General features: G+C 71.8%; 40 protein-coding genes and 3 pseudogenes (2 of these 43 cut by a window edge). 17 read left to right on the top strand and 26 right to left on the bottom strand.

Going from position 1 to position 57,671, the window contains the following annotated elements; genetic code table 11:
* The 4 genes from STRVI_RS23980 to STRVI_RS46515 all read right to left on the bottom strand — a co-directional run.
* On the bottom strand, positions 1-17,946 hold the 5' portion of the coding sequence (locus STRVI_RS23980; RefSeq protein ID WP_014058215.1) for a non-ribosomal peptide synthetase. Its footprint begins 708 nt before the window's first position; 17,946 of the gene's 18,654 nt are visible here — the first part of the coding sequence; the start codon lies at positions 17,944-17,946; its stop codon lies off the left edge, out of view.
* Positions 17,947-18,081: 135 nt separating this feature from the next.
* Positions 18,082-19,440, bottom strand: a complete 1,359-nt coding sequence (locus STRVI_RS23975; RefSeq protein WP_014058214.1) for a serine hydrolase domain-containing protein — start codon at positions 19,438-19,440, stop codon at positions 18,082-18,084.
* Between the two features lie 49 nt (positions 19,441-19,489).
* A complete protein-coding gene (locus tag STRVI_RS23970) occupies positions 19,490-20,689 on the bottom strand; it encodes a copper amine oxidase (protein ID WP_014058213.1) in 1,200 nt (399 codons plus the stop codon).
* Between the two features lie 14 nt (positions 20,690-20,703).
* Positions 20,704-21,456, bottom strand: a complete 753-nt coding sequence (locus STRVI_RS46515; RefSeq protein WP_050993738.1) for a hypothetical protein — start codon at positions 21,454-21,456, stop codon at positions 20,704-20,706.
* 380 nt (positions 21,457-21,836) lie between these two features.
* On the opposite strand from STRVI_RS46515, the gene STRVI_RS52145 reads away from it, so the two are divergent.
* Positions 21,837-22,250, top strand: a complete 414-nt coding sequence (locus tag STRVI_RS52145) for a helix-hairpin-helix domain-containing protein (RefSeq protein ID WP_150112913.1) — start codon at positions 21,837-21,839, stop codon at positions 22,248-22,250.
* A 327-nt stretch (positions 22,251-22,577) separates the two neighbouring features.
* On the opposite strand, the gene STRVI_RS23960 is transcribed toward STRVI_RS52145, so the two are convergent.
* Positions 22,578-23,315, bottom strand: a complete 738-nt coding sequence (locus STRVI_RS23960; protein ID WP_043239629.1) for an SDR family oxidoreductase — start codon at positions 23,313-23,315, stop codon at positions 22,578-22,580.
* Between the two features lie 149 nt (positions 23,316-23,464).
* On the opposite strand from STRVI_RS23960, the gene STRVI_RS23955 reads away from it, so the two are divergent.
* The 4 genes and pseudogenes from STRVI_RS23955 to STRVI_RS23940 all read left to right on the top strand — a co-directional run bounded on the left by STRVI_RS23955 (position 23,465) and on the right by STRVI_RS23940 (position 26,041).
* A complete protein-coding gene (locus tag STRVI_RS23955) occupies positions 23,465-24,043 on the top strand; it encodes a TetR/AcrR family transcriptional regulator (protein WP_014058210.1) in 579 nt (192 codons plus the stop codon).
* Between the two features lie 54 nt (positions 24,044-24,097).
* Positions 24,098-24,537: pseudogene (locus STRVI_RS51780) on the top strand (MFS transporter); the annotation flags it as partial.
* Positions 24,538-24,691: 154 nt separating this feature from the next.
* Positions 24,692-25,588 carry an RNA-guided endonuclease InsQ/TnpB family protein gene (locus STRVI_RS23945; protein ID WP_014058209.1) on the top strand — a complete coding sequence of 299 codons (897 nt, stop codon included), beginning with the start codon at positions 24,692-24,694 and terminating at the stop codon, positions 25,586-25,588.
* A gap of 54 nt (positions 25,589-25,642) precedes the next feature.
* Positions 25,643-26,041 (top strand): hypothetical protein, encoded by a 399-nt coding sequence (locus STRVI_RS23940; protein WP_043236448.1) that lies wholly within the window; start codon positions 25,643-25,645, stop codon positions 26,039-26,041.
* Between the two features lie 72 nt (positions 26,042-26,113).
* Here STRVI_RS23940 and STRVI_RS23935 read toward each other — a convergent pair whose 3' ends face one another.
* Positions 26,114-27,283, bottom strand: coding sequence for an EstA family serine hydrolase (locus STRVI_RS23935; protein WP_014058208.1), 1,170 nt, complete (start codon positions 27,281-27,283; stop codon positions 26,114-26,116).
* A 44-nt stretch (positions 27,284-27,327) separates the two neighbouring features.
* A complete protein-coding gene (locus tag STRVI_RS23930) occupies positions 27,328-28,476 on the bottom strand; it encodes a cytochrome P450 (RefSeq protein WP_014058207.1) in 1,149 nt (382 codons plus the stop codon).
* A gap of 230 nt (positions 28,477-28,706) precedes the next feature.
* Between STRVI_RS23930 and STRVI_RS23925 the strand changes: the two are divergent.
* Positions 28,707-28,964, top strand: a pseudogene (locus STRVI_RS23925) (helix-turn-helix domain-containing protein); the annotation flags it as partial.
* Between the two features lie 134 nt (positions 28,965-29,098).
* Here the strand turns inward: STRVI_RS23925 and STRVI_RS23920 are convergent.
* The 4 genes from STRVI_RS23920 to STRVI_RS23905 all read right to left on the bottom strand — a co-directional run bounded on the left by STRVI_RS23920 (position 29,099) and on the right by STRVI_RS23905 (position 33,019).
* On the bottom strand, positions 29,099-29,935 hold the full coding sequence (locus tag STRVI_RS23920) for an undecaprenyl-diphosphate phosphatase (protein ID WP_014058205.1): 837 nt from the start codon (positions 29,933-29,935) through the stop codon (positions 29,099-29,101).
* Between the two features lie 191 nt (positions 29,936-30,126).
* Positions 30,127-30,528, bottom strand: a complete 402-nt coding sequence (locus STRVI_RS23915) for an SseB family protein (RefSeq protein WP_014058204.1) — start codon at positions 30,526-30,528, stop codon at positions 30,127-30,129.
* A gap of 174 nt (positions 30,529-30,702) precedes the next feature.
* A complete protein-coding gene (gene glpK, locus STRVI_RS23910) occupies positions 30,703-32,208 on the bottom strand; it encodes a glycerol kinase GlpK (protein ID WP_014058203.1) in 1,506 nt (501 codons plus the stop codon).
* 43 nt (positions 32,209-32,251) lie between these two features.
* Positions 32,252-33,019, bottom strand: coding sequence for an IclR family transcriptional regulator (locus STRVI_RS23905; RefSeq protein ID WP_014058202.1), 768 nt, complete (start codon positions 33,017-33,019; stop codon positions 32,252-32,254).
* 198 nt (positions 33,020-33,217) lie between these two features.
* On the opposite strand from STRVI_RS23905, the gene STRVI_RS23900 reads away from it, so the two are divergent.
* Positions 33,218-33,778, top strand: a complete 561-nt coding sequence (locus STRVI_RS23900) for an ATP-binding protein (protein WP_014058201.1) — start codon at positions 33,218-33,220, stop codon at positions 33,776-33,778.
* Here STRVI_RS23900 and STRVI_RS23895 read toward each other — a convergent pair.
* The 4 genes and pseudogenes from STRVI_RS23895 to STRVI_RS23880 all read right to left on the bottom strand — a co-directional run bounded on the left by STRVI_RS23895 (position 33,775) and on the right by STRVI_RS23880 (position 37,876).
* Positions 33,775-35,031, bottom strand: coding sequence for a cytochrome P450 (locus tag STRVI_RS23895; RefSeq protein ID WP_014058200.1), 1,257 nt, complete (start codon positions 35,029-35,031; stop codon positions 33,775-33,777). The genes STRVI_RS23900 and STRVI_RS23895 overlap by 4 nt on opposite strands.
* Before the next feature lie 84 nt (positions 35,032-35,115).
* Positions 35,116-35,640 carry a DUF2867 domain-containing protein gene (locus STRVI_RS23890; RefSeq protein ID WP_014058199.1) on the bottom strand — a complete coding sequence of 175 codons (525 nt, stop codon included), beginning with the start codon at positions 35,638-35,640 and terminating at the stop codon, positions 35,116-35,118.
* A gap of 46 nt (positions 35,641-35,686) precedes the next feature.
* Positions 35,687-36,968 (bottom strand): annotated as a pseudogene (locus tag STRVI_RS23885) (MFS transporter).
* A gap of 5 nt (positions 36,969-36,973) precedes the next feature.
* Complete coding sequence (locus STRVI_RS23880; protein ID WP_014058198.1) at positions 36,974-37,876, bottom strand: LysR substrate-binding domain-containing protein; 903 nt, start codon at positions 37,874-37,876, stop codon at positions 36,974-36,976.
* A gap of 151 nt (positions 37,877-38,027) precedes the next feature.
* On the opposite strand from STRVI_RS23880, the gene STRVI_RS23875 reads away from it, so the two are divergent.
* The 3 genes from STRVI_RS23875 to STRVI_RS23865 all read left to right on the top strand — a co-directional run bounded on the left by STRVI_RS23875 (position 38,028) and on the right by STRVI_RS23865 (position 42,084).
* On the top strand, positions 38,028-39,206 hold the full coding sequence (locus STRVI_RS23875) for an L-talarate/galactarate dehydratase (RefSeq protein ID WP_014058197.1): 1,179 nt from the start codon (positions 38,028-38,030) through the stop codon (positions 39,204-39,206).
* A 181-nt stretch (positions 39,207-39,387) separates the two neighbouring features.
* Positions 39,388-40,710: a gluconate:H+ symporter gene (locus STRVI_RS23870; protein ID WP_014058196.1), complete on the top strand. Its 1,323-nt coding sequence runs from the start codon at positions 39,388-39,390 to the stop codon at positions 40,708-40,710.
* A gap of 45 nt (positions 40,711-40,755) precedes the next feature.
* Entirely contained in the window at positions 40,756-42,084 is a 1,329-nt protein-coding gene (locus STRVI_RS23865) for an enolase C-terminal domain-like protein (RefSeq protein ID WP_014058195.1), read from the top strand.
* 99 nt (positions 42,085-42,183) lie between these two features.
* Here the strand turns inward: STRVI_RS23865 and STRVI_RS23860 are convergent, their stop codons facing one another.
* The 6 genes from STRVI_RS23860 to STRVI_RS23835 form a co-directional block, all read right to left on the bottom strand.
* The gene (locus STRVI_RS23860) at positions 42,184-42,558 is read right to left on the bottom strand and encodes a hypothetical protein (RefSeq protein ID WP_014058194.1); all 375 of its coding nucleotides are present in this window, start codon (positions 42,556-42,558) and stop codon (positions 42,184-42,186) included.
* A gap of 86 nt (positions 42,559-42,644) precedes the next feature.
* Positions 42,645-43,082: a roadblock/LC7 domain-containing protein gene (locus STRVI_RS23855; RefSeq protein WP_014058193.1), complete on the bottom strand. Its 438-nt coding sequence runs from the start codon at positions 43,080-43,082 to the stop codon at positions 42,645-42,647.
* 37 nt (positions 43,083-43,119) lie between these two features.
* Positions 43,120-43,956 carry a hypothetical protein gene (locus tag STRVI_RS23850; RefSeq protein WP_014058192.1) on the bottom strand — a complete coding sequence of 279 codons (837 nt, stop codon included), beginning with the start codon at positions 43,954-43,956 and terminating at the stop codon, positions 43,120-43,122.
* A complete protein-coding gene (locus tag STRVI_RS23845; protein WP_014058191.1) occupies positions 43,953-44,387 on the bottom strand; it encodes a hypothetical protein in 435 nt (144 codons plus the stop codon). Before STRVI_RS23845 ends, STRVI_RS23850 begins: the two co-directional genes overlap by 4 nt.
* Positions 44,388-44,889: 502 nt before the next feature.
* Complete coding sequence (locus STRVI_RS46510; RefSeq protein ID WP_014058190.1) at positions 44,890-45,708, bottom strand: DUF4142 domain-containing protein; 819 nt, start codon at positions 45,706-45,708, stop codon at positions 44,890-44,892.
* A gap of 126 nt (positions 45,709-45,834) precedes the next feature.
* The gene (locus STRVI_RS23835) at positions 45,835-46,785 is read right to left on the bottom strand and encodes a LysR substrate-binding domain-containing protein (RefSeq protein WP_106685708.1); all 951 of its coding nucleotides are present in this window, start codon (positions 46,783-46,785) and stop codon (positions 45,835-45,837) included.
* A gap of 114 nt (positions 46,786-46,899) precedes the next feature.
* On the opposite strand from STRVI_RS23835, the gene STRVI_RS23830 reads away from it, so the two are divergent.
* The 6 genes from STRVI_RS23830 (at position 46,900) to STRVI_RS23805 (ending at position 53,096) form a co-directional block, all read left to right on the top strand.
* Positions 46,900-47,886, top strand: coding sequence for a hydroxyacid dehydrogenase (locus STRVI_RS23830; protein ID WP_014058188.1), 987 nt, complete (start codon positions 46,900-46,902; stop codon positions 47,884-47,886).
* Positions 47,887-47,998: 112 nt separating this feature from the next.
* Positions 47,999-49,129, top strand: coding sequence for a mandelate racemase/muconate lactonizing enzyme family protein (locus STRVI_RS23825; RefSeq protein ID WP_014058187.1), 1,131 nt, complete (start codon positions 47,999-48,001; stop codon positions 49,127-49,129).
* Positions 49,130-49,167: 38 nt separating this feature from the next.
* Positions 49,168-50,481, top strand: a complete 1,314-nt coding sequence (locus STRVI_RS23820) for an ABC transporter substrate-binding protein (RefSeq protein ID WP_014058186.1) — start codon at positions 49,168-49,170, stop codon at positions 50,479-50,481.
* Between the two features lie 12 nt (positions 50,482-50,493).
* The gene (locus tag STRVI_RS23815; protein WP_014058185.1) at positions 50,494-51,447 is read left to right on the top strand and encodes a carbohydrate ABC transporter permease; all 954 of its coding nucleotides are present in this window, start codon (positions 50,494-50,496) and stop codon (positions 51,445-51,447) included.
* Positions 51,437-52,297, top strand: a complete 861-nt coding sequence (locus tag STRVI_RS23810) for a carbohydrate ABC transporter permease (protein ID WP_014058184.1) — start codon at positions 51,437-51,439, stop codon at positions 52,295-52,297. The genes STRVI_RS23815 and STRVI_RS23810 overlap by 11 nt, the downstream gene beginning before the upstream one ends.
* A gap of 4 nt (positions 52,298-52,301) precedes the next feature.
* Positions 52,302-53,096 (top strand): sugar phosphate isomerase/epimerase family protein, encoded by a 795-nt coding sequence (locus tag STRVI_RS23805; RefSeq protein ID WP_014058183.1) that lies wholly within the window; start codon positions 52,302-52,304, stop codon positions 53,094-53,096.
* A 76-nt stretch (positions 53,097-53,172) separates the two neighbouring features.
* Here the strand turns inward: STRVI_RS23805 and STRVI_RS23800 are convergent, their stop codons facing one another.
* The 4 genes from STRVI_RS23800 to STRVI_RS23790 all read right to left on the bottom strand — a co-directional run bounded on the left by STRVI_RS23800 (position 53,173) and on the right by STRVI_RS23790 (position 56,578).
* A complete protein-coding gene (locus STRVI_RS23800) occupies positions 53,173-54,120 on the bottom strand; it encodes a right-handed parallel beta-helix repeat-containing protein (protein WP_014058182.1) in 948 nt (315 codons plus the stop codon).
* A gap of 79 nt (positions 54,121-54,199) precedes the next feature.
* Positions 54,200-54,289 (bottom strand): hypothetical protein, encoded by a 90-nt coding sequence (locus STRVI_RS54720; RefSeq protein WP_251982725.1) that lies wholly within the window; start codon positions 54,287-54,289, stop codon positions 54,200-54,202.
* Positions 54,290-54,526: 237 nt separating this feature from the next.
* A complete protein-coding gene (locus STRVI_RS23795; protein WP_014058181.1) occupies positions 54,527-54,931 on the bottom strand; it encodes a DUF3662 domain-containing protein in 405 nt (134 codons plus the stop codon).
* A gap of 24 nt (positions 54,932-54,955) precedes the next feature.
* A complete protein-coding gene (locus STRVI_RS23790) occupies positions 54,956-56,578 on the bottom strand; it encodes a purple acid phosphatase family protein (protein ID WP_014058180.1) in 1,623 nt (540 codons plus the stop codon).
* 169 nt (positions 56,579-56,747) lie between these two features.
* On the opposite strand from STRVI_RS23790, the gene STRVI_RS46505 reads away from it, so the two are divergent.
* The gene (locus STRVI_RS46505) at positions 56,748-57,287 is read left to right on the top strand and encodes a MarR family winged helix-turn-helix transcriptional regulator (protein ID WP_050993737.1); all 540 of its coding nucleotides are present in this window, start codon (positions 56,748-56,750) and stop codon (positions 57,285-57,287) included.
* A gap of 70 nt (positions 57,288-57,357) precedes the next feature.
* On the opposite strand, the gene STRVI_RS23780 is transcribed toward STRVI_RS46505, so the two are convergent.
* Positions 57,358-57,671, bottom strand: partial view of a hypothetical protein gene (locus STRVI_RS23780; protein ID WP_014058178.1) — the final stretch only. Its footprint extends 535 nt past the window's final position; 314 of the gene's 849 nt are visible here — the last part of the coding sequence; its start codon lies off the right edge, out of view; it ends in the stop codon at positions 57,358-57,360.

Here is a 57,671-nt window from a genome sequence, read left to right as displayed (position 1 = left end):
GAAGGGGTCGGCGAGGAAGCGGGAGGCGGTCAGCCCGGCGCGGCCCAGATAGCCGCGGGCGAGCGAGGGACCGCTGACCCACAGCTCGCCGGGCACGCCCACCGGCACCGGGCGCAGCCGCGCGTCGAGCAGATGGACGCGGGTGTTGGGGAGGGGCCGCCCGATCGGCGGCGGGGCCCCGTCGGCGTCGAGCGGCTCGGACCAGGTGGCCACCACGGTGGTCTCGGTCGGCCCGTACGCGTTGATCATGCGGTGGTACGGCGTCCATCGGGCGGCCAGTTCGGCGCCGCAGGCGTCCCCTCCCACGATCAGCGTCCGCAGGTCGGGCAGCTCCCGCTCGGTGCCGGCGGGCAGTGTCGCGAGCGCGGCGGGCGGGATGAGGGTGTGCGTGATCCGCTGCCGCCGCAGGATCTCCGCGAGATGGCCGCCCAGCAGCGGGCCGGGCTCGGGCACCACCAGGGCGGCCCCGGACGGCAGCGCCATGCACAGCTCCAGGACGGAGGCGTCGAAGCCGGGCGAGGAGAACTGCAGCACGCGGCCGTCCGGCCGCACCTGGAAGCGCTCGGCCTCGGCGGCGGCGAACCCGGCGATCCCGCGATGGGTGACGACCACTCCCTTGGGGGTTCCGGTGGACCCGGAGGTGTAGATCACATAGGCGGGGTCGTCCGGGTGGACGGCGCCGAGGCGGTCCTCGTCGGTGGGGCGGTGCGCCGGGCCGTCCGGGGCCCGGACCTCCAAGGCCCGCTCGATGACGAGATGCGGTGCGGAGTCCTTGAGCATCAACTCGATGCGCTCGGCCGGGTAGTCGGGATCGATGGGCAGATGGGCGCCCCCGGCCTTGGCCACCGCGAGCCGGGCGACGACGGACTCCACCGACCGGGGCAGCACCAGCGCGACGATCCGCCCGGGGCCCACGCCCTGCCCGATGAGGTGGTGGGCGAGGCGGTTGGCCCGGCCGTCCAGCTCCGCGTAGGTCAGCCGCAGGCGCAGGGAGTCCACCGCCACCGCGCCCGGGTCGCGGTCCGCCGCCGCCTCGAACAGGTCGGCCCAAGTCGCCTCGGGCACCTGCCGGGCGGTGTCGTTCCAGTCGACCAGGAGCCGTTGGCGCTCGGCGGCCGGAAGGACGTCGATGTGGTCCAGCGGAAGATCGTCGGGGGCCGCGGCCAGCGCGCCGAGGAGATGGGTGAGCCGGTCCGCGAGCGCCTCGGCGGTGGCCTCCTCGAACAGTCGCGGATCGTAGCCGAGTTCCACGGACAGTTCGGATCCGGGTGAGACCACCACGGTCAGCGCGTAGTTGGTGGACTCCAGGGCGTTCAGATCCCGCACCCGCAGCCCGTGCTCGGCGGCGGCGGAGCTGTTGATGGGGTAGTTCTCGAACACCACCAGGCTCTCGAAGAGGTCCACCCCGGCGGGGAGTTCGCTCCAGCCCCGCAGCTCGGACAGCGGCATATGGCCGAAGCCGCGCGCGTCCGCCTGCTCGGCCTGCAGCTCCCGCAGCCAGGCGGCGGTCCCGGCGGCGCCCGCCACCGCGCACCGCACCGGGAGGGTGTTGATGAAGATGCCGGTGATGTCGTCCGCGCCGGGCAGCTCCGCCGGCCGCCCGGAGACCGTCGTCCCGAAACAGACATCCGATTCGCCGCTCAAGCGGGATACGAGCAACGCCCAAGCGCCCTGGACGATCGTATTCATGGTGAGCCGGTGCCGCCGGGCGAAGTCCTGGAGGGCGGCGGTGTCCTGCTCACCGAGCCGGTGCGCCAGCCAGTGCGAGGACCGGGTCGCGATCTCCGGCGTCGGCCTGCGGTCATAGGGGAGGGGAGTGGGAGCGGTGAATCCCTGCAGGGCCTGCCGCCAGTGCGCCTCGGCGCGCGTGTGGTCCTGACGGCCGAGCCAGGCGACATAGTCCGCGAACGGCCTGCGGGCTTGCAGTCTCGGCTGCTCACCGGCGGCCAGGGCGGCATGCGCGGCGAAGACATCGCCGAGCACCTGGAAGACGCTCCATCCGTCCAGCAGCACATGGTGGAAGGTCCACAGCACCCGCACCTCACCGGGCGAGAGCCGGGACAGGGTGACGCGGAGCAGCGGGGCCGCGGCGAGTTCGATCCCGCGGGCGCGGTCCTGCTCCAGCAGCCGCTCCAGCGCGGCCGTGCGCTCGTCCTCCGTGAGGCCGGTCCAGTCCAGCTCCTCGACCGGTACGACCGCGGTGCGGCGCACGACCATCAGCGGCTCGGCCACATCGTGCACCACCACCTCGCCGCGCAGCACCGGGGTGCGATCCACGACATGCTGCCAGGCGGCCGCCAGCACTCCGGAGTCGGCGACCCCGTCGAGGACGAACGTCGCCTGCTCCACATAGAGCCCTTGGTCCCGCTGGGCCAGTGCGTGGAAGAGCAGCCCGGACTGGGCCGGGGTCAGCGGATGGATATCGGTCACGTCCCGGCCGTCGCCCGCCAGCCGGTCGACGGTCGCCTGATCCAGCGCGGCCAGCGGAAAGTCCGAGGGCGTCCGCCCGCCCGCGTCCGAGCGGGTGCACAGCCGCACGATCGCCCGGAGCTCCTCCGCCATCTCCTCGGCGAGCCGGCGCACCGTGGCGCGCCGGTGCAGCGACCGGGAGTAGGACCAGCTCAGTTCGAGCCGGCGGTCCGCCACCCGGCCGATCACATCGAGGAGATGCGGACGGTCCGCCTCGGGGCTCATATCGCCCTCCAGCCCACCGGTCAGGGCGTGCAGCAGACCATCCGCCGCGGGCGGCTCCCAGTCCTGCTGCCCGAGGTAGTTGAAGCTGATCTTCGGAGCGGCGGGGAGGCCGGAGGCGGACGTGCCGGACAGATGGCGCAGCGCGCCGTAGCCCAGGCCGTTCCCGGGGATCGCCCGCAGCCGCTCCTTGACAGCCTTCAGCGTCCGCTCCAGCCCCCAGTCGGCGGGTGTCTCCAGCGCGACGGGGTACATGCTGGTGAACCAGCCGACCGTACGGGACAGATCGACGCCTTCGAAGATCTCCTCCCGGCCGTGCCCCTCCAGGGCCACCGCCACCCGGTCCCGGCCGGTCCAGCGGGCCAGCACCCGGCCCAGGGCGCAGAGCAGGACGTCGTTGACCCGGGTCCGGTACGTGCCCGGCACCTCCTGCAGCAGCAGACGGGTCTCCTCGGCGCCGAGCCGGACGGTCACCTCCTCCTCGCAGGCCGCGGTGTTGGGGCCTTCGCCGTCCGTGGGCAGGTCGGTGCAGCCGTGGGTGGCCGCCCAGTGGTCGCGCTCCGCGTCGAAGCCCCCGGCGGCGGTGTGCTCGCTCAGGCGCCGCGCCCAGGTGCGGAACGACGTGGTCTTGGCGCCCGGTTCGGCCGTCCGGCCCGCGGCGATCTGCCGGTAGGCGGTGTCCAGGTCCTCCAGCACGATGCGCCAGGAGACGGCGTCGACCACCAGATGGTGGGCCGTCAGCAGCAGCATGGGCCGTTCCCCCTCGCCCCGGATGAAGAGCGCCGCGTGCAGCAGCGGTCCCCGGGCCAGGTCGAACCCGGCGCGTATCCGCCCGGCCGTCTCCCGCATCACCGCGTCCCGCCGCGCCGGCGCCACGGAGGACAGGTCGTGGAGGTCCAGCACCGGCCGGTCCTCCGGCGGGGCGTTGTGCTGGCGTACGGTGCCGTCGTCGGTGCGCTCGAAGCGCAGCCGAAGGGCGTCATGGTGGGTCACCACCGTGGACAGGGCGGCCCGCAGCGCGCTCTCGTCCACCGGCGCGGTCAGCTCGGCCGAGACCGACTGGGTGAAGTGTCCGGCGGTGGCGGGCAGTTGCTCGAAGAGCCAGCGCTGGATCGGGGCCAGCGGCACCTCCCCGACGACCGGCTCCTGCTCGGGAGCGGTCGCCGCGGCCGGGGCCTCCCGCGCGGCCGTGGCCAGGTCCGCCACGGTCTGGTGGACGAAGAGATGGCGCGGGGTCAGCTCGATACCGGCCCGCCGGGCGGCGGAGACGATCTGGATGCTGAGGATGGAATCGCCGCCGAGGGTGAAGTAGTTGTCCTCCACGCCGATCCGCTCCACCCCGAGGACCTCCGCCCAGATGGCGGCGAGGGCCTTCTCGGTCTCCGTGCGCGGCTCCACATGGCCGGTGGCGCGGGCCGCCCAGACGGGGGCGGGCAGCGCACGCCGGTCCAGCTTGCCGCTGGACCCCAGCGGCAGCCGGTCCAGGACGACCACGGCCGAGGGGATCATATGGTCCGGCAGGCTCGTGGTGAGGAAGGCGCGGATCGCGGCGGAGTCGAGCGGCGGGGCGCCGGGGACCTGGACCACATAGCCGGCCAGGCGCTTGTGACCGCCGGTGTCGACGACGGCCGCGGCCGCCTCGGCGACATCGGGGTGGCGCGCCAGCGCGGCCTCGACCTCGCCCAGTTCGATCCGGAAGCCGCGCACCTTGACCTGGTCATCGGTTCTGCCGAGGTACTCCAGTTGCCCCCGCTCGTCCCAGCGGACCAGGTCGCCGGTGCGGTACATCCGGCCGCCCGCGGGGCCGAACGGATCGGCCGTGAACCGCTGCGCGGTCAGTCCCGGCCGGCCGAAGTACCCCCGGGCCAGGCCCGGCCCCGCCAGATACAGCTCGCCCGGCACACCGACCGGCACCGGCCGCAGCCGCGCGTCCAGGGCATAGGCCCGGGTGGCGGCGACCGGGGCGCCGATGGGCGGCGTGCGGTCGGGATCGGCGGGGTCGCAGGTCCAGGCGGTGGCGTAGACGGTGGCCTCGGTGGGCCCGTAGATGTTCGCCACCCGGCAGCCGGGGATGGCCGCGCGGACCTCCTGGACGGTGCGGGCGGCGAGCCCCTCGCCAGCCAGCACCACGGTCCCGGCCGTCGCCGAGACCGACCCCTTGCCGAGCACCTGCCCGAGTGCCGAGGGCACGGCGCTGATCAGGCTCGCCGTCCAGGCTTCCGTCCGCTCGGCCAGGGCGAGCAGATCGCGCACGATCTCGACGGCGCCACCGGCCAGCAGCGGGCAGAGGATCTCGAAGACCGACACATCGAAGTTGAGCGAGGTCGAGGCCACCACATGGGAGAGCCCCTGGGCGCCGAACTCCTCCCGCGCCCACGCGGCCAGCGCGGCCACACTCCCATGGGCGACCACCACGCCCTTGGGCGTACCGGTCGACCCCGAGGTGTGGATGGCGTACGCCGGATGGCCGGGGTCCAGCGGGCAGCGCCGCTCGGCGTCGCGGATGTTCTGCGCGGGCAGCTCGGCCAACTGACGGTCGGACTCCGCGTCGTCCAGCAGGATCCGGCCGCCCGCCCCGGCGGGGATGCGGTCCGCCATGTCCCCGGTGGTCACCACCGTGTCCGGGGCGATGTCGCCGAGCATGAAGGCGATCCGCTCCGCCGGATACGCCGGATCGACCGGAAGATAGGCCGCCCCGCTCTTGAGCACCGCCAGCACGGCCACCACCAGCTCCGGGGTGCGCGGCAGCGCGAGGGCCACGAACCGTTCCGGTCCGGCGCCCGAGGCGATCAGCAGCCGGGCGAGCCGGTTGGCGCGCTCGTTCAGCTCCCGGTAGGTCAGCCGTCCGCCGTCGCCCATCACCGCCACCGCCACCGCGTCCGGGGTACGGGCCGCCTGCGCCTCGAAGAGCGCGGGCAGCACCGCGTGCGGCGCGGCGGCGATGGGGCCGCTGAAGCGGTCGAGGATCCCGCGCGTCTCGCCCTCGCCGATCAGCGGCAGGTCCTCCAGCCGGCGCTCCGGATCGGCCGCCATCTCCTCCAGCAGTGTGCGCAGACACGCACCCAGCCGCTCGATGGTCGGGGCGTCGAAGGCCGCGGGGTCGTAGTCCAGTGAGATCGACAGCCGCTCCTCGGGAGCCACCACGACGCTGAGCGCGAAGTTGGTGGGCTCCACATCCCGCTCCTGCCGGATGCCCAGGCCGTGAGCCGTGATGGCCTCGCTGTCGAACGGGTAGTTCTCGAAGACCACGATGGAGTCGAAGAGGCTCACCCCGCCGGGCACCTCGCTCCAGCTCCCCAACTGGGCCAGGGACACGGACTCGAAGAGCCGGGCCTCCGACTGCGCCGACTGCAGCTCCCGCAGCCAGTCCAGCAGCCTGCGTTGCCCCGCCACCCGGACCCGGGTGGGGATGGTGTTGATGAACACCCCGACCATGGACTCGACCCCCGGCAGCGCGGCCGGCCGGCCGGAGACGGTGGTGCCGAAGCACAGGTCCTCGGCCCCGCTGTACCGGGACAGCAGCAGCGCCCAGGCGCCCTGCACCACCGTGTTCATGGTCAGCCCGCCCCGCTGCGCCGTCGTACGGAGCAGGGCGGACTCCTCGGCGCCGAGGGTGACCCGGTGCGAGAGCGACGAGGCGGTGCGGTGCGCCTCCGAGGCGGGCCGGTCGCGCGGCAGTTCGGTGGGCGAGGCGAATCCCGCCAGCGCCGTACGCCAGTACCGCTCGGCCTCCGCCCGGTCCTGCTCGCCGAGCCAGCCCAGGTACTCGCGGAACGGCCGTCGCGCGGGCACCACGGGCGCCCGGCCCGAGGTGAGCGCCGCGTACCGCTCGCAGACCTCGTCGAAGACCTGTGCCGCGCTCCAGCCGTCGAGCAGCACATGGTGGAAGGTCCAGACGATCCGGACCTCGTCGGCGGACAGCCGGATCAGCGCCAGCCGCATCAGCGGCGCCGTGGCCAGGTCGATCCCCTCGGCCCGGTCCTCGGCGAGCATGCGGAGCAGCTCGGCCTCGCGCCACTCCTCGGGCCGCTCCGTCCAGTCGTGGTGGACGATCCGGAGCGTCGCCCCGCGCGTCACGACCTGCACCGGCTCCGGGGTTTCCGCCCACACCAGATGGGTGCGCAGGATCGGATTGGCGTCCACCGTGTGCCGCCATGCGGTGCCCAGCGCCTGCGGGTCGCGCGCCCCGGTCAGCGTGAGCTGGACCTGGTTGAGGTAAGTGTCCGACTCCGGATCCATCAGCCCGTGGAACAGCATCCCGGCCTGCGTCGGGGTCAGCGGATAGATGTCCTCGACCGCCCGGCCGTCGGCGGCAATCCGGTCCACCGCGGCCTGGTCCAGCCGCGCCAGCGGGAAGTCCGACGGGGTCCGGCCGCCCGCCGCGGGGTCGGCGCAGTGGCCGATGATCTCCTTCAGCGCGCCGAGCATCCCCCGCGCCAGCCCGGCCACGGTCTCCTCGGTGTGCGTCCCGGAGCCGTAGTACCAGGTGATCTCCAGACACCGGCGCTCCACCCGGCCCACGACGTCCAGCAGATGGGCCCGGACCGTGTCGGGCGCGGCGTCACCGCCCAGACCGTCCCGTACGGTGCGCACGAGACCGGTGTCCTCGGTGTCCTCACCCGTGGCCGACCAGTCGAACTGTCCGAGGTAGTTGAAGCTGATGCCGGGCTCGGCCGCGCCCCGCAGCCCCGAGGCGGGGTCGAGCCGGCGCAGCGCGCCGTAGCCGATGCCGTGCGAGGGAACGGCCCGCAACTGTTCCTTGACGGACTTGAGCGTCTCGCCCCAGCCGCCCTCGGCAAGCTCCAGGGCGACCGGATACAGGCTGGTGAACCAGCCGACGGTGCGGGACAGGTCCACCCCGTCCAGCAGATGCTCCTCCCGGCCGTGGCCCTCCAGGTCCACGGCGATCCGGCGCCGTCCGGTCCAGTCGCCGAGCACCCGGCCCAGCGCCGCGAGCAGCACATCGTCCACGCGGGTCCGGTAGATCTCGGGCACCTGCCGCAGCAGCGCGTCCGTGCGCTCCCGGTCCAGCCGGACGGTGACCTGGGCCATGGACGCCACCGTGTTGTCGCCCTCGCCGTCCACGGGCAGCCCGGCGGCGCACTCCGCGGACACCGCCCGCCAGTGGGGGAGTTCGGCGTCGAAACCGCCGGTGGCGGTGTGCTCGGTCAGCTTGTGGGACCAGTCCCGCACGGACGTGGTGCGCGGGCCGAGGCCGGCCCGCCCGCCCGTGTGCAGCCGCTGGTACGCGGTGTTCAGGTCCTCCAGCAGCACCCGCCAGGAGACGCCGTCGACCACCAGGTGGTGGGCGGTCAGGAAGAGCGTCGGCCGCTGCCCGTCTCCGTGGTGGAACAGCCGCGCGGCCAGCAGCGGACCCCGGGCCAGGTCGAACCCCGCCTGTGCCTCCGCCATCGCCGCGTCCTCGGCGGCCCGCCGCTCCGGCGTGCCGAGCCCCGACAGGTCGTCCTCCCGTAAGAGCGCGGGGCTCGTCGGCTCCGGCGGCGGGCAGTACTGCCGGAGGTGTCCATCGGCCCCGGGCTCGAACCGCATGCGCAGCGCGTCATGGTGGACCAGCAGCGCGTCGAGCGCCGCGCGGAGCGCGCGGAGGTCCGGATCCCGCTGGAGTTCGACGACCACGGACTGGTTGAAGTGGCCGGGCCGGGCGGTCCGCAGACGTAGGAACCAGTGCTGGATCGGGGTGAGCGGGACCTCGCCGGTCACCGGCCCGGTGTCGGCGGCGGGCTCCGTGGTCGGGGTGGTGACGGTGGCGAGCGAGGCGATCGTCGGGTGCCGGAACAGCTCCCGGGGGGTGAGGGCCAGCCCCGCCTGCCGGGCGCGGGAGGCCACCTGGATGCTGAGGATCGAATCCCCGCCCAGATGGAAGAAGTTGTCCTCGGCGCCGATCCGCTCCCGGCCCAGCAGCGTGCCCCAGATCTCGGCGAGGATGCGCTCGCTGTCGGTGCGGGGCGCCACATATCCCGCCGTTCCGGCCGCGTCCGGGTCGGGAGCGGGCAGCTTGCTGCGGTCCACCTTGCCGTTGCGGGTCAGCGGCAGCGCGTCAAGGGTGACGAAGGCCGACGGCACCATGTAGTCGGGCAGCAGGCCGCCCAGGAAGGACCGCAGTTCACCGGCGCCCGGCACCTCGGCCCCGTGGACCGGCACCGTATAGCCGGTCAGCAGCGTGCGGTCGCCCACGCGGGCGAGCGCGACGACCGCCTGCGCCACGGCCTCGTGGCGGGCGAGCGCGGCCTCGATCTCCCCCGGCTCGATGCGGAAGCCCCGGACCTTGAGCTGGTCGTCGGCGCGGCCCTGGAAGCGCAGTTCACCGTCGTCGGTCCAGGCCACGATGTCCCCGGTGCGGTACATCCGGGAGCCGGGCGGCCCGAACGGATCGGCGACATACCGCTCGGCGGTGGCGCCGGGACGGCCGTGGTAGCCGCGGGCCACCCCGGCGCCCGCGATGTACAACTCCCCGGGAATGCCGGGGGGTTGCGGCTGCAGGGCGCCATCGAGGACGTACGTCCGGGTGTTGTCCAGCGGCCGTCCGATGGGCAGCGAGCGCGGAAGCGCCTCCCCGGCGCGGAAGGGGCGCCGGGTGGCGAAGGTCGTGGTCTCGGTGGGCCCGTAGCCGTCCACCACGGTCAGCTCCGGGCAGGCCGCGAGCACCCGGCGCACCGCCCCGGGGGGCACCGCCTCACCGCCGGTCCACACCTCCCGGGCGCCGCGCAGCGCTTCCGGCCCTTCCTGTGCGAGCAGCCGGAACAGCCCGGCGGTCAGCCACAGGCAGCTCACCCCGTGCTCCGCGATGGCCCGGCGCACGGTGTCCGCGTCCACGTCCCCGGCGGGCGCCAGCACGGCCCGGCCGCCGCGCAGCAGCGGCACCCACAGCTCGTACGTCGAGGCGTCGAACGCCTGGGGCGAGTGCACCAGCACCCGGTCGTGGCCCGCGAAGGCGCGGTCCGCGACGAGGGCGGTCACATCGCGGTGGCGCACCGCGACCCCCTTGGGCCGCCCGGTGGAGCCCGAAGTGAACATCAGATACAGGGCGTTGTCGGGGGAGAGCGCCACGCCCGGCGGCTCGGACGGGCCGTCGCCGGCGTCGCCGGACTCCACCACCAGGGTCCGCCCGGCACCCGCGATGTCCGCCGCCGTGCGCTCCCAGGCGCGGTCGGTCAGCAGCACCTCCGCCCCCGCCTCCGCCAGCACGCTCCGCAGCCGGTCCTCGGGGGCCCGGGTGTCCAGCGGTACGTACACCCCGCCCGCCTTGACCACCGCCAGCAGCGCCACCACCAGCTCCACCGACCGGTCCATCAGGACGGCCACCGGACGCTCCGGGCCGACGCCGTGGCCGATGAGCCGGTGGGCCATCCGGTTGGCGCGGGCCTCCAGCTCCCGGTAGCTGACCGGGCCCGCCTCGCCGTCCAGGGCCGTCGCCTCCGGCGCACTCCGCACCCGGTCGGCGAAGAGCCCGGCCACCGTGGACTCGGGCAGCGGGACCGCGGTGTCGTTCCACTCCCGGAGCACCTGGTGGCGCCGCACGGAGCTGAGCATCGGAAGGCGTGCGGGCGCCCGGTCCGGGCTGTCGGCCATGGCCGTCAGCAGCACTGTCAGATACTCCGCCAGCCGCCGGGCGGTGGCCTTGTCGAACAGCGCCGGGTCGTAGCCGAGCCGCAGCGTCAGTTCCGCGCCGGGGTAGACCACCAGGGACAGCGGGTAGTTGGTGGTCTCGACGCCGTCCAGCTCGCGCAGGGCAAGGCCGTGTGCGGCGGCGAGGTCGTCGCCGAGCGGATAGTTCTCGAAGACCACGATGGAGTCGAAGAGGTTCACCCGCTCGGGCAGACCGGTCCAGGACCGCAGCCGGGTGAGCGGTACGAAGTCGAACCGCCGGTCCTCGGTCTGTCCGGCCTGCACCGCGCTCAGCCAGGACAGCAGGGTGGAGCCGGCCGGCACCGTGGGGCGGGTCGGCACGGTGGTGATGAACAGCCCGTTCATCGTCTCCACGCCGGGCAGCTCCGGCGGCCGTCCGGACACCGTGGTTCCGAAGACGACGTCCTCGCGCCCGGACTGCCGGGCCAGCAGCAGCGCCCAGGCGCCCTGCACCACGGTGTTCAGGGTGAGCCCCTCGCCCCGGGCCAGCTCCTGAAGCCGGCCGGTGGTGGCGGCGGGCAGGGTGAGCCGGATGTCCTCGGTGGACTCGGCGTGATGGCCCTCGGTGGGCTCCCGGTCGTACGGCAGCGGGGTGGACTCCGTGAGATCGCCGAGCCGGGCCCGCCAGTGCTCCTCGGCCGGCGCCCCGTCCCGCTCCCGCAGCCACGCCACATAGTCGCTGAACGGACGGCGGCCGGGCAGACCGGTGGCCGGCGCCGCGCCGGATGCCCCGTCACGCGCCCGCGCATGGCAGTGGAAGACATCCGAGAGCACCTGGAAGAGGCTCCAGCCGTCCAGGATCAGATGGTGGAACGTCCACACCACCTGGACCTCGGTGGCCGACAGCCGGGCCAGCGCCAGCCGCGTGAGCGGGGCGGCGGCCAGGTCGAGACCGCGCTCCCGGTCCTCGGCGAGGAACCTCCGCAGCTCCTCCCGGCGCTCGTCCGGCCCGGACAGCCGACGCCAGTCGAGCAGGGTGACCGGGACACGGACCCCGCGCGCGACCACCTGGACCGGTTCCGGCACCCCCTCCCACACCACGCGGGCGCGCAGCACCTGCGTACGGTCGGCGACCTGCTGCCAGGCCGCGGCCAGCGCCGCCGGATCGGGCACCCCGTCGAGGACGAAGCCCAACTGCTGGAAGTAGGCGCGCCGGTCGTCCTGCGCCAGGCTGTGGAACAGCATGCCCGCCTGGGTGGGGGTGAGCGGGTAGATGTCCTCCACCGTGCCGCCGTTCCCCGCCAGCCGGTCCACGGCCGCCTGGTCGAGGGTGGCGAGCGGGAAGTCGGACGGGGTGCGGCCGCCCGCGCCGGGCGCGCTGCCGTGCCGGGCGATCTCGCACAGCGCCTCGCGGAACTCCTCGGCGAGCCGGGCGACCGTCTCCTCCCGGTGCAGATTCCCCGAGTAGAACCAGGTGAACTCCAGGTCGTCGCCCTCGACCCGGCCCACCACCTCCAGCGGATGCGGGCGCGGCGAGGCCGGGTCGGCGTCCAGGGCCAGTTCCCGGTGGAGACCGCGGAAGAGCCCGTCGCCACCGCCCGGCGCCTCGAACCGCCCGAGGTAGTTGAAGCTGATCCCGGCCGTGGGGCCGTCGGGAAGGCCCTCGCCATCGAGCAGATGGCGCCGCACCCCGTAGCCCAGACCGCGCCGTGGCACGGCGCGCATCTGCTCCTTGACCGATTTGAGGACCTCGCCCCACCCGCCGTCCGGGAGGTCGAGCGCCACCGGGAAGCGGGTGGTGAACCAGCCGACCGTACGGGACAGATCCAGGTCGGCGAAGAGCTCCTCGCGGCCGTGGCCCTCCACGTCCACCGGTATCCGGGCGCGCCCGGTCCAGCGGTGCAGCACCCGGGCCAGCGCGCTCAGCAGCACATCGTTGACCTGCGTCCGGTAGACCTCGGGCAGCGTCTGGAGCAGTGCGGCGGTCTCCTCCGGGCCGAGCCGGACGGTGACCGACCGGGCCGAGGCGTAGGTGTTCGGCCCCTCCGCTCCATTCAGGTCCGTCGGCAGCGAGGCGTCACAGGCCCCAGCCGGCCCGGTCCAGTACGTCTCCTCGTCGGCGAACCCTCCCTCGGCCGCGTGGGCGCTCAGCCGCAGCGCCCAGCGGCGCAGCGGGGAGGACTTCGCGGGCGGCCCGGCCCCCTCGTCCCGGGCCGCCCGCCGGTAGGCGCTGTCGAGATCCTCCAGGAGGACCCGCCAGGACACCCCGTCCACGACCGCGTGGTGGACGGTGAGATGGAGGACCGGGTGCGGCCCGGCGTCCCGGTCGAGCACCGCGCGCAGCAGCGGTTCCGCGGCCAGGTCGAAGCGGCCCAGATGCGGGCCGCCGGTGGTCGTCAGCGGTACGCGGACCGCCGCCGCGTCCTCGATCCGCTGGTGCCAGCCGTCGTCCCGGCGGTGGAAGCGGGAGCGCAGCGCGTCATGGTGTGCCACCAGCGCGTCCACGGCGTGCCGCAGCGCGTCCTCGTCCACGTCCGCGGGCAGCACCAGGGAGATGGTCTGGTTGAAGTGGCCGGCCCGCTCGGGGTCGGTGGTGAACAGCCAGTGCTGAATGGGGGTCAGCGGCAGCTCGCCGGTGGCCGTCTCGTCCCCGTCGGAGCCGGGCGTCCCGGCCGGGGCCGTGGTGGTGTCCAGATGCAGGGCCAGCGCGGCGACCGTCTGGTGGCGGTAGACATCGCGCGAGGTGACGGCGAGCCCGGCCTGCCGTGCCTGGGAGACCAACTGGATGCTGAGGATCGAATCGCCGCCGAGGGAGAAGAAGTTGTCCTCCACGCCCACGCGCTCCACCCGCAGGACCCGGGCCCAGACCGCCGCCAGGGTCCGCTCGGTGGCGGTGCGGGGCGCCACATAGCCCGGTGCCGCGGCCTCGGCCCAGTCCGGTTCGGGGAGCCGGCCGCGGTCCAGCTTTCCGTTGGGGCTCAGGGGCATCCGCTCCAGGACGACGACGGAGGCGGGCACCATGTAGTCGGGCAGCGAACGCCGCAGGAACCGCCGCAGGGCCGCCGGGTCCGGTGCGGCGCCCGCGGCGGCCACCACGTAGGCGATCAGCCGCGTATGACCGTCCGCCTCCCGGGCGACGGCCGCCGCCTCGGCGATGTCGGGGTGGCGCAGCAGCGCCGTCTCCACCTCGCCCAGCTCGATGCGGAAGCCGCGGATCTTCACCTGGTCATCGGCCCGGCCCAGGTACTCCAGCCGGCCGTCGTCGTTCCAGCGGACCAGGTCACCGGTGCGGTACATCCGGCTGCCGGGCCGCCCGAAGGGGTCCGCGAGAAAGCGGTGGGCGGTCAGCCCGGGGCGCCTCAGATAGCCCCGGGCCAGGCCCTGCCCGCCCAGATACAGCTCACCGGTCACCCCGGGCGGCACCAGCCGGAGCGTCGGGTCCAGGACATACGCGCGGGTGCCCGCGACCGGGCGGCCGATCGGCGGGGCCTGTGACGGCGCCTGACCGTCGCAGAACCAGGCGGTGGCGTACACCGTGGCCTCGGTCGGCCCGTACAGATTGGCGATCCGGCAGGACGGCATGGCCTCCCGGATGTCCCGTACGGTCTGGGCGGGCAGCGCCTCGCCCGCCAGTACGACGGTCCGGGCCAGAGCCGCCGGGGGGTCCTCGCCCAGAAGCCGGGAGAACACCGAGGGCACCCCGCTGAGCAGCCCCCGCGCCCCCGGCCGCCCGTCCGGATCGGTGAGGGCGAGCAGATCCCGCACCACCTCCACGCTGCCGCCGGCCAGCAGCGGGCAGAGGAGTTCGAAGACCGACACATCGAAGTTGAGCGAGGTCGAGGCGACCACGTCGGTCAGCCGCTCACGGCCCAGCTCCGCCTCGGCCCAGGCCGCGAGCCCCGCCAGGCCGCGGTGGGTGGCCACCACGCCCTTGGGCCGGCCGGTCGATCCGGAGGTGTAGATGACATACGCGGGATGGGCCGGGTCCAGCGGACGGATCCGCTCACCTTGAATGATGTCGCCGTCCGCGAGCCCGTCCAACTCGGCGCGGACCGCCGGGTCGTCCAGCACCAGCGGTTCGGCGCCCGCGGGCAGGCAGTCGGCCGTCCCGGTGGTGGTGAGGACGGTCGAGGGCGCGGCGTCGTCCAGCATGAACGCGATGCGCTCGGCCGGATAGCCGGGGTCCACCGGCAGATATCCGGCGCCCGCCTTGAGCACCGCCAGCAGGACGACGACGAGCTCGGCCGAGCGGGGCAGGGCGAGGGCCACCAGCCGCTCGGGACCGGCGCCCCGGGCGATGAGCAGCCGCGCCAGCCGGTTGGCGCGCCGGTTCACCTCGTCATAGGAGAGACGGGTGTCCCGGCAGGTCACGGCAGTGGCGGCCGGTCGCCGCGCCACCTGGGCGGCGAACAGATCGGGCAGGGTGGCCTCGATCGCGGTCTGCTCCGGCCCGTTCCAGGCGTCGAGCATCGCATGCCACTCGGCGTCGGCCAGCATCCGCAAGCAGACCAGGGTGGCGCCAGGATCGGCCACCATGGCGGTCAGCAGCCGGTGCAGGTGACCGGCCATCCGCTCGATCGTGGCCGTGTCGAACAGATCGGAGTTGAACTCGACGGTCAGCCCCAGCGAGCCGTCGTCGCGGGGCAGGAACTCCAGGACCAGGTCGAACCGCGCTGCCGGGCGCGGCAGACAGTGCTCGGTGATCCGCACGCCCGCCGCCTCCTGGGCGGGCACCATGGCGCTCTGCTGTACAACGAGCGCCTGCACCAGCGGATTGCGGCTGGGGTCGCGGCGTGGGGCCAGTTCCTCGACGACCCGCTCGAACGGCAGCCGGTCATGGCCGAAGGCGTCCAGCACCGTCTCGCGCATCGCGTCCAGGAACCGCTCGACCGTGCTGTCCCCGTCGACATCGGCGCGCAGTACCAGGGTGTTGACGAAGAATCCGGCGACCGACTCCAGCTCCTCGCGGTGGCGTCCGGCGGTGACGGTGCCGAAGGCGATGTCCCGCTGGCCCGAGTAGCGGGAGAACAGCACCGCGACGGCGGACGCGAGCAGGGTGAACAGCGTGGTGTCCCGCTCTCTGCCGAGCCGGGTCAGCCCGGCCACCAGCTCGGCGGGCAGTTCACGGCGGTGCACCTCGCCCGCCGTGGTGCGCACCGGCGGGCGCGGGCGGTCGGTGGGCAGCTCCAGCGTCTGCATCCCGGCCAGCCGGTCCCGCCAGTACTCCAGGTCGGCGTCGTCCGGGGCGGTGGCGGGACGGCTGTGCTCCCAGACCGCGAAGTCCGGGTACTGCAGGGCGGGTTGGGGGAGCTCGGCAGCGGTTCCGGACACTTCGGCGGCGTAGAGCGCGGCCAGCTCGCGCACCAGCACCCCGACCGACCAGCCGTCGGTGACGATGTGATGCTGCGCCAGCAGCAGGATGTGCTCCTCGTCGGCGAACCGGATCAGCAGCGCCCTGGTCAGCGGCCCCTGTCGCAGGTCGTAGGGGCGGTTCAGCTCGCCGGTCAGGGTGCGGTCGAGCGCCTCGGCGCGCTCCCGCGCCGGATGCCCTCCGAGGTCGACCCGGTCCAGCGGTACGGTCCCGTGCGCGGCCACCTGCTGCACCCCGTGCCCGTCCACGGTGGCGAAGGTCGTACGCAGGGCGTCATGGCGGGCGGCGAGCCGGTCCAGCGCCCGGCGCAGCGCGGCCGCGTCCAGCGGGCCGTCGAGCCGCAGCCCGGCCCCGGTGTTGTACTCGGTGCCACCGGAGGTCAGATCGTCCAGGAACCACAGCCGCCGCTGGGCGGAGGACAGCGGCAGCGGACGGTCGCGCGGCGCGGGCGGGATCGGCTCCTCGGGCGCGCCGGGCGCGTCGGTGGCCCCGGCGGGCAGCCGGCCGGCCAGCCGCGCCACCGTCCTGGCGTCGAGCAGGTCGCGCAGCGAGAGCTCCACGCCCAGTTCGGCCCGGACGCGGGTGAGCAGCCGCACTCCGAGGATGGAGTCGCCGCCCAGGCCCAGGAAGTCGTCCTCCACGCCCACCGTGTCCACCGGCAGCACCTCGGACCAGATGCGGGCCAGGGCCTCCTCGCCGGGGGTGCGCGGGGCGATATGGCGGGAGTCGCCGTCCGGCGCGGAGCGCGGGGCGGGCAGCGCCTGCCGGTCGATCTTGCGGTGCGGGGTGAGGGGGAACGCGTCCAGCACCACATAGGCGGACGGCACCATATGCGCCGGCAGCACCCGGGCCGCCGCGGCGCGCACCTCCGCGGCCTTCGGCGGGGTCCCGCCGCTGGGCGGCACCACATAGGCGACCAGCCGCTTCTGGCCGGGCTCGTCCTCCCGTACGGTGACCACGGCCGTGCCCACCTGGGGGTGGCGGGCCAACGCGGCCTCCACCTCGCCCAGTTCGATGCGGAAGCCGCGTATCTTGACCTGGTGGTCGGCCCGGCCGAGGAATTCCAGTTCCCCGTCGGCGTTCCAGCGGACCAGATCGCCGGTGCGGTACATCCGGGAGCCGGGCGGGCCGAAGGGGCAGGCGGTGAACCGCTCGGCGGTCAGCCCCGGCCGGTCGAGATAGCCGCGGGCCAGGCCCGCGCCGCTGACGCAGAGCTCTCCCGTGGCGCCGACCGGCACCTGCCGCGCCGCCTCGTCCACTACAAACACCCGGGTGTTGGGAAGCGGACGCCCGATCGGCGGGGCGCCGGAGCCCGCTGCCAGGGCGTCCGTCCAGGTGGCCACGACCGTGGCCTCGGTCGGGCCGTAGGAGTTGACCATCCGCCGTCCGGGCGCCCACAGGTCCACCAGATCGGCGGGGCAGGCCTCCGCGCCCACGATCAGGGTGCGGAAGTCGGACAGCCCATCGTGGGGTTCTTCCGGGGGCACGGTCGCGAGCGCCGCCGGGGGGATCAGGGCATGGGTCACCCGCTTCTCCCGCAGCACCGAGGCCAGCTCGGCGCCCAGCAGGGGCCCCTCCGGGGGCACCACCAGCGCCGCCCCGGCGAGCAGGGAGGAGCACAGCTCCAGGACGGAGGCGTCGAAGCTCGGCGAGGAGAACTGCAGCACCCGGTCGCCCGGCCGGACCCGGTAGTGGGCCGTCGTGGCGGCCGAGAAGTTCCCCAGGCCGGCGTGCGGCACCAGCACGCCCTTGGGCACACCCGTGGAGCCGGAGGTGTAGATGACATACGCGGGATGCTCGGGGAGCAGCGGGCCGAGCAGCTCCGCCCGGCCGGGCGCGTGATCGGGGCCCGCCCCGGCCGCCACCTCCCGGATCCGCGCCGGGTCGTCGAGCACGGTCACCGGCCGGGCGTCGGCCAGCATCATGGCGCGGCGCTCCTCGGGATGCGCCGGATCGATGGGGAGGTACGCGCCGCCGGCCTTCGCCACCGCCAGCTCGGCCACCACCAGTTCGGCCGAGCGGGGCAGGACCAGGGCCACCACCCGCTCCGGCCCCACGCCCTGCCCGATGAGGTGGTGGGCCAGCCGGTTCGCCCAGCGCTCGACCTCGTCGAAGGACCACTCGCGGTCGTCCGCGACCAGGGCCGGCGCCTTGGGGGTGCGCCTCGCCCATACGGCGAAGAGCTCGCCGAGCGGCGCGCGGGAGACGGCACGGTCCGTGGCGTCTCCCGCCGCCGGAGGGAGGTCCGGGACATCCTGGGGCGCGGACACCGATGAGGTCGCGTAGTGGTCCGTCATGGCGGGGTGTGGCCCTTCAGAGCGGTTGAACGGGCGGATGGGTGACGGTTCGGGCCATCTCGGCGCCGAGCCGGGGCGCCCGCACCCGGCCGGGGGAGATGTGGGGAGACGGCCGTGCGGGTGGGCGGTGGGGCCTCAGACCAGGGCGCTCTTACGGGCCATCCGGCCCGAGAGCTGGATCCGGTCGACGGCGCCGGTCCGCGGATCGCGGACGAAGCGCCCGCCGGGGATCCGGCGTCCGGAGGAGGGGTCCACCAGATCGCAGGTGAGGTCCTCATGGCAGACCAGCGGCGCGGGGAGGTCGCCGTCCACGGACAGGGCGAGGCCACCGCCGTCGCCCATGGTCACCTGGTACTCGATGTCGCCGTTGAGGTAGATCCCGGTGCACTGCGAGGTCACGGCCATGGGGGTGGCCAGATGCCGCGGGGTGGGGCCGGCGGGCACCCGGACGCCGGTGACCTCGGCGAGGACATCGGTCAGTTCGTTCCACAGCTCGGTGCCGCCGCCCGCGTTGGCGGTGAAGCCGACCACCACCCCCGTGGCGGGATCGGCCCGCAGCGAGCAGGAGGTGCCCTGGGCGTTGCCGTCGTGCCCGAACCACAGCGTCTCGCCGTGCCGGAAGAGCGCCCAGCCCAGGCCCCAGCCGTCGGCCAGCACACCGGGGTCGGCGCCGGGCACGGGGCGGCGCATCTCCTGCGCGAGCTCAACGGGCGGCACCCCCCGCGGGCCGTCGCCGAGATGGGCCCGGCCCAGCGCCACCAGATCGAGGGCGCCGGCCCGCAGCGCACCGGCCGCGGCCTCGGCGGGGGCGAGGTTCTGCCGCACCGGTCTCGTCCTGCCCGTGGCCGTGTTGGCCGAGTGGCCGCGCGCGGTCGGCCGGTGCGGGGTGGCGGCGGTGCCGATGAAGGACGGCACGGTGCCCAGCGGATCGAGCAGCACGGACCGCATGGCCTCCTGCCAGCTCATCCCGGTGACCGTCTCGATCAGCCGGCCGGCCGCGACATAGCCCGCGTTGGAGTAGGAGAAGTCCGTGCCCGGGGGCATCACGAGGGTGCGGTCGGTGCAGTGGTCCAGCAGATAGCGGGCGGCGGTCACCGAGGCCACCTGGTCCGAGTCGGGCCCGGACGGCAGCCCCGCGGTGTGGCTGAGCACCTGGCGCACCGTGCACGGCGGACCGGCCCGGCGCAGCTCCGGCACATGCTCGCCGAGCGGGTCGTCCAGCTCCACATCGCCGTCCGCCACCAGAAGCGCCACCACGGTCGCGGTGTACGCCTTGGTGACGGAGCCGATGGGCACGGCCGCCTCGGCGGTGAACGGCTCGCCGGTCTCCGCGTCCAGCACGCCGGTCTCCACGGCGAGCGTCATCCCGCCGCTGTGTACGGCGAGTTGGGCGCCGGGCACCTGATGGGCGCGGGCCAGGGCCGTCAGGCGGTCCTCGAGGACGCGGCGTATCTTCGACCGCTCGACGGACGGTGCCGGGGTCGGACGTAACACGGTGCACTCCTTGCCGGGGGACGGAACGGGATGGGCGACAGGGGCCGGGTCATGGCAACTGGCTCGTGGCCGTGACATCCCGGGGCACGATCGTGAAGCCCTGCCAGTGGGTGGGCATCGGGTCCTGGTCCTCGTCCCTGGGCACATGGTGGAAATCGACGCTGACCCAGGCGACCGGGTCGGTGAGCTTCTCGCCGCCGGTGTACTTGTCGACCGAGGTGGCGCAGTTTGGGGCGGTGTTGCCGTAGGCCAGCCGCTCGCACTCCCGGTACTGCGTGAAGTACATGTCGTGGTGGGTGAATTCCTCGGTCTCGTGCGGGCCCCGGTACTGATCGCTGTGGTGGTTGTCGATCTCCCAGGACTTGGCGTGGCCGTCGGAGTTCTCGGCCGTGGGGTTCACCACCCGCCAGAATCGGGTGGGCGCGAGGTCCGCCGCGGTCTCATGGGAGAGCACGGTGCGCTTGGTGGTGCGCTCGGCCGTACCGCTGCCCAGGTAGTCGTACTGCTCCACGGTGTTCGCCGACTGCCCGTCGACGTCGAGGTCCAGCCGCCAGAAGATGTTGTGCGAGTGGTTCTCGCTGAACCGGGTGGAGCCCACCCCGGTCGGCCAGCCGCTGCTCGCGTCGGAGAACTGGAACGGCGAGAGGCTGCCGGTGGCGCCCGACCGGGGAGTGATGGAACCGTCGTCCGAGAAGCGCCATTCGGTGATGTAGTCGTACCAGCCGATCTCGGAGACCGAGAAGACGACCAGGTCGGTGCCGTGCAGAACGCCCTTCTCCACCGCGCTCTTGTAGGCGAACGGCCGCGGCTGCTCCTCGGCGCACAGCACGGGGGTGTCCTGGAAGTCGTGCAGCCGCCCGTCGGGGCAGTCCTTGGCGCTGAGCGGGGTGAGTGTGCCCTGCTCCAGATCGCCGAAGCCGATCGCGGAGACGTCGTAGAAGCGCGGCTGGCCGCTGTCGTAGGGCACATGCACCTCGGCGAGCGAGGCGCTCTTGAGGACACGGGTGGGGGCGCCGCGGTTCGGGGTGTAGGTCACGTCGCTGAGCACCGCACCGGTGTTGCGGTCGATGTCCCAGCACATCTGCCACCGGGCACCGTTCTTCAGGGTGGTGTCGATGCGATCCGCGGCGGGGCAGGACGGCGCCGCCGAGGCCCTCGCGGGCGCGGCGGACGCCGGGCCCGGCACCCACAGGGCCAGCAATCCCACCACGGCGACCAGCACACGGGCACGCCGAAACAGACTGGACACGGACGAAGCTCCCCTCACAGGCCGATGACGGCGGCGCGCCTGGCCGACAGATCGATGACGATCCGGCTGGTGTCGATCCACTTGCCACCCGGAAGGCGCACGAAGAGCTGCACACACCGGTGCTCACCGCACCGGGACACCTTCCGCGCGCCGTCCACCCCCTTGGCGCGGGAGCCGAGGAACGACATGCTCTGCAGGCGCAGTTGGGAGGGCGAGGTCAGCCGCTTCCCGGTCTGCGAGGTGTAGGAGTCGCGCATCCCCGGGCCGAGCCGGCGGTCGGCCAGGACGACCTTCACCGCCTCACGGGCCTCGGCCAGGGTGGGAGGCGGCTGGACGCCGTGCTGCCGGGCGGAGTCGAGGACCTTCTTGGAGCGCAGATCGACCAGCCGGGTGATGAGGGTGTCCGAGGCGTAGTCGTAGAGCTGGACCTCGGCCCGGCTGTCCGGGGCGGAGGAGGCCGACTTGGCCCGGGGCGGGCGGCGGGTGTCCAGCGGCTCGGCGCCGGAACCGCCCGCGGCGTTCCGCTCCCCGCCCCCGGTGTCCTTCTTCGCGTCCTCACCGCCCCGCGCGGGCGCGGTCCCGGGCCGGGTGGCGGCGTCGACGGCGATGCGGGACGCCTCGCGCGATTCCCCGGGCGTCAGCCGGCCGGAGTGCGAGGCGACGACGGCCGCGGGCTCCGGGGCGTCGGACGCGGGCGATCCGGCCGCCTGGAGGGCGGCGATCCCGCCGCCCGCCAGCACCGCCGTCAGACCCAGCGCCGCGGACACGCGCCATCGCCGATGACGGCGCCCCCTCGTATGGTCCGCGCCCCTGTCGGTGGCGTTGTCTCTCATCACCCAGCCGTTTCCGTTGTCGGTCAGGAGAGCCCGGTGGGGCTCGCGGTGACAGCACTCGGCCGGATCCCGATTTGTCGCTGGTGCGTTCCCCGTCCGCACCGACGGGATTCAAGCCGCTGACGACGGCTCGCGCGGACCCCCCGGACACTTCGCTGTCCACTGATGGCTCACGCTTTCACCACTCCGGGCGGCGTAACAGTCGCATTTGTCATCAAGCGGCTGTGAGAAACGCATGTCTCGATGGGTGGCCGAACGGCCGCAAAGCGATGACGGGGAAGGCCCGTTGGAAGCCGCTCTGCCATCATGCTCACATGAGCCATTCGATCACCATTCGATGTGACATCTGTGGCGCCACGCATTCCTCCTCCGCGGCCGACAGCATCGGTGCGCTCCGCGAAGCCATCGTCAAAATGAGCTGGTCCAGGGCGCGATGGGATGACCGGGTGATCGATATGTGCGGTGGGTGCGGCGTTCGGGAAAAGGCGCCGAGCGAGTCCGGACGATGCTGCGGTTCCTGTGAGGGGGGTGAACTTTTCGATGCCCTCGGACACGACAGAATCGGACATCGTTTGGCCAATGCATTACTCAGAGCTGGTATCGATAATCTCGAACTACTCTCCAGTTTCTCCGCGCGTCAGCTTCGCGATCTGGAGGGCATCGGCACCGTGAGCGCACACCACGCACTCAATCGTCTGCACTCCGCACCGAGCGAAAGGCCATCGTGAACGAATATTCCACCGGAACATCCGCGCGGCCCATTCTGTACAGCGGCCGGCGCCACCGGATGCTGTGGGTGGTGGGCGTGGTGTTCTCCGCCGGGCTGCTGGCGCCGCTGTTATTCCTCGGCGCCGCCCGTAAGGGGATCGTGCCGCGCACCGTACCCGCCGGGTACGCGGTGGCCATCTATCCGATCGCGCTCGGACGCCAGTGGCTGCCCGACCCGGGCGACTGGATCTCATGGGCACTCGCGGCCGTGGTTCTCACCACGGCCGTCCATGCCGCGCTGCTCGACACCGGCAGTACGCCCGGCGGTTCACCGTCGGGCACGGGCCTCAGCTCTGTGCGGTGGGGCGGACCACGATCTCGCCGACGTCGACACCCGCCGGCTGTTCGATGGCGAACGCGATGGCGCGGGCGATGGCGCCCGGCGGCATCGCGATCTTGGTCATGGAGTCCTGGATCTGGCTCTTCGCGTCCGGGTCGGTGATGGAATCCGCGAGCTCCGTCTCGGTGATCCCCGGCGAGATGGTGGTCACCCGCAGCGACTCGCCCGCCTCCTGTCGCAGTCCCTCGGAGATGGCGCGCACGGCGTTCTTGGTCCCGGCGTAGACCGACATCCGCGGGACGATGCGCAGCCCGGCGGTGGAGAGGGTGTGGACGAAATGCCCGAAGCCCTGCTCACGGAAGACGGGCAGGGCCGCGGCGATGCCGTACAGCACGCCCTTGATGTTGACGTCGACCATCTCCTCCCAGTCCTCGACGCGCAGATCGTCGAGGGCGGAGATCGGGCTGATACCGGCGTTGCTGACCAGCACATCGAGCTTTCCGTACCGTTCGCGTGCCGTCGCGACCAGCCGGGACAGATCCGCGCGCCGCTTCACATCCGTGACGACGGGGACGGCCTCGCCGCCCGCCTCGGTGATCCGGGCCGCCAGCGCCTCGATGCGGTCCGACCGCCGTGCGGCGAGGACGACCTTCGCCCCTCGCTCGGCCAGCAGCAGGGCGGTGGCCTCGCCGATGCCGCTGCTCGCGCCCGTAATGGCGATGACCTTGCCTTCGATACCGGACATCATGGGGAGTCCTTCCAGGGGGATTGCAGGAAAAAGGGGGGGGAGGCGGCGATGGCCTACAGTGGGAAGCGGAGCCGCCTCCACTTCACTCGACACACACTAAGTGGATGCTCCTCCACTTAGCAACCGGGGAATGAGGAGAGCCGCCGATGGTCAGGGATCCAGGGCGCCCGCTGCGGGCCGACGCACAGCGCAACCGGGAGAAGATCCTCTCCGCCGCGGTGCGGGTGTTCGCCGAGGAGGGGCTGGACGCCCACCTCGAGCGCATCGCCAAGGAGGCGGGCGTGGGCGCCGGCACCCTCTACCGGAACTTTCCGACCCGCGAGCTGCTGATCGAGGCCGCCTACCGCAATGAGCTGGCCCGCCTCTGCGACGCCGCCCCCGAGCTGCTGGCGGCCCTGCCCCCGCGCGAGGCGATGCGCGCGTGGCTGGGCCGCTTCATGGACTACGCGAACGCCAAGCTGGGCATGGCGGACGCGCTGCGGGGTGTCGTCGCGTCGGGCGTCAATCCGTACGCCCAGAGCCACGAGATGATCCAGGACGCCCTCTCGCGGCTGATGGACGCCGCCGTCACGGCCGGTGTGATCCGGTCCGACATCAGCGCGACCGACATGTTCGCCGCTCTCACCGGCATCGCCCTCGCCTCGGGCAAGCCCGAACAGCGGGAGCAGGCCGACCGACTCCTCGACCTCACCCTGGATGGACTGAGCGCCGGATCCCGCCAGTAGCACCGGACCCCGCCAGTAAAGATTTCTGAGTTTTCAGTTCAGACCACCGACGCACTGGAGGCGTTCGGCAGCCTCTGGCTCGGATTCCTCGCCCGGCCGATCGGCGGCATCGTCTTCGGCCACCTCGGGGACCGGATCGGCCGGAAGAAGACCCTGGTCACCACCTTGCTCATGACGGGCATCGCCACCACCTCGATCGGGCTGCTCCCCGGCTACGACGAGGTCGGTGTCGCCGCGCCCATCGCGCTGGTGCTGCTGAGCATGGTGCAGGGCATCGCGGTCGGCGGCGAATGGGGCGGCGCCGTCCTCATCGCCGGCGAACACGCGCCGAAGGGGAAGGCGCTGTCGTTCGGCGCCTTCCCCAGCTGGGGTCACCGGCCGGCTCGATCCTGGCCACCGGGATGTTCGCGCTGCTCACCCAGCTTCCGGACGACGACTTCGACGCCTGGGGCTGGCGCGTTCCGTTCCTCTTCTCCGCCGTGACGGTGGTCATCTGATCTCCTCCGAGGGAACCCCGCCCTTCAGGGTGGGGAGGTATCGAGCTTCTGCGGAGCTGGGCAAGGAAAGCCGGTTCGCTGCCGGGGCGGACTGGTGTCCATCCCCGGCTGCCCGCAGTGAGTCACAAGCTGATGCGCTGGCATGTGAGACGTGAAGACCACGCACGTGAAGCGGGCATTCAAGTTCCGTTTCCATCCGACCGATGCGCAGGCGGCCGAGCTGTCGCGCACGTTCGGGTGCGTGCGGAAGGTCTACAACCTGGCCCTGGCGGCACGCACCCAGGCGTGGGCACTGCGGCAGGAGCGGGTGAACAACAACGCGACCTCGGCCATGCTCACCGCGTGGAAGAAGACCGAGGAACTCGCCTCCCTGAACGAGGTTTCCTCCGTCCCGCTGCAACAGGCCCTGCGCCACCTTCAGGCAGCGTTCACCCACTTCTTCGCCCAGCGGGCCCGGTACCCGCGGTTGAAGTCGCGCAAGAAGTCCCGCAAGTCGGCGGAGTACACCACCAGCGCGTTCCGGTTCCAGGACGGGAAGCTGACCCTGGCGAAGATGACGGAGCCGCTGGCCATCGTGTGGTCCCGCCCCCTCCCAGAGGGGGCCGCACCGTCCACCGTGACCGTCTCCCAGGATGCGGCCGGACGCTGGTTCGTATCCCTGCTGTGCGAGGACCCCGGTGTGCGGCCACTCCCCACCACGGACGCGGCGGTCGGCGTGGACGCCGGACTGGACCACCTGCTGACCCTGTCGACCGGGGAAAAGATCACCAACCCTCGCCACGAGCGGCACGACCGTGCGCGGTTGGCCAAGGCGCAGCGGGAACTGGCCCGTAAGGCCAAGAGGGAGGGAGCCAACCGGGCCAAGGCCCGCCGGAAGGTCGCCCGCGTTCACGCCCGCATCGCCGACCGGCGGCGCGACACCCTGCATAAGATCACTACTCGGCTCGTTCGTGCGGTGTCGGCCTGTGGAGCCGGTGTAAGACCTCAACGGAGTTCTCCGGGCGGGCAGTCGGCGACGAAGCAGGAACCTCTACGGCGCGAGCCGTAGGAATCCCCCTCCTTCAGGAGATGGAGAAAGTCAACGAGTTCTTCACCCAGCTGGGTGCTGCTGGCCGACCGCTTCGGCCCGCGCCGCACCGTGGCGGCCCTGCTGAGCCTCAACTTCGCTCTGGTGCCCGTGATGTACGCCTGTGTCTCGACGACCCAGCCGGTCGTCGTGGGGCTCGGCATCTGTCTGCTGGGCATCACCGGCGCGATGAACTACGCGATCCTGGCCGGACTGCTCGCCGCCGCCTTCCCGATCTCCGTGCGCTACACCGGTATCTCCCTCTCCTACCAGCTTTGTTCGGCGCTCATCGGCGGTACGGCACCCCTGGTCGGCGAGTGGCTGCTGCGCTCGACCGGCGGCTCGATCGTGCCGGTGGTGATCTACCAGATGGCGCTGGTGGCGGTCTCCCTCGTCTGCTCCCTGGCGCTGCTGAAACGCTCGCGAGAGGCGTAGCCGGCCACGGTGGAGGGCGGGGTGGCCCGGCTACGGCGGGGTGGGCCGGCCGCCGCCGGGCCGCGCCGCCGGTCACAGCGCCGCGTACGCCGCCTCCACCAGGGCCATCTTCCGGGGGTCGTCGACGATGTGCGGGCCCATACGGTTCATCACATAGCCGAGGGAAAGCTCCGCCTCCGGGTCGGCGAGCCCGCAGGAGCCCCCGAAGCCGTCATGGCCGACGGCGCGCGGGTTGGGGCCGTACGAGCCGTGCGCACCGCTCAGCCACACCCCGAGCGCCACCTCCGTGTCCCGGCCGAGCGCCTCGCCCAGGACCAGGTCCCGGCAGGAACCCTGGCCCTCGCGGGCGCGCTCGGTGGCCTCCGTGGACAGCACCCGGCGGTCGTCGGCCAGACCGCGGCGGGCGAGGATGCCGTACAGCTCGGCGATGGCGCGGGCCGTGCCATGGCCGTTGAGGGCCGGCAGCTCGGCATCGCGCCACTCCCGGCTGTTGGCCTCGGCGGCGCCGACCACCGGATTGCCCAGCGCCGCCAGGGCGACCGGCGTGAACTTCAGGCCCGCCGCGGCCTGTTCACCGGCCGGACGCTCGGCCCGCGGACCGATCAGCTCGGCGGCCCGGCCGTCCTCCTTCTCCGGAAGACCGATGGTGAAGTCGATGCCCAGCGGCCCGGTGACCTCCTGCCGCAGGAACTCACCGGGCAGCAGCCCGGTGATCCGCCGGATCACCTCGCCGATCAGGAAGCCGTAGGTGAGCGCGTGATAGCCGCTACGGGTGCCGGGCTCCCACCACGGCTCGGCCGCGGCCAGCCGGGCGGTGGTCAGCTCCCAGTCGTACAGCTCCGCCACGCGGTGCGGCTCCCGCAACCCGGCCAGCCCCGCCCGGTGCGAGAGGAGATACCGCACCGGCAGCGAGCCCTTGCCCGCCGCGGCGAACTCGGGCCAGTACGCGGCCACCGGCGCCTCCAGGTCCAACAGCCCGCGGTCCGCCAGCACATGGGCACACAGCGCCGCCGGCCCCTTGGTGGTCGACCACACATTGACCAGGGTGTCCCGCTCCCAGGGGCGGGTGCGCCCGGCGTCGGCCCAGCCGCCCCACAGATCCACCACGGTCTCCGAGCCGATCCGCACGGCCACGGCGGCGCCCAGCTCGTCGCGTTCGCGGAAGTTCGCCTCGAAGGCGGCCCGCACTCCGGCGAACCGGGGGTCGCAGTGGCCCTGGATCGGGGCCGGGCACTCGGTCATGTAATTCCTCCCGACGCTCGGGTGGTCGGTGGGGCCGGTGGCGGTCAGGTCCGGCCCGTGAGCACGACCTCGCAGCCGCGCAGCTCATAGCTGCCGATCTCGTCCTTGAAGCCGACCCTGGGCGGGGACGTCATACGGAGGCCGGGCAGGGCGAACAGCCGGCTGAGGAAGACATCCGTCTCCAGGAGCGCGATGGCGGCTCCGGGACATTTGTGCGCACCGTCCCCGAAGGACAGACCCGGCGCACCGGCGCCCGCGGCCATCGGGCGGCCCGGACGGATCCGCTCCGGCCGCTCGCCCACCGTACGGCCGTCGAGATTGGCCTGGTGGAGCAGGACATCGACCAGCTCCCCGGCCGGCACCGTCACCTCCGCGCCGCCCGCCTCCTGGCCGCCGCCGGGCAGTCGGAGCGGTGCGGTGGTACGACGGCGGAGCCGGCCGATGACCGGTTCGAGCCGGAGGATCTCCTGCAGGATCGCGATCCGGCTCGACTCGTCGGCGGCCCGGTACCGCGCCAGCAGGGCGGCGTCGCCGAACAGATGCCACGCGGCCACATTGACGAACTCCCGGGTGGTGACCATGCCCGCGGCGGCGAAGGTGATGCACTCGCCCAGGATCTCGCCGGCCGAACACCCCTCGTCCAGCAGATGGGAGATCAGGTCGTCGCGCCGCCGTCGCCGCCGGGCGCGTACGGCCGGGCGGACATCGCCCCAGTAGATCCGCAGCCAGGTGGCGTTCTGCCGCAGCAGCCAGCGGATCCCGTGCAGGCTGGTCAGCCCCGGTGTGCCGAACTTCTCGGGGAAGAAGCTCTCCAGCCGCCTCCGGATCCCGGGCCGGCTCTCCGTCAGGCCGATCACGGCACTCGCCACCTCGATCGCCAGATGGAAGGCCGCATCGGCGAGTACACCCCGGCCGGTGTCCCGGATGGTGTCGAGCTGTGCTTCCGCCACCCGGACCATGACCTCGCGGTAGTGCTCGTCGACCCGGCGCGGGGTGAAGAACCGGGCGGTCTGCCGCCGGTCCTCACGGTGTTCGGGACCGTCCCGGTAGAGCACCGGCCGCCGGAACCGGGACGGCAGCTTCTCCACCGTCTCGATGCCGAGCCCGGCCTGCACGGTCGCGGTGCTGCGCAGGACGGCGCGGGCCTCCTCGTAGCCGGACACCTGCCAGATCCCGTCGGCCCCCCGCCGCACCGGGCAGCCGCCTCCGTACGGCCCCCGGTCGACCCTGCGCTCCCCGAATTCCCGTGCTCCGTGGCCCGTTGGCCCGTGGCCCGTTGGTCCGTGGTCCTGTGATCCTTGGTTCTGTGATCCGCGGTCGTGTGATCCGCCGCCCATGGGCGGCACCTCCCGGCCCAGACTAGGAGTAGCGCGGCCACCTTACGGGCTCCGGATGCCGCTTTCCCAGGTCTAGGCTCGATTTCATGGACAGCGAGAACCCTCTGGGGCGCTTTCTGTGCGCCCGCCGTGAACGGGTGCGGCCCGAGGACGTGAACATCCGGCCCGCCGGCCGGCGCCGGGTGGCGGGGCTGCGCCGCGAGGAGGTCGTCCTGCTGGCGGGGGTGAGCACCGACTACTACACAGGGCTGGAGCAGGGCCGGGAGCGGCATCCCTCGGCGCAGGTGACCGAGGCGCTGGCCCGGGCCCTGGTGCTGGAGGAGGACGCGGTCGCCCATCTGCACCCGGTTCGCCCTGGGCCATGAGCTGGCGGCGGGCGACCCGGGCACGTACTACACCGGCGGGGCGGGCGGCTATGTCGACTATCCGGCCAGTGGCTGGGGGACGGTGTCAGGCGGGTGGGAGCGGCGTGGCGGCGTCAGGCGTTGAGGGCGCCCGCGCCGAGCAGTCCGAACAGCGCCAGGCCGATGACGATCCGGTAGATCACGAAGGCGTTGAACGAATGCTTGGCGACGAACTTCAGCAGCCAGGCGATGGAGGCGTAGGCCACGGCGAAGGACACCACCGTGCCCACCGCGAGCGGCACCGTGCCCACGCCACCGCCCATGGCGTCCTTGAGCTCGTAGAGACCGGCGCCGGTCAGCGACGGAATGCCGAGGAAGAAGGAGAGCCGGGTGGCGGCCAGGCGGTCCAGGTCGAGGATGAGGCCGGTGGACATCGTGGCGCCCGAGCGGGAGAAGCCGGGGAAGAGCAGCGCGAGGATCTGCGAGGAGCCGACCAGCATCGCGTCCTTGAAGCTGGTGTCGTCCTCCCCGCGCTTGTGGCGGCCCATCCGGTCGGCCAGCCACATCAGCCCGCTGCCCACGATCAGCGAGGTGGCCACCACCCACAGGGAGGCGAGCGGGCCTTCGATCAGCGGTTTGGCCGCCAGGCCCACGACCACGATGGGGATCGTGGCGTAGATGACCCACCAGGCGAACTTGTAGTCGTGGTGGTGCCGCTCCTCGCGGTTGACCAGCCCCCGGCCCCATGCGGTGGCGAAGCGCCGGATGTCGCGGAAGAAGTACAGCAGGACGGCGGCGATGGCACCGACCTGGATCACCGCGGTGAAGGCGACGACGGACTTGTCGTCCACCGGGATGTCCATCAGCCCCTCAGTGATCTTGAGGTGGCCGGTGGAGGAGACCGGGAGGAACTCCGTGACCCCCTCGACGACGCCGAGAACCACGGCCTGTCCGATGTTGATCGCGCTCACGTGATCCGTCCCGCCGGTGTCTTCCCGTAACCAATGAATGTCTACGGGACTGTAGACGATGGATCGGGAAGGTGGCCAATCAGCGGGCGGCCCACGGCGATCTGTCGAGATCGTGGGGCCGGCGCGATATCCGGGCATCGCCGCGGCCCGTGCCCGTACAGAGAAGGGCACGGGCCGCCGCGGCCGAAAGGTCAGGCGGCCGGACCGGAGCCGCTGAGCAGGCTCCGTACGCCGGTGGCCGAGAGGGTGACGGCCTCCGGGGCACCCGCGTCGATGGTCAGGGAGAGCTCCTCGGAGGGCCATCCCTGGGCCAGTGCGCCCAGCGGCACCAGGTGGTACCGCTCGATCTGGGGCAGGGCCTGGTGCATCCGGGCCGGAGTGGTGAAGACCGGTACCAGCTGAGCGCCGTCCTCCTGCTGGAACACGGGCAGGGTCACGGCCTGGGGGTCGGTCTCCTCTCCGCTCTCGGCGGAGGGGAGGAGGACCTCACTGTTGGCAAGTGTGTTCAGCGCCGACTCGTCCGCCCGGTCGGCCGCCAGCTCGCCGAGGGCCTGCTGGGTGGCGGAGACGTTTTCATCGGAAGGGCTGGTCATGATTCCGTCCATGGATCGGGTTTTGGGTCTTCATGGGTTTCTGGGTCCCAGAGCGACTGGTTTCAACAGCCGCGGCTGGCTCGAATACCCCGCCTCATGGAACTCACACGTCCCCCTCGCGCTCGATTCTTCCCCGGAGGACAACTGGGGCCCGCCCGGGAGGGTGGCCCAGGGCTACGACCTGGCCCAGCCCAGCGACCGCTCGACCGCCCGCTGCCAGTTCTCGTACTCCGCCTCCCGCCGGGCGGGGTCCATCGTGGGCATCCATTGGGCCGCGCGGTGCCAGTTGCGGCGCAGCCCCTCCAGGTCGGGCCAGTAGCCGGAGGCGAGCCCGGCGGCGTAGGCGGCCCCGAGGGAGACGGTCTCGGAGACCATGGGGCGCACCACGGGCAGGTCCAGGACATCGGCCAGGAACTGCATCAGCAGATTGTTCGACGTCATCCCGCCGTCCACCTTGAGCTGCCGCAGCGGCTGAGGCGAGTCGGCGTTCATGGCGTCGACCACCTCCCGGGTCTGCCAGCCGGTGGCCTCCAGAACGGCCCGGGCCAGATGTCCCTTGGTGATGTACGAGGTGAGCCCGACGATCACTCCGCGCGCGTCGCTGCGCCAGTGCGGGGCGAAGAGCCCGGAGAAGGCGGGGACGATGTAGCAGCCGCCGTTGTCCTCGACGCCGCGGGCCAGGGTCTCGATCTCGGGGGCACTGTGGATCATGCCCAGGCGGTCCCGGAACCACTGCACCAGCGAGCCGGTGACGGCGATCGGGCCCTCCAGGGCGTAGACCGTCGGCTCGTCGCCGAGCTTGTAGCCCACCGTGGTCAGCAGCCCGTGCCGGGACCGTACGAGCTCGGTGCCGGTGTTGAGCAGGAGGAAGCTGCCGGTGCCGTAGGTGCACTTCGCCTCGCCGCCGGCGAAACACGTCTGCCCGAACAGCGCCGCCTGCTGATCGCCGAGCGCGGCGCAGATCGGCACCTGCGGCAGCAGGGCGCGGGCCATGCCGTAGCACTCGGCGGAGGGGCGGATCTCCGGCAGCATCGCCCGCGGCACATCGAAATAGGCCAGCAGCTCATCGTCCCAGGTCAGGCTGCGGATATTCATCAGCATGGTGCGGCTGGCGTTGGTGGCGTCGGTGAGGTGCAGCCCGCCGTCGGGCCCGCCGGTGAGGTTCCAGATCAGCCAGCTCTCCATCGTGCCGAACAGCACGTCCCCGCGCCCCGCGCGCTCGCGCAAGCCGTCGACATGGTCGAACAGCCAGCGCAGCCGTGGCGCGGAGAAGTAGGTCGTGGGGGAGAGTCCGCAGCGTTCGAGGAAGAAGTCGTCACCGGTGGTCCGCCGCAGCTCCTCGACATAGCCGCTGGTGCGGGTGTCCTGCCAGGTGATGGCGTGGCACACGGGAACGCCGGTGCGCCGGTCCCAGACCACCGTGGTCTCGCGCTGATTGGCGATGCCGATGGCCACGATCTGCTCGGGCCGGATCCCCGCGCCCTCCAGGGCCCGGGGCACGACGACACGGCGCAGATGGGACCAGATCTCGGCGGGGTCGTGCTCGGCCCAGCCGGGCTTGGAGAAGTACTGCTCATGTTCTCGCTGGCCGACCGAGACCAGCCGTCCCTGGTGGTCGAAGAGGATGCACCGGGTGGACATGGTGCCCTGGTCGATGGACATCACATAGCGTTCAACCATGGCCTGGCCTGCCTTCGGGCGGGTTCGAGCAGGGCATGCGGCGTCACCAGCGGGCCGCGCCGAGATCGCGGGAGATCGCCCGGGCGGCGTCGCGCGTCAGCCCGACGAGTGAGGGATGAGGGCGGCCCTTGCTGTCGCAGAGGCGGTCCACGGCGCCGGAGATGCCGACGGCGCCCACCACCAGGCCGCCCTGTCCGCGGATCGGCGCGGCGATATCGGCCTCGCCCACCATCATCTCCTCGGTCGCGACAGCCCACCCGTTCTCGCGGATCTCGCCCATCGCCCGGCTGAGCTGCTGGGGAGAGACGAGTGTGTGACGGGTGTAGTTCTCCGGTTCGGTTTCCATGAGCGGCTCCAGAGGAGTCGCCCCGTACGCCAGCAGGATCTTGCCCAGCGCGCTGGCGTGCAGGGGCAGCAGCGAGCCCACGTCCAGGGTCTGGAAGGTGTCGTCGGGCCGGAAGACGTGGTGGACGATGAGGGCCTTGCCCTCCAGGGGCACTCCGAGCCGGACCGCCTCACCGCTGCGGGCGGCCAGGGCATCGGTCCAGTTGATGGAGCGGGACCGCAGCTCGTTGATGTCGAGATAGCTGGTCCCCAGGTGCAGCAGCGCCGCGCCGAGCTGGTACTTCCCCGTCGCCTTGTCCTGTTCGACGAAGTCGACGCTCTGCAGCGTGCGCAGAATGCCGTGCGCGGTGCCTTTCGCGAGGCCGAGCGAGGCGGCCACCTCGCCCAGACTGAGCCGACCGGAGCCCTGGGCGAGCAGCCGCAGAATCGCCGCCGCCCGCTCGATGGACTGCACCGGGCCGGCCATGACGCGATCGTAGCTCTTCGGCCAGTGGCACGGCCTGTCGGCGAAAACGCCAAACGTTCGGTAATGCCGACTCGGATTCGTTGACCCCGGTGGATAGGGGCCATAGCGTCCGTATCGGGACAAGAAGACCAGGATGCCAAAAGGTGACCCGAAGGGTGCCCGGCACAGACAACCCACCCGGCTCGGAGAGGAGGAGACGTGGCGGAACAACTGAGCTATCCGAAGCCCGGCGTCACCGGGCAGGCCGCGGAGACCGTCGATTTCACCGGCGCCCGTCTCATCGGCTCCCAGGCGCCGGAACCGGACCCCCTGCTGGCGCCGGTGGTGACACGCGGCGAGGCCCCCGACCGGCCCCCGGCGGACGAGGGAGGCGGCCATGTCCTCCCGGTCCCGCACATCTGCGAGGCCGTCGCCACCGTGCGGCGGCGGGCGTACGCGCTGCTGACCGAATGGGAGCTGTCGGACGACTGCCTCGACGAGGCACTCATGGTGATCTCGGAACTGGTCACCAACGCGATCCTGCACGCCCTGCCCCCGGCCGTGCTGCGGCTGCGCTGGACCGAATGCGAGGGCTCCGCCGGCCTGCGCATCGAGGTCACCGACGGTGGCCCGGTGCCCGCCGGTCAGCGGGCGGACGAGGACATCGAGCCCGATGAGCACGGCCGCGGGCTCGGCATCGTCACCGCGCTGTCCACGCGCCACGGCAGCCACTCCTGCCATGAGGGCATCACCTGGTGGGCGGACCTGCCGGTCGCCTAACCGGCGGCCCGGTCCCAGGTGACCGGGAGCCGATGGACGCCGTAGATCAGCATGTCGTGGCGCAGGGGCACCTCGTCGGGCGGCACCGCCAGACGCAGCGTGGGGAAGCGCCGCAGCAGGGCGGGAAAGCCCGTCCGCATCTCCATCCGCGCCAGATGCTGGCCCAGGCACTGGTGAATGCCGTGGCCGAAGGCGATCTGGTCGGCCGTCTCGCGGGTGACGTTCAGGGTGTCGGGGTCGGAGAACCGCGAGGGGTCCCGGTTGGCCGAGGCGAGCGACCCGACGACCGTCTCCCCGGCCCGCACCCGCGCCCCGGCGATCTCGAGATCCTCCCGGGCTACCCGTACCGTCCCGAACTGGACGATGGTCAGATACCGCAGCAGCTCCTCGACCGCGTGGTCGATCACCTCGGGCCGCTCCCGCAACTGCTGCGACTGCCCGGGGTGGCGCAGCAGCGCGTAGGTGCCAAGGGCCAGCATGTTCGCCGTCGTCTCATGGCCCGCGATGAGCAGCAGCAGCCCCACACCGGTCAGCTCCTCGTCGGTCAGCCCGGCCGCCGTGGCGGTGCCGGTGCCGCCGGGCGCGCCGTGCTCGCCGTTGACCAGACGGGAGAGCAGCGCCTCGTCCGGCCGGTGCCGCTTGGTGTCGATCAGCTCCCGCATGTACTCCCACAGCGCGTCCCGGGCCGCGTAGACCTCCTCCTCGCCCTGGCCGATCCGGAGCAGAACGGTGGCCCATCGCTGGAAGTCGGCCCGGTCCTCGTACGGCACCCCCAGCAGCTCGCAGATCACCAGCGACGGGATCGGCTGGGCGAAGGACGTCACCAGGTCGGCCGGCGGACCGGCGCGCTCCATCGCGGCCAGGTGGCCGTCGACGATCTCCTCGATCCGGGGCTGCAGCCGCCGCATCGCCCGGGCGGTGAACCACTTGCTCAGCAGCCGCCGGTAGCGGGTGTGCTCGGGCGGGTCCATGCCGATGAACGAGCCCAGCATGCGGCGATCGTCCGGGCGGACCGGAAAGGCGTGCACCGGCGAGGAGGTCCGGCGGCGGTCCGAGCTGAACCGGTCGTCCGCCAGCAACTGCGCCACGTCCTCGTGCCGGGTGAGCAGCCAGCCCGCCTTGCCGTCCGGAAAGGCCAGCCGGCCGGCCCCGCCCTCCTCGCGCAGCGCCTCGTAGGCACCGGGCGGGTCGAAGGGGCAGTCGCGATGTCTGGGCAGCGGCGCCGGAGTCGACGCGCGTGATGTGACGGACACGGAAACGCTCCCTTCGAAGGCGAACCGGGTCCCTCCCTTTTGAGCGTAGCTCGGGCCGCTGGGCCGGGCGACGCGACGGGGGGCTCAAGGCGACCGGCCGTCACCGGGGGTGGTTTCCCCGGCCGACGCGGCATCGCGCGCCGCCCGCCGGAGGAGCCGGGGAACCGGCCGGTGGTGGACCGGCGCGGCCAGGGCCCACAGCGGGCGGCCGACGGGCCGGTCGAACCGTACGAAGGTCGCCCACAGCACCCTCGCGTCCTCGACGGCCACGACGTTGTGCGTGAGCACCAGCGAGGAGCGCGCGGTGAGGGTCAGCGAGTGGTCCGCCGCGTCCGAGACGGCCCAACCCAGGACATGGCGCGGCGACGTCCTGGGGCCCAGCCGGAGGCCGAGCCCCAGCGTCCAGCCCAGCACGAGGAACCGCCGCAGGGGAGCCGGAGTGCCCTCGAAGACGGCCCGCACCCACTGCTCGGCGGTCAGGGCTCCGGCCCGTGGGACCGGTAAGGCGAACGCCGAGGCGTAGTGGGCGCCCGTGAGGTCGTCACGGGCCGCCAGCGCCCCGGGCACCGCGGCGCGTCGTGCGCGAGGAGTGGCCGGGGGAGTGGTCATGGGAAGAGCTCCTTTTCATGACCGGGGCTTCGTGGCGGCCGGAGCTTCATGAGGTGACCGGAGCTTCATGACGTGGCCGGGCCGGCGCGGACGCCGGAAGATCCCGGGAGCGCCGGATGGGGGAGAAGAGCAGGATCAGCCCGGCGAGCGGAATGCCCGACGTGGTGATCCACATGGCGGCCCGGAGGCCCAGCGCGGTGCCGAGCGCACCGCCGAGCAGCGCTCCGAGAGGCAGCGTTCCGTAGCTGACGAACGCCGATGAGGCGGTGAGCCGGCCGAGCAGCTCCGGCGGGCAGTAGCGCTGCTGGAAGCTCGCCTTGATCACATTGCCGGCCACCACACCGGCGGTGACGCAGAAACCGCCCGCCACGAACAGTACGACCCACGGTCCCTCGGCGGTCATCGGCATGAGCAGGGCGCCCACGGCCAGCCCCAGCTCGAACAGGAGCGTCGCCCGCGCGTCGCCGACCCGGGCGGCGACACGGCGTGCGCAGAACGCCCCGGCGACGCCGCCGAGGCTGACGGCCGCGATGAGCCCACCGACCAGCCCGGGGGCCAGCCCGACGGTCCGGACCAAGACCACCCGGATCGACTGGTAGCCCATCAGCGCCAGGTTGGACGCGGCCGCGAAGAGCGTCAGGGTGCGCAGCCACCGGTCGCGGGCGATCAGCCGCAGCCCCTCGGCCACCTCGCGGGCCAGTGCCCGGGGCGGGCGCTCGGCCCGGGGGACGCGCGGTTCGCGGAAGCCGATGCCGGTCAGGCAGGCAAGGGAGACCAGAAAGGTCGCGGCGTTGATGAACATCCCGTTCACCGCGCCCGCCACCTGTGCGATCAGACCGGCGGAGCCCTGGCCGGCGATCTGCGCCGCGGACGCGCTGCCGTGCAGTTTGGCGTTGCCCTCGGGCTTCCTCGGGGGCCAGGAGGCGGGCGAGATACGCGCTGTAGGCGGTCTGGAAGAACACCGCCGCCGTACCCGTCAACAGGGCGACGGTCAGCAGCAGTCCGATGCTCAGCAGGCCGTACCAGGCGGCCACCGGGACACTCGCGAACAGCACCAGCGAGACCGCGGCGGCGGCCAGCATGACCGGCCTTCGGCGCCACCGGTCCACCCAGGCTCCCGCCGGAAGGCCGATGACCAGCCAAGGGGCCCAGCTCGCGGCGGTCAGCAGACCGACCTCGAAGGTGTCCGCGTGCAAGGTGGTGACCGCGATCAGCGGCATTGCCACTCCGGTGACGGCCGCACCGTACTTCCCGGCGGTCTCACCGCACCACAGCAGCCGGAAGTCACGGTGGCGCCGCAGCAGGCCACCGGAGGTTCTGGGCGTCACGACGGTCAGGCTCCTTGGGCGGGAAGAAGGGCGGCCGCGTGGCGGAGCAGTGCGTGCAGGGCCGGATTGTCGTTGTTCTTGCGCCACACGAGGTTGAGTTCTACCGGCTCCGGAGTGGTCAGCTCCACCGATCTGAAGACGATGTTCGGGTAGCGCGGCCGGGCGGCGGTCTCCGGGACCAGGGCCACTCCCCAGCCGCCGTTCACCAGGGCCAGGATGGTGTGGACCTGGCTCAGATACTGGGAGAAGACCGGGGTGGCGTGTGCGGCGCGGAAGATGCTGATGAGCAGCTCGTTGAAGTAGCGCGCCTCGATGGGCGAGTACATCAGCAGGTCCTGCCCGTCGAAGTCGGCCACCTGGAGCGGCCCTTCGCTCGCCGCCAGCGGATGTCCCGTCGGCAGGGCGCCGAGCAGCCGCTCCCGGGCCGCGGGCCGGGACCGCAGATCCGGTCCGGTGACCGAGGGCCGCACCAGGCCCAGGTCCAGGCTCTGCTCGGTGACGGCCTCCAACTGGTCCCGGGTGACCATCTCGCGCAGGGTGATCTCCGCGCCCGGCATGGCCGCACGGGCGATCTCCAGCAGGGTGCCGAGTACGGAGTGGGCGCTGGCCGCGGTGAAGCCGATGGCGATGGACCCCGCCTCGCCCGTCGCCACCTGCCGGGTGGCGAGGACGGCGTGCTCGGACTGGCGCAGGATACGGCGGGCCTCGGTGAGGAAGGCGCGTCCCGCGGGGGTGAGCCGCACCGAGCGGTTGGTGCGCTCCAGCAACTGGACCCGCAACTCGGTCTCCAGCAGTTGGATCTGGCGGCTCAGCGGCGGCTGGGTCATCTTCAGCCGCTCCGCGGCCCGGGTGAAATGCAGCTCCTCGGCGACCGTCACAAAGCTGATGAGTTGCATGAGCGTGAACAACGATGCTCTCCCGGTATCAACGCATGCCAATTTTAAGTTAGACGTAGATCGTCTGGCGACCGTAGCTTGCAAAGGAGCTCGCCGGCCGCCCCGGGGCGGATCCGGCGATATCCACTCGCCCCGCATACGGGCCCACACACAGGGACAACACGTGGTGACCACATCGCATACGGCAACGCACGCCGCGCAGCAGGCAGGTGAGGCAACCTTCGACCGGGTCTCCTGGATCCGAGTGTCCTCGGTCGTCCTTCCCCTGGCCACGCCCATCAGCGACGCCAAGGTTCTCACCGGCCGCCAGAAGCCGATGACGGAGGTGGCTTTCCTCTTCGTCGAACTCGCCACCGAGGAGGGACACCAGGGCATCGGCTTCAGCTACTCCAAGCGCGCGGGAGGCCCCGGCCAGTTCGCCCACGCCCAGGAGATCGCGCCCACCCTCCTCGGTGAGGACCCCAGCGACATCGGCAAGATCTGGACCAAGCTGGTGTGGGCCGGTGCCTCCGTGGGCCGCAGCGGGCTGTCCACCCAGGCGGTGGCGGCCTTCGACATCGCCCTGTGGGACCTCAAGGCCAAGCGGGCCGGGCTGCCGCTGGCCAAGCTGCTGGGCGCGCACCGCGACACCGTGCGCTGCTACAACACCTCGGGCGGCTTTCTGCACACGCCGACCGAGCAGGTTCTGGAGAACGCCACGGCCTCCCTGGCCAGCGGAATCGGCGGCATCAAGATCAAGGTGGGGCAGCCGGACGGCAAGGAGGACCTGCGCCGGCTGACCGCCGTACGGGAGCACCTGGGCGACGAGGTGCCGCTGATGGTCGACGCCAATCAGCAGTGGGACCGGCCCACCGCGCAGCGTATGGGGCGCGCCTTCGAGGAGTTCGGCCTGGTCTGGATCGAGGAGCCGCTGGACGCCTACGACGCACCGGGCCACGCGGCCCTCGCCGCCTCGCTGGACACCCCGGTGGCCACCGGGGAGATGCTGGCCAGCGTCGCCGAACACTGGGAGCTGATACGCCACAACGCGGCGGACATCATTCAGCCCGACGCACCGCGCATCGGTGGCATCACCCAGTTCCTCAAGCTGGCCACCCTCGCCGAGCAGCACCATCTGCAACTCGCCCCGCACTTCGCGATGGAGATCCACCTCCATCTCGCGGCGGCCTATCCGCAGGAGCCGTGGGTGGAGCATTTCGACTGGCTGGAGCCGCTGTTCAACGAGCGGCTGCAGATCAGCGACGGCCGGATGCGGGTGTCCGCTCGGCCCGGCCTCGGCATCACCCTCAGCGAGCAGGCCCGCGCCTGGACGCGCGCCAAGGCCGAATTCGGCGCCCGGTAAGTCCGGTTCACACCGGCGCCGATCACGAATCCCCGGGTACACCCATTGACCAGCGGTGTTCACCCCTCTAGCCTCCATCTTCATATATAGACGGAGTGCATGTACGTGGACTCCTTGGCCCGTGTGGCGATCCGCTCGAGCCTCCAGCTCACCGGCCACAGTTCAAAGGAGAACTGAAGACATGCCTCTCGTCGTCGTCGGAATCAGCGTGGTGATCCTGCTGTTCCTCATGACCAAGCTGAAGCTCAACGGCTTCATCGCCCTGCTCCTCGTGGCCGTCGGCGTCGCGCTCGTGCAGGGGGTCGAGGTGGAGAAGATCCCCGATGTCCTCGGAGAGGGCGTCGGGGGTCAGATCGGCGACACCATGCTCGTCGTCGGTCTCGGCGCCATGGTCGGCCGGGTCATGGGCGACTGCGGCGCGGCCCAGCGAATAGCCAACACCCTCATCGACACCTTCGGACTGCGCTGGGTCCAGGTGGCGATGGTGGTCACCGCCATGCTCATCGGCGTGACCATGTTCTACGAGGTCGCCTTCGTCATCATCGTGCCGGTGGCGTTCACCATCGTCCGGGTCACCCGCAAGAATCTGCTGTGGGTCGGGCTTCCGATGTCGATCGCCCTGTCGACCATGCACAGCTTTCTGCCGCCGCACCCCGGCCCCACCGCGGTGGCCTCGACCTTCCACGCCTCCGTCGGCCTGACCCTGTTCTACGGGCTGTTCATCGCCGTTCCGGCCGGTGCGCTGATCGCCCTGGTGTGGCCGCGGCTCCCGTTCGTCCGGCGGATGGACCCCGAGATCCCCAAGGGCCTGGTCAGCGAGCGCACCTTCACCGAGGAGGAGATGCCGGGCCTCGGCTGGTCGCTGTCGGTGGCCCTGGTCCCGGTGGTGCTGATAGCCGGCGCCGCGGTGACCGACATGGCCGTGTCCGGCGACAGCCCCGCCCTGCACGTCATCACCTTCATCGGCTCCGCGCCGATCGCCCTGCTGCTGACCCTGCTGCTGGCGGTGTGGGCGTTCGGCCCCCGGATCGGCCGGAGCCTGGCCGAGGTCAGCGCCTCCTGCAACTCGGCGGCCCAGGCGATGGCGATGATCCTGCTGGTCATCGGGGCCGGCGGCGCCTTCAAGGAGGTCCTGGTCGAGGGCGGGATCTCCGACTACATCAAGGACCTCACGGACGACTGGTCCATCTCGCCGATCATCCTCGCCTGGCTCATCGCCGTCGTCCTGCGGGTGGCGCTCGGATCGGCTACGGTCGCCGTGGTCACCGCCGCCGGTGTGGTGCAGCCGCTCCTGGAGAACAGCGGAGTCCACCCCGAGCTGATGGTCCTCGCCGTCTCCTGCGGATCGATCGCCTTCAGCCATGTGAACGACCCCGGCTTCTGGATGTTCAAGGAGTACTTCAACCTCTCCGTCATCGACGCCATCAAGGCGCGCACCACCTACACCACCGTGCTCGCGGTCCTCGGCCTCGGCGGCGTGCTGGCCATCGAGGCCATTATCTGAACCCTCCCTGAGCGACCCCTCCGACACCGACCCAAGGACGCCACGATGAGCCAGCCGACCGTCACCTCGTTCGCCGTCTATCCGGTCGCCGGCCGGGACAGCATGGAGCTGAACCTCTCCGGCGCCCACGGCCCGTACTTCACCCGCAACGTGGTCGTCCTCGAGGACTCCGAGGGCCGTACCGGACTGGGGGAGGTCCCCGGCGGTGAGAAGATCACCCAGACGCTGCGCGACGCCGAATCCCTCGTCGTCGGGGCGCGGGTGGGCGACTACAAGCGGGTGCTGGGCGAGATCGGGCGGCGGTTCCGCGACCGCGACGCCGGAGGCCGGGGCACCCAGACCTTCGATCTGCGCACCACCGTGCACGCCGTCACCGCCGTCGAGTCGGCCCTGCTGGACCTGCTGGGCCAGCATCTGGAGGTGCCCGTCGCGGCGCTCCTGGGCGACGGTCAGCAGCGCGACGCGGTCCGGGTCCTGGGCTATCTGTTCTACGTCGGCGACCCCGACCGGACCGACCTGGAGTACGTCCGCGAACCCGGCGCCGAAGCGGAGTGGTACCGCATCCGCCACGAGGAGGCGCTGACCCCCGAGGCGATCGTCCGCCAGGCCGAGGCCGCCTACGACCTCTACGGCTTCAAGGACTTCAAGCTCAAGGGCGGCGTCCTGGAGGGAAACGAGGAGGTCAAGGCGGTACGGGCGGTCAAGGAGCGGTTCCCCGACGCCCGCGTCACCCTCGACCCCAACGGCGCCTGGTCGCTGCGCGAGGCGATCGAGCTGTGCCGGCCGCTGCTCGGCACACTCGCCTACGCCGAGGACCCCTGCGGGGCCGAGGACGGCTACTCGGGCCGGGAGATCCTGGCGGAGTTCCGGCGCGCCACCGGCCTGCCCACCGCCACCAACATGATCGCCACGGACTGGCGGCAGATGACCCACGCACTGGCGCTGCAGTCGGTCTCCATCCCGCTGGCCGACCCCCACTTCTGGACCATGCAGGGGTCGGTACGGGTGGCCCAGCTCTGCCATGAGATGGGCCTGACCTGGGGATGTCACTCCAACAACCACTTCGACATCTCCCTGGCGATGGTGGCCCACTGCGGAGCCGCCGCCCCCGGCGAGTACAACGCCCTGGACACCCACTGGATCTGGCAGGAGGGACTGGAGCGGCTCACCGTCGAGCCGCCGCGGATCACCGGCGGCGAGATCGCCATCCCGGACGCCCCCGGGCTCGGCATCCGGCTCGACCGCGACCGGCTCCTCGCCGCCCACGCCCTCTACCAGGAGAAGGCGCTGGGGGCGCGGGACGACGCGGTCGGCATGCGCCATCTCATTCCGGGCTGGACCTTCGACAACAAGCGTCCCTGCCTGGTGCGTTGAGCGCGGTGACTCCGCGCATGCCGACCGTGCCGATCAGACGGGGGGGCCGGCTCGTCGAGCGGCAACCGTGCCCGTACCGGGGGCCGTACGGCCCGGACCTCAGACCTCCAGCTCGGTCTCGATCCTGCGGAGCTGGTGCCGTGCCATCGCCAGGTTGGCCCGGTTCTTGTCCAGCGCCAGATAGAGGAAGAGGCCCTGGCTGTCCCGGCCCTTCAGCAGCCGTATCAGGTGGTACTGGCTGCCGAGCGTGATGAGGATGTCCTCGATGGAGTCCTGCAGACCGAGCTGTTCCATGGTCCGCACCTTGGCGCGCACCACATCGGTGTTGCCCGCGGCCGCCACCGTCAGGTCGAGTTCTTTTCCGCCGCCCACGGTGCCGAGGGCCATCCCGCTGGAGTAGTCGACCAGCGCGGCGCCGAGGGCGCCCTCGATGGACGTCATCGCCTCTTTGAGCGCGGTCTGGGTGTTCGCCATGATCGTGGCTGTTCCTTTCGATGTCAGTGATGTCCGGTCGGGTGCCGGCGCGGGTGTACGCGCCGGGCGGGAAAAGGTCGTGATGGTCAGGGCTGCGGCTGCTCGGCCCGGCTGAGGGCGACGCCCACCAGATCGGCGAGCCGGGCGCCCGAGCGGCGGGCCTCCATATGGAGGCGGCCGACATTGGTGCGGTCACCGGCCAGAACGGTCAGCACGGCCGTGGAACCCGCGGCATAGGTGGCCACATAGCCGTTCTCGCCGCGGACCAGCAGCTCACGGAAGGTGCCCCGCCCGGTGGCGCCCGCCAGCGACTGCGCCACCCCGAGGGCCGCGGCGGTCAGCGCCGCCACGCCCTCGGCCTCGACGGCCGTGTCATGCGCCAGCACCATGCCGTCGCTGGTGGCGGCGAGGGCGCCGGTCACATGGGTCACCCGGGCCCGCAGCCGGCGCAGCTCCTCCAGTACGTCGGGCTCGGCGGCCAGCAGCCACTTCCGCTCCGTGCGCTGCCGCAGGCTGAGTCTCATGACGCCGCGCACGGGGCGGGCGGGTCGGTCGGGGGAATCACGGCGTTGCCTCCAAGGCGTCGCGGAGCCGGCGCAGCAGGTCGATATCGGGATCGGTGAAGACGGCCGCGGCGGGACCGCGGTCCGCGGCGGGCGGCGCGGAAGCGCCGGACCGGGCGGGCAGATCGGGGCCGCCCGGACGTCCCGGCCGGGCGGGCCGCGGTGTGGCGACATGGCCCGCCGCCGCCAGCCGCCGTATGTCGATCAGCGTGTGGAAGGCGGGACGGCCCAGCTCGCGCGCGATACGGGCGGGGGTGCGCACCCCGTCGGCCAGCGCCAGCACCGCGCGCTGACGCGAAGTCACGGCCGGGGCACGGCCATCGGGGCGGCGGAGCACCACCGGCTCGGTGTCCACCTGCGGATACGGCCACAGGGAGTCCAGCAGTTTGCCGCGGCGCCGGGTCTCGCGCTCGACGGCGACCGCGCCCACCGCGCGCACCGGTCCGAGCCAGTGGGCCGCGCCCCGCTGGAAGCCGCGGGGGCCGCTGCCGTGCCCGAGTGCGAAGTACGCCGCGTCGAACAGCGCGCCCAGATGGCAGATCTCCAGCTCCGCGTCCGACAGCCGGCCGCTGTCGACGAGGAACCGCCCGACCCCGCCGTCCGGGCCCGTCCGGCCCACCGCCTCCCGCCAACTGTCGGCGGTCAGCCGCCCACCGGTGGTGAGCAGCACCTCGATCCCGGGGGCCACGGGGCTTTCGGCATGCACCACCTCGCCGTCCCGGAGATAGACGGTGCCCGCGTCGCACAGCAGGGCCCCGCTGGCCCGCTCGGCGGCGAGCCCGGTGAGGCTGGGCGCGTGACCGGTCCGCCCACCGGCCCTGCGAGGCATGCTCATATCAGCGCCAGACGCCCGCACATATCGCGCAGCCGCATCCGGGCGAGCGCCAGATTCCCCTCCCGGCGGTCGAGCCAGAGATAGAAGAAGACGCCGCTGTCGAAAGCCGTATCGACGAAGCGCAGCAGGTGGTAGCAGGTGCGGGTGGTGACGATGACATCCTCGACGGCGGGCTCCCCGCCCGTATCGTCCCCGTCGGCGCCCCTGTCCGAGCCGCCCTTCCCGCCACCGGGGCCCAGCGCGGCGAACGCCCGCTGCTCGGCGGCCATCCGGGCCAGCTCCGCCGTCTCCGCCGCCGTGGCCTCGGGGTCCTCGTCCCGCACCTCGCCGACCATGCCGAGCGCGAGTCCGCTGGTCCACTCGATCACGGCGGCTCCGCGCGCGCCGTTCACGGTCATCGCTTCCAGCAAGCACTCGTCGATTCCGGGCATGCGGCCTCCCCTTCCCTGCGTCGCCCGTGGCGGGCGCCCACCGGGGGCGCTTCGCCAGTGACGGAGAGGTTACGCAGGGTTCAGCAGTTAGGGGTTAAATCCGGTAATGCTCGGAAATGGTGGGTGGCATGTAGTAGGGTCCGCCGCCCCATGGGCCCCGTATGCCTCGGCGGCCCTGCCGGGCGCCACGCCGGGCCCGGTCACCGGCTCTCTGAACGGATTCATAGCCGCTTCGGGGCCCACCGGGCCACAGACGGGCGGGCGCATATTCCACCGTCCTATTGCAGGCGTGGTGGATGGGTCAGTAGACGGTCGTGCGATGGTCGAGTACGCATTCGCAAGGAGCCGGAACGCGGCGCGGTGCCCGACAGGGGTGCCCACAAGGCTTTCCCGGAGTCGTTTCGCACCCCTGTGCCGCACAGAGTGGCGAGATTTGACGGTACCGATGTGGCGGAAACCGCCCGCGTTTCACCCGGCTTGTCTGCGCTGTCCTGACGATGCGTTACCGAACGGCGGGTGCGGAGGGGGAGGAGGTGGCGCCCGGAGTGGTCGGGGAGGCCGAGGAGCCCGGCGCGTCGTCGACCGGGGCGGGCGGGGACGGTGTGGGCGGTTCGCCCTTGCCCTCGAGTGAGGCCGGCTTCTTCAGGATCACCATCGGCTCCCCGGGCTTGGGCATCACCGGCTTGGTGAAGTCCGGGCCCTGGGTCGGGGTCTCGGTGATCTGGGCGGGAAGCCGCTCGTAGTCCACCATCCCGGTGTTCTCCATCTGTGTGATGTGGTCCAACACCGTGTTGTTGGCCTGGGTGGCGAGCTGACGCACCAGGGTGTTCTTGCTGGTCGCCCGGATCTTGGCGATGGAGCTGAAGATCTGGCCGTGGGTGATGCGCAGGATCTGGGCCATCTCGCTGTCGAAGTTCTTGCCCGTGGCGGCCGTGAGGGTGTCCAGGAATCCCTGCTGCTGCGGTGTGGGCTTGTTGGGCAGGGTGATGCCGAGTTTGGGCGCGATGTCCCGTGAGGCGTCGTCCAGTTGCGCATGCCCCACGATCAGATGCTCACCGGCCGTCTTCACCGCCGCCGTGGTGCCCTTCTTGAGGGCCAGCTCGCCGACGGGGTACTCCCACAGCCCGGCGAGCCGGACCTTGACCACGAACTCCTGGTCGGCCCCGGTGAGCGGTCCGTACTGCGTCGAGTTCGTCTTCGCCAGGTTCGTCTGGTGCTCCTGCTGCACACCCGTCAGGGCGGGCGACATGATCACGCCGAGCGTGACCACCACGGAACCTATGAGGAGGGAGGTACCTGTCACGAAGTACCGGGATCGCATAGAGCCTCCTGGCGGGGACGCCGGTCGTTGTGCAGAGCAGTGTCTGCCCGTGCTTGCACCGGCGAATACGGACCGCGAAGGATCTGTGCTCAATGGCGCGGCGGTTGTTTACACGTCTTTGAGCCGTTACTTCGGCCGCGTATGGCCTATCTCACAGCCACCTTCGGTCTCATGCGTCACGGCGCCGCTCCCCAGGCGCTCCCGGGTGAGGACGTCCACCAGCCGCTGGAGGGCCGGGTTGGGGCTGTCGGGGTTCCAGCAGGCGTGGAGGGTGACGGAGTGGGCGTCGGCGGGGGCCAGTTCGCGGTAGCGGACGCCGTGGACGCCCATGGTCATGATCGAACGCGGTATCAGGGCGCAGCCGAGGCCCGCGCGGACCAGGGCGAGCATGGTGGGGACCTGAGAGGTCAACTGGCTGACCGCATAGCGGTCCACGCCGATCATGGCGGCGCAGATGTCGTGCAGATAGCGGGAGCCCTCGGGGCTGTACCCGATGTAGTCATCGGCCACGTCCGTCAGGGCGACGGGGGCGCCGTCGCCTGCATGGGCCAGCGGGTGGCCGGCGGGGACCGCGAGGACCAGGTCCTCGGAGTGGACCGGGAGCGACGCGTACCCCTCGGGGATGGGCGGCCGCACCAGCCCCGCGTCGATGCGCAGTTCCGAGAGGGCGGCGAACTGGTCGGGGCTGACCAGTTCGGTCAGTTCGACGGTGACGTCGGGAAGGTGCCGGTTCACCAGGTCCAGGACATCGGCCAGGATGGCGTACGCGCCGATCGCGGTGAAGGCGAGCCGCAGGGTGCCGGTGCGGCCGTCGGCGGCGCGACGGGTGGCGGTCGGCGCGGCGTCCAGCAGGGCCAGGACCCGGTGGCAGTGGTCGAGGAAGACCTGGCCCGCGGCGGTGATCCGGGCGCCCCGCCCGGTGCGCTCGAACAGGACGACGTCCAGGGCGCGTTCCAGGGCCTGGATCTGACGGGTCAGCGGGGGCTGGGTCATGTTGAGGCGCGCGGCGGCGCGGCCGAAGTGCTGTTCCTCCGCCACCGCCACGAAGCCGCGGAGCTGCTGCAGGGAGAGGTTCATACCCTCAGAGTATGGGGCGATGCGAAAGTGGGCTTGGACGGGCATGGCGGCCCGCCTCTACGGTCATGACGACCGCCAGGGCAGATCCGCGCCGATCCCGTCCGAGGAGCCAGGTTGTCCAGACTCGCCGTCGCCATGACCCCCCAGCGTGCCGCCGATGTGATCAGCGCCGAGGCCCGGCAGCTGATCGAGAAACGTTACGAAGTGACCTGGGCCGATGAGCCGCTGACCGAGGACGGGGTGGCCCGGCTCGCTGCCTTCAGCGACGTACTGCTGACCAGTTGGGGCACGCCCCGTCTGAACCGGGCGATCTGGTCCGGCGGCGGTGGCCCCCGGGTGGTGGCGCACGCCGCCGGGACGGTGAAGAAGCTCATCGACCGTGAGGTGCTCGACCAGGGCGTCACCGTCTTCTCGGCCGCCGGGCGGATCGCCTGGTCCGTGGGGGAGTACTGCCTGGCGGCGATGCTCACCCTGGCCCGCCGGCTGCCGCTGTTCGACACCGCGATACGGGCCGGCGGCTGGAAGCAGAGCGGCTTCCGGGGCGGGGAACTCACCGGCCACCGGGTGGGCATCCTCGGCGCGAGCTCCACGGCCCGCGCCCTGATCACCCTGCTCCGGCCGTTCGGCTGCGAGGTGGTGGTGTACGACCCGTATCTGGACGAGGAGCGGGCCGCCGCGCTGGGCGTACGGACCGCCACGCTCGAGGAGGCGCTCGGCTGCCCGTTCATCTCCGTCCATGTGCCCGATGTCGCCGAGACCCGTGGCCTGGTGAGCGCCCGGCACATCGAGCGGATCCCCGACCACGCCGTGGTCGTCAACTCCGCGCGGGGACCGGCCGTCGACCAGGGCGCGCTGCTTGAACAGGCGCTGGCGGGGCGGCTGTTCGCCGCGCTGGACGTCTTCGACCCCGAGCCGCCGCACCTCGGCGAGTCCGTGCTGAGCTGCCCCAATCTGCTGCTCACCCCGCATATCGCCGGGGACACCGTGGACGGGCATCTGGCGCTGGCCGGCTATGTGATGGCGGACGTCGCCGACTGGCTGGACAAGGGTGTCCGCGGTCCCGGTTTCGTCGACCCCGCCTCCTGGCCCATCGCCGCCTGAGCCACTTCCTGAGCCACTTCCTGAGCCACTTCCTGAGCTACCTCCTGAGCCACCTCCGCACTCCGTACCCGACCGTCCGCGTCATCGACCTTTTGGACAGGAGCCACTCACCATGTCGCGTATCACGGCGGTCGAGGTCTTCCCCGTGGCCGTGCCGTTCGCCCGGCGGTTCGTGCTGGGCAGTGGCGCCGTCGGCACCCCCGATCAGGCGGGAGCGGTCGTCTTCGTCAAGCTGACCACCGAGGACGGCGTCGTCGGCTGGGGCGAACAGCGGGCCCTGCCCAGTTGGAGCTACGAGACCGCCGAGACGATCGCCGTGGTCATCAAGCGCCATCTGGCCCCCATCCTGCTCGAACTCACCCCGTTCGACGTGGAGTTGTTCCACGCCCGGGCGAGCCGCCGGCTGAGCCCCGCGGTGTCCAACGGCTTTCCGTTCGCCCGGGCCGCGGTGGACATCGCCCTGCACGACGCGGCCGGCAAACTGGCCGGGCTGCCCGTCCACGCCCTGCTGGGCGGCAAGCTCCGGGACACGGTTCCGCTCTGCTCGGCCATCGGCGTGGGCGAGCCCTCCGCCGTCCGCGAGCACGCGCTCCAGTCCTCGGACTACACCGCCTACAAGGTGAAGATCGGCGGCGATCCCGTCGCGGACACCGCGGCCATCACCGCGGTCGCGGAGGTCGCCGCGGGCAAACCCCTGTGGCTGGACGCCAATCAGTCCTACCGGCCGACCGCCCTGACCCGGCTGATGGACGCTGTACGCGAAGTGCCGCACCTCCACTGCGTGGAACAGCCCGTGCCGGGCACCGACACCCTCGCCCTGCGCCGGGTGCGGGATCTGATCGGCCTGCCGGTCGCCATCGACGAGGGCAGCTTCACCGCCCAGGACCTGGCCCGCACGCTGCGCCTGGACGCCGCCGATCTGGTGGTCGTCAAGATCTGCAAGTCCGGCGGACTGCGCAACGCCCTGAAGACCGCCCAGGTCGCGCTGGCGGGCGGGCTGGAGGTGCTGGCCAGTGGGCTGACCGACTGCGGGATCGGCTTCGCGGCCGCGCTGCACCTCTTCAGCCAGCTGGAACTGGCCCTGCCCGCCGAACTGAACGGACCGGAGCTGCTGACCGATCTCTACGTGGCGAACCTGGACATCGTCGCGGCCACCGCCACCGTCCCCTCCGGACCCGGCCTCGGCGTCGAGGTCGACGAGGAACGCATCCGCGCCGAAGCCCTGGACCTGGCCTTTCTCTGAACCCGGCCGCACCCCGACCCAGCAGCGAGGAGACGACGATGTCTTCCAGCTTGTCCCGTCGTGCCCTGCTCAAGGGGGCGGCCCTCGGCGGGCTCGCCACCGCGGGAGCCCTCAGCGGCTGCTCCTCCGGCCCGCCGCCCGGCACGGCCACCTGGTCCATGTGGTCCAGCAGCCCCGAGGAGCAGCGGGTCTGGAGCGACTTCGGGCATTACGTCGATCGGCGGATGCACATCAGATCGGCCTCGACACTCACCCCCTCCGACGGCTACCCCACCAAACTCGACCTGCAGCTCGTCAGCGGAACGGCAAGCATGGTCACCGGCCTGAACGGCTGGCTGATCCCCACCTACGCCTCCCGCGGCGCGCACCGGCCGCTCGACGACCTCATCGCCGCGGACCCCGACTTCGACCTCGACGACTTCTACCCCGCCATCCGGTCCATCTCCTCGTTCGCCGGGCGCACCTACGCCATCGGCTTCGATGTGGCGCCGACCGTGCTCTACTACAACAAGACGCTGCTGGAGCGGAACGGCGTCGATCCGCCGTCCCCGACCGTGCCCATGAGCTGGGACACCTTCCGGCGGCTGGCCATCGAGCTGAGCAAGCCGAAGGACCAGTACGGCTTCACCTGCTCGCCGACCATCGACGACCTGGTGTCCTGGATCTACTGCGCCGGTGGCAATGTCGTCGATGGAGACAGTGACACCAGCCCCCTGGACGCCCCCGAGGCAATGCAGGCCATCCACTACGTCGTCGACCTGTTCACCAAGGACCGGGCCACCCCGCCGATCGACAACCTGGTCACCCAGAACGCCTCCGGCGCCTCCCTCGCCAACTTCCTCCAGGGCAACGTGGCCTTCATGCAGAACGGCCCCTGGCAGGTGCTCAACGTCCGCAAAGCATCCTTCGAATGGGACATCGTCCCCTTCCCCGCGGGCCCGGCGGGAAGCAAGCCGCGGGTGTCGGGCTCCAGCTTCGCCATCCCCTCGGGGGTCAAAGGCGACGATCTCGACCTGGCGTGGCGGCTGCTGAAGACCCTCACCAGCACGGGGGCGCTGGACATCTACGCACGGGCCGGGCGCAACAACCCGGCGCGGCTCTCGGCCGCGAGCGCGTTCGAACCGCCGCCCGCCAACCTCGGCATCGTCCAGCGGATCCTCAAGGGCGAGGTGGCCGGTGGCCATCCCTTCGACGTCACCACCAACTGGAACCGCGTCCGGCTGCTGTTGGCCCAGGACCTGCCCCGGGCCTTCCTCGGCCAGAGGAGCGCCGGCGACGCGATCGACGGTGTCATGCCACGGCTGAACGCCCTGATGCGCCAGCACCGGGACGCCGTCCGCCAGGCCACCTGAGGGAGGATCACGATGGCTGCCCCAACCCGCACCGCGGCGACCGCGACGCCACGGCGAACACCGCGTGGCCCGCTCCGTGGCCGCCGGTCCCGGCGGCACGGCTCGGAGACGCTCGCCGCCTGGCTGTTCCTCCTGCCGAGCCTGGCCGGATTCCTGGTCTTCACCGCCGGACCGGTCATCGCGGCCGGAGTGATCTCAACTCTGGACTGGAATCTGTTCAGCCCGCCCCGCTTCATCGGACTGGACAACTTCACCCGGCTCGGACCGGACGACACCTTCTGGTCGGCGCTCGGCAACACCGCGTACTTCACCTTCGTCAGTGTGCCGCTGACGCTGCTGGTCAGCCTGGGACTGGCGCTGCTGCTCAATCAGGGGCTGCGGCGCATGGCGGTGTTCCGGTCGCTGCTTCTGCTGCCCTACGCGACGATCACCGTGGCGGTGGCCTTCGTCTGGGTCTGGCTCTACATCCCGCACGACGGGCTGATCAACGCGGTGCTCGGGGTCTTCGGGATCGACGGGCCGGCCTGGCTGATCTCGGACGACTGGGCCATGCCCGCCCTGATCGTGATGAGTGTCTGGAAGAGCTTCGGCTTCGGCATGGTGATCTTCCTCGCCGGGCTGCAGGCCATTCCGCAACAGCTCTACGAGGCCGCCAAGGTGGACGGGGCCTCGCCCTGGCGGACCTTCCGCGAGGTGACGCTGCCCCTGCTGTCGCCCTCGGTGTTCTTCACCGTCGTCACCTCGATCATCGGCTCCTTCCAGGTCTTCGACCAGGCCCTGGTGATGACCGACGGCGGGCCGGGAACCAGCACCACCACGCTCGTGATGTACATCTACCGGACCGGATTCGAGAACTACGAGCAGGGCTACGCGGCCGCGCAATCGATGGTGCTGTTCGCGTTCATCGTGGTCATCACCGCGGCGCAGTTCCTGCTCCAGCGGAGGCTGGTGCACTATGACCTCTGACGTTCCCGCGCTCGCGGCGCTGCGCCGCTCGCCCGTGGCGGCCCGGCGGCTGCTGGTGTTCACCTGTTTCCTGGTCACCGCGGTCACCCTCACCCCCATCGTGATGATGGTGCTGGTGGCCTTCCAGTCCGACACCGAGTCGATGGCGGCGCGGCCGTCGCTGTGGCCCGGCAGTTGGCATCCGGAGAACATCGGCCGCGCCTTCGACCTCGTCCCCCTGGGCCGCTATCTGCTGAACACCATCATCTTCGCCGGCGGTACGGCACTTCTGGAGACGGCCACCGCGGCGCTGGCCGCGTACGCCTTCGCCCGGCTCCGCTTCCGCGGCCGCAGCGTGCTGTTCGGTGTGTATCTGACCACCTTGATGATCCCCTCGCAGGTCACGCTGATCCCGCAGTTCATCCTGGTGGCGAAGATGCACGGAGTGGACACCTGGCCCGGGATGATCCTGCCGCACGCCTTCACCGCGCTCGGGGTGTTCCTGCTCCGTCAGTTCTTCCTGGGCGTTCCCCGCGACTACGAGGAAGCCGCCCGCCTGGATGGGGCGAACCGCTGGCAGACCTTCGTCCGGATCATCATCCCGCTCGCCGTCCCGGCGATCGCCACCCTCGCGGTGTTCAAGTTCATCAGCCAGTGGAACAACCTGCTCTGGCCGCTGGTGATATCCAACAGCGACTCCACCAGGACCGCGGCGGTCGGCCTCCAGGTGTTCCAGTCCACCAACGGCACCCAGTGGAATCTGCTGCTGATGGCGGCCGCCATCACCACCGTGCCGCTCATCGTGCTCTTCTTCCTCACCCAGCGCTGGTTCGTCAAAGGCATCACCATGAGCGGGCTCGGAGGCCGCTGACACCATGACATTTCTCTGGTCCGTCTTCACCAAACCGTGGTCCGCACTGCCCGGCGAAACCCTGGGCCCGCTGATCTCCGGCCTCGGTTTCGCCGGTGCCGAGATCCCGGTCCGGGACACCGCCTACGTCACCCCGGCCGAGGCCGGACGGCTGCTGCCGGAGTTCACCGCGCGGCTGCGGGCCGAGGGCGTCGAGGCGATCAGCGTCGCCGGCGATCTCGGCGAACCCGTCTTCGCGGCCTGCCGGGAGGCGGGGGTGCCGATGATCCGGGTCATGGCCGAGCTGGGCCCCGACGGCTATGCCGCCTCGGTCCGCCGGGTACGGAAGCGGCTGGAGGACGCGGCGCCCCTCGCGGAGCGGTACGGCGTCCAGGTCGGGGTGCAGCCGCACCACGGGCGCTATGTGTCCTCCGCACTGGGGGTGATGGACCTCCTCGACGGCCTGCCGGCCCCGCACTTCCGGGTGATCTGGGACGCCGCCCATGACGCGCTGGCGGGCGACGATCCGCGGGTCACCCTGCCCCTGGTCGCCGAGCGGCTCGGCATCGTCAACCTCAAGAACGTCATCCATGTGCGCACCGAACCGGCAGCCGGAGCCGTCGGCGGGCACTGGAAACCCTGGTTCGTGCCGGGCCCCGACGGGCTGGCCGACTGGTCGGCGGCGCTCGGCCACTTGGCGGAGCTCGGCTACACGGGCCCGGTGTGTCTGTCCGGGCAGTACTCCGACTCCGGCGTCCCGGTCGAGGAACGCCTGGTGGCCGATCTGGCGGCGGCACGCGACGCGGCGGGCGCCACATGACCGGGCGTCCCGCTCACCGGGGGGAGCGGGAGAACCCCGGGCCCCCGCCCCCCCTGGCCCCTCCTCCCAGAGGCTCCTACGGCAGTCCGCCCGGCTCGGGGCCCCGGTAACCCGCCCTGGACGAATCGTCGATGCCCACCTCGTAGCGGATACCGGAGTGGAGGGTGTTGCCGTCGACCCGGGCGCCGGTCGAGTGGTAGGCGAGGCCGATGGCGTGGTCGGTGGGGGCGGCGAACACATTGCCGGTGATGGTGGCGTTCTGCACGTCCTCGAACATCAGGGCCTGGGAGGCGCGCAGCGTCTCGCAGTGGTTGCCTCTGATGGTGAAGTCGGAGGTGGTGCCCCGGCCGTCGCCCTCGCCGTCGTTCGGGCCCTCGGCCATCAGGCACATGTTGTCCACCTTCTCGCAGCGGTTGTCCTCGATCCGCACGCGATGGCTGGGCGGAGTGTCGCTGGCGAACGTCTGCATGCAGTCGGCGTGCCGGCCATGACTGTTGTCGGTGTCGCGGACGGTGTTGTGCGCGATGGTCAGGTCGTCGCCGAAGAACCGGATACCGTCGCCGTCCCCGCCCCGCGGGCCGATCACGGTGTTGTTCCGCACGGTGACGCGGTGGCCGGTCAGCTCGATCCCGGGCGCCTCCGGGCGGACGGACCGGAACCCCTCGACGATCACATCGTCGGCCTCGATGGTGATGCCGTCCACGGCGTCCCCGCCCCCGGCGTAGGTGATCGGGTGTTCCCGGCTTCCGCCCCTGGTGATGACCAGCCGCTGCCGGGACAGATCGCCGTCGAAGCAGACCGTGTCGCCCGGCTTCGCCCGGCGCGCCGCTTCCCGTGGGGTGGTGGCGTGCAGGGTGCAGGGCGCGGCGCCCCGCACGGTGGCGGGCGACCCCGTCGGCGCGGCGGCGCCCGAGCCGCCGTCCGCGCCCCGCTCCCGGGGCCACGACGGACTCGCCAGGGCGGCCAGGAGTGCGAGGACCGAGACGGCGAGGAAGCCGAGGACGAGTCTCCATGTGATCCGCATGGCGGGAACCGTAGACCCGGGTCCCGGGGACCGGTCCCGATTCCACCCGCCTATCGCCGCCCTCCGGTTCACTCCACCGTCACCGTGCGCCCCTGGGTTCACACCGACGCACGGCCAGCGTCGGGCGCCGCCGGCCCGATTCGATCCTGGACAGCGTGCTGACGGACATGCCCGTCAGCTCCGCGAGCTGCTCCAGCGCGATCCGTGCTGCTTGCGGATGGCGCGCGGCTGTGGCCCGACCACGTCGAGGACGGCATTGAGATTGTCGGTCATGGAGCAGGCTTGCGCCTTCCGCAAGCTTTTTCCGCTCTTGGCCGGGCCGCCGCACAGTGGGCGCATGAGACCCCGACACCGTCAGACCAGGCTCGGGTCTTTCAGGGTCGGCCGCCCACCACGCACAAGCTCGTCACCAGGCCGGCGCGTCGGCGAACGTGTCCGCGCGGATATGGGCCATGGGCCGGCCCGCCACCCGGTACCTGCCGTTGGGCACCCGGCCGGACCGGGAGACGCGCACGGTGAGCGGGCCGGCCCACTCATAGCCCTTGTCCTCCGCATGACGCACCAGACGGTCCGTCAGCTCCTGTCCCACCTGACAGCCACGCCGGGTGAGCTCTTCATGGACCGCGTCGGCCAGCTCGACGTCGTAGACGTTGGGCACGACCACCCGGGTCGGTCCGCACACCACGGCGTGGCTGTCGCATTCACGTTTGAGCGCGCCGAGGAGTTCCACGGGCTCGCTGCGGACCACCTTGGCCAGCAGCGATTCCTCCCAGCGCTCTATCGCCCGTTCCCATCGGTTCAGCTTCTGCATGCCCTCCCGCGTTCCCGATACGGATCACCTCATGCCCTCACCGTCGCCGCGGGTCCGCCGGAGCGTGAAGGTGTCCACCGGTTCGATACGGCCGTAGAGCCCGGTGACCGCGTAATAGGTCACCGACATCGTGGTGAGGCCGCCCGGTTCGGTGCCGGGGTCGACACAGAACGCGGCGAAGCCGTAGGGGTTGACCCGGTCGCGCACCGCCGACCACGGGGCCGCCTCCGTCACATAGACCGGGGTCTTATGGCCATTCGCACCGGTGGTTCCGACACTGGTGATGACATTGCACCGCGGGGTGTCGAACAGGACGTCCATCGACGGGACCGAGGTGCCACCGCCACCGATGACCATATGGACGGTTCCCTCGGTGGTGTCCACCAGATCGGTCCGGGTGGCGGCGGGGGTCGGCGTCATGGTGTCGTTGGGCTCCCGGCCACGGATCGGGTGGGAGCGCTCGTAGTGGTGTTCATGGCCGCAGACGACCAGGTCGACGCCGTAGGTGTCGAAGAGCGGCAGCCACTCCTGCCGGATGCCGAGGTCGGCGCCGTTGCCCGGGTGGTCGGCCGTGGAGACGACCACCTGGTGCATGACGACCACGATCCAGTCGAGGTCCCGGTCGGCCCGGGCCCGGGCGAGCTCGGCCTCCAGCCAGCGCCGCTGGGCCCCGCCGGAATAGCCCCGCACATACGTGTTCCCGGCGTCCTGATAGGCCACGTCGTCATTGGCCAGGCTCACGACGCGCACCGAGCCTACGGTGAAGGCGTACCACAGCCCCTGGGTCTCGGCGTCGCCTCCGTTGCCGGGCAGCGAGAAGTACGCCTGGTAGGCGGCGAACCCGATCGGCCCGTTGCCCAGCTCGTTCTCGTGGTTGCCGGCCGCGGGCATCCACGGCCGGAACCGCGAGGACCGGCTGGTCATGTCGAACCAGTCCGACCAGGTGCGCAGCCGGTCCTCGGACAGATCGGCGTAGCACAGATCGCCGTTGATGAGATGGAACAGCGGCGCGACCCGCTCGACGGCGGTGGTCACGTCATTGGCGTACGGCGAGCCCAGGTTGTCGTTGAGATAGGTGAGCTTCTCGGTGATCTTCGGCGGCTTGGGGCCGTTCAGCTTGCCCACCGTGGGCGTGCCCTGGTCGCCGAAACTGGTGAAGGTGAACGGTGCCCGGCCACTCGGCCCGGTCAGGAACGACCCCGCCTCCGGGGTCGCCCCGTCGTGGACGGCGGCGTAGACATAGCCGGTGCCGGGGCGCAGCCGGCTCAGCCGGGCGTGCTGGACGTAGATGCGCTGCTGGGATTTGGCGTCCTGGTAGGAGGTGGTCCGCGCGGTGACCTCGGTGCCCATGCCATGGGCCGGGGTGCCGAACATGACACGTGGCCGTCTCACCGGGACCGGTGTCCGCCAGGACACCACGACCTCCCGGGCGGCGTCGGCCCCGAACTGCAGATGCAGCCCGCTCACCGGCGGCATCCCGGAGCGCTCCGGCCGGGTCCACAGCATGGGCGAGGCCGCCACCGCCTCCTGCTGGGACATCAAGGCGCCCGCACCGGCCGCCGCCGCGCCGGCCGCGCCCAGCAGCCCCCGGCGGCTCACCCGGGACTCCGGCGGTGTGCTGCCCGTGGTCTTCGGTGTCGTCGTCATGGGGCGAAGCTCCCACGCGCTCGCCGCCGCCTGACACCGTGGCGCCGTGAACACCGCGGCACGGTGGGCTACCGCCGGACGACCGGACGGCGAACCCGGACAACCATCTCGGTGGACGGTGGCGGATGTGCGTTGCCAGGGGCGGTGGCGGCGCAGCACGCTGGTCCCTGTGAACGATCGGGACGAAGAGCTGCGCGGGCTGGACGCGGTGCTGCGGGAGCTGCGGCCCGCCCGGTTCGGGCTGTACGGACCGCTGGTACGTGAGCGCTTTCTGGGCGGGCTGCCCACGGATGTCACCCCCACCGGTTACCGGGTGCTGCGCTTCGTCGAGGCCAGCTCCCCGCCCGGCCCCGCGGTGTCCGACATCGCCGCCCTGCTGCTGACCGACCGGGCCCGCGCCGTGCGCGTCGTCGACCGGCTGACGGCGGCAGGGCTGGTGACCCGGGTCCGGGACACCGTGGACCGGCGGATACGGAGGGTGGAGCTGACCGACGCCGGGCGCCGCCATGTCGCGCTGGCGGCCGAGCGGCGGACACGGCTGCTGGGCGAGGCCATCGTGGACTGGCCGGACGAGGACCTCGCCCGGCTGACGGAGTTCCTGAAGCGGCTCAACGCCTCCGTGGCGCGCCACCTGCCGGTGTCCGGCGTATCCGGCGCGTTCAGTGCATCCGACGTATCCGGCCTATCCGACGTGTCCGACGGCCGGTGACGCGGGGCCGGGGCGCCACCGGCCCCGTGTCACCGCCGCGGGTGTGTCTCGCCACGGGAGCGGCCGCCGGCTATGCCTTGGACGCCTGGAAGTTCCGGAACAGCAGATAGGTGTCGAGGATGTCCGACGAGGCGCTCTCGACCGAGCGGTAAATGCCCCACTTGGGCCGCTGGTAGTCGTCCTGGTCCGGCATCTTCACATTGGACATGCTGCCCTGGACCGCGACCGGGGCGCCGGGCCCGGTGCCGTTGCGGGCCACGAAGGCCGCCTTGCCCTTCGAGCCGATGGTGAGCGTCCACTCGATGGTGATCCACTTGTTGCGCAGCGGCGACAGATTGGTCGAGGCGATGTCCGGTGAGCCGGAGTTGGCGTACGCACGGGCCC

The sequence above is a fragment of the Streptomyces violaceusniger Tu 4113 genome, from assembly GCF_000147815.2.
GTDB classification, from domain to species: domain Bacteria; phylum Actinomycetota; class Actinomycetes; order Streptomycetales; family Streptomycetaceae; genus Streptomyces; species Streptomyces violaceusniger_A.
Note: the sequence above shows the minus strand (reverse complement) of the source record. Positions and strands in the feature narration are given on the sequence as shown.

What these genes read in the sequence shown, in the direction of transcription:
- STRVI_RS23955 (WP_014058210.1), top strand. Translation starts at nt 23,465, where the DNA reads ATGGTCAGGGATCCAGGGCGCCCGCTGCGGGCCGACGCACAGCGCAAC.
- STRVI_RS23915 (WP_014058204.1), bottom strand. Translation starts at nt 30,528, where the DNA reads ATGACCAGCCCTTCCGATGAAAACGTCTCCGCCACCCAGCAGGCCCTC.
- STRVI_RS23855 (WP_014058193.1), bottom strand. Translation starts at nt 43,082, where the DNA reads ATGAGACTCAGCCTGCGGCAGCGCACGGAGCGGAAGTGGCTGCTGGCC.
- STRVI_RS23935 (WP_014058208.1), bottom strand. Translation starts at nt 27,283, where the DNA reads ATGACCGAGTGCCCGGCCCCGATCCAGGGCCACTGCGACCCCCGGTTC.
- STRVI_RS23890 (WP_014058199.1), bottom strand. Translation starts at nt 35,640, where the DNA reads ATGACCACTCCCCCGGCCACTCCTCGCGCACGACGCGCCGCGGTGCCC.
- STRVI_RS23810 (WP_014058184.1), top strand. Translation starts at nt 51,437, where the DNA reads ATGACCTCTGACGTTCCCGCGCTCGCGGCGCTGCGCCGCTCGCCCGTG.
- STRVI_RS23905 (WP_014058202.1), bottom strand. Translation starts at nt 33,019, where the DNA reads ATGGCCGGCCCGGTGCAGTCCATCGAGCGGGCGGCGGCGATTCTGCGG.
- STRVI_RS23820 (WP_014058186.1), top strand. Translation starts at nt 49,168, where the DNA reads ATGTCTTCCAGCTTGTCCCGTCGTGCCCTGCTCAAGGGGGCGGCCCTC.
- STRVI_RS46510 (WP_014058190.1), bottom strand. Translation starts at nt 45,708, where the DNA reads ATGCGATCCCGGTACTTCGTGACAGGTACCTCCCTCCTCATAGGTTCC.
- STRVI_RS23845 (WP_014058191.1), bottom strand. Translation starts at nt 44,387, where the DNA reads ATGCCCGGAATCGACGAGTGCTTGCTGGAAGCGATGACCGTGAACGGC.
- STRVI_RS23790 (WP_014058180.1), bottom strand. Translation starts at nt 56,578, where the DNA reads ATGACGACGACACCGAAGACCACGGGCAGCACACCGCCGGAGTCCCGG.
- glpK (WP_014058203.1), bottom strand. Translation starts at nt 32,208, where the DNA reads ATGGTTGAACGCTATGTGATGTCCATCGACCAGGGCACCATGTCCACC.
- STRVI_RS52145 (WP_150112913.1), top strand. Translation starts at nt 21,837, where the DNA reads ATGAGCCATTCGATCACCATTCGATGTGACATCTGTGGCGCCACGCAT.
- STRVI_RS23960 (WP_043239629.1), bottom strand. Translation starts at nt 23,315, where the DNA reads ATGTCCGGTATCGAAGGCAAGGTCATCGCCATTACGGGCGCGAGCAGC.
- STRVI_RS54720 (WP_251982725.1), bottom strand. Translation starts at nt 54,289, where the DNA reads ATGTCCGTCAGCACGCTGTCCAGGATCGAATCGGGCCGGCGGCGCCCG.
- STRVI_RS23815 (WP_014058185.1), top strand. Translation starts at nt 50,494, where the DNA reads ATGGCTGCCCCAACCCGCACCGCGGCGACCGCGACGCCACGGCGAACA.
- STRVI_RS23870 (WP_014058196.1), top strand. Translation starts at nt 39,388, where the DNA reads ATGCCTCTCGTCGTCGTCGGAATCAGCGTGGTGATCCTGCTGTTCCTC.
- STRVI_RS23805 (WP_014058183.1), top strand. Translation starts at nt 52,302, where the DNA reads ATGACATTTCTCTGGTCCGTCTTCACCAAACCGTGGTCCGCACTGCCC.
- STRVI_RS23865 (WP_014058195.1), top strand. Translation starts at nt 40,756, where the DNA reads ATGAGCCAGCCGACCGTCACCTCGTTCGCCGTCTATCCGGTCGCCGGC.
- STRVI_RS23825 (WP_014058187.1), top strand. Translation starts at nt 47,999, where the DNA reads ATGTCGCGTATCACGGCGGTCGAGGTCTTCCCCGTGGCCGTGCCGTTC.
- STRVI_RS23835 (WP_106685708.1), bottom strand. Translation starts at nt 46,785, where the DNA reads ATGAACCTCTCCCTGCAGCAGCTCCGCGGCTTCGTGGCGGTGGCGGAG.
- STRVI_RS23850 (WP_014058192.1), bottom strand. Translation starts at nt 43,956, where the DNA reads ATGAGCATGCCTCGCAGGGCCGGTGGGCGGACCGGTCACGCGCCCAGC.
- STRVI_RS23795 (WP_014058181.1), bottom strand. Translation starts at nt 54,931, where the DNA reads ATGCAGAAGCTGAACCGATGGGAACGGGCGATAGAGCGCTGGGAGGAA.
- STRVI_RS23800 (WP_014058182.1), bottom strand. Translation starts at nt 54,120, where the DNA reads ATGCGGATCACATGGAGACTCGTCCTCGGCTTCCTCGCCGTCTCGGTC.
- STRVI_RS23860 (WP_014058194.1), bottom strand. Translation starts at nt 42,558, where the DNA reads ATGGCGAACACCCAGACCGCGCTCAAAGAGGCGATGACGTCCATCGAG.